The 57,671-nt window shown below is 39.0% G+C and carries 62 protein-coding genes, 1 tRNA gene and 2 rRNA genes (2 of these 65 cut by a window edge); 1 reads left to right on the top strand and 64 read right to left on the bottom strand.

What is annotated here, in order from left to right; translation table 11 throughout:
• From EGX70_RS07475 to purD, 46 genes are all read right to left on the bottom strand, one after another.
• A 23S ribosomal RNA gene (locus tag EGX70_RS07475) occupies positions 1-639 on the bottom strand; it reaches 2,259 nt to the left of the window's first position.
• A gap of 154 nt (positions 640-793) precedes the next feature.
• Positions 794-866, bottom strand: a tRNA-Ala gene (locus EGX70_RS07480).
• A gap of 54 nt (positions 867-920) precedes the next feature.
• Positions 921-2,468: ribosomal RNA gene (locus EGX70_RS07485) — 16S ribosomal RNA — on the bottom strand.
• The 16S and 23S rRNA genes sit together here with 1 tRNA gene alongside, the layout of an rRNA operon.
• A gap of 587 nt (positions 2,469-3,055) precedes the next feature.
• Positions 3,056-3,442: a 50S ribosomal protein L17 gene (gene rplQ / locus EGX70_RS07490; protein ID WP_123948053.1), complete on the bottom strand. Its 387-nt coding sequence runs from the start codon at positions 3,440-3,442 to the stop codon at positions 3,056-3,058.
• A gap of 14 nt (positions 3,443-3,456) precedes the next feature.
• On the bottom strand, positions 3,457-4,395 hold the full coding sequence (locus EGX70_RS07495) for a DNA-directed RNA polymerase subunit alpha (protein ID WP_000568977.1): 939 nt from the start codon (positions 4,393-4,395) through the stop codon (positions 3,457-3,459).
• Positions 4,396-4,444: 49 nt separating this feature from the next.
• Positions 4,445-4,828 carry a 30S ribosomal protein S11 gene (rpsK, locus tag EGX70_RS07500; protein WP_001118387.1) on the bottom strand — a complete coding sequence of 128 codons (384 nt, stop codon included), beginning with the start codon at positions 4,826-4,828 and terminating at the stop codon, positions 4,445-4,447.
• Positions 4,829-4,845: 17 nt separating this feature from the next.
• Complete coding sequence (gene rpsM / locus EGX70_RS07505; RefSeq protein ID WP_000090785.1) at positions 4,846-5,211, bottom strand: 30S ribosomal protein S13; 366 nt, start codon at positions 5,209-5,211, stop codon at positions 4,846-4,848.
• A 17-nt stretch (positions 5,212-5,228) separates the two neighbouring features.
• Complete coding sequence (gene rpmJ, locus EGX70_RS07510) at positions 5,229-5,345, bottom strand: 50S ribosomal protein L36 (protein ID WP_000868345.1); 117 nt, start codon at positions 5,343-5,345, stop codon at positions 5,229-5,231.
• A gap of 25 nt (positions 5,346-5,370) precedes the next feature.
• Entirely contained in the window at positions 5,371-5,589 is a 219-nt protein-coding gene (gene infA / locus EGX70_RS07515; RefSeq protein ID WP_001040189.1) for a translation initiation factor IF-1, read from the bottom strand.
• A gap of 115 nt (positions 5,590-5,704) precedes the next feature.
• On the bottom strand, positions 5,705-6,343 hold the full coding sequence (locus EGX70_RS07520) for an adenylate kinase (RefSeq protein ID WP_001050420.1): 639 nt from the start codon (positions 6,341-6,343) through the stop codon (positions 5,705-5,707).
• A gap of 94 nt (positions 6,344-6,437) precedes the next feature.
• Positions 6,438-7,742 carry a preprotein translocase subunit SecY gene (secY, locus tag EGX70_RS07525; protein ID WP_000478891.1) on the bottom strand — a complete coding sequence of 435 codons (1,305 nt, stop codon included), beginning with the start codon at positions 7,740-7,742 and terminating at the stop codon, positions 6,438-6,440.
• Positions 7,743-7,762: 20 nt separating this feature from the next.
• On the bottom strand, positions 7,763-8,203 hold the full coding sequence (gene rplO, locus EGX70_RS07530; RefSeq protein WP_000766093.1) for a 50S ribosomal protein L15: 441 nt from the start codon (positions 8,201-8,203) through the stop codon (positions 7,763-7,765).
• A gap of 124 nt (positions 8,204-8,327) precedes the next feature.
• A complete protein-coding gene (gene rpmD, locus EGX70_RS07535; protein WP_000057245.1) occupies positions 8,328-8,507 on the bottom strand; it encodes a 50S ribosomal protein L30 in 180 nt (59 codons plus the stop codon).
• Positions 8,508-8,521: 14 nt separating this feature from the next.
• Complete coding sequence (gene rpsE / locus EGX70_RS07540) at positions 8,522-9,016, bottom strand: 30S ribosomal protein S5 (RefSeq protein WP_000874199.1); 495 nt, start codon at positions 9,014-9,016, stop codon at positions 8,522-8,524.
• Positions 9,017-9,034: 18 nt separating this feature from the next.
• Positions 9,035-9,391: a 50S ribosomal protein L18 gene (gene rplR, locus EGX70_RS07545; protein ID WP_001865622.1), complete on the bottom strand. Its 357-nt coding sequence runs from the start codon at positions 9,389-9,391 to the stop codon at positions 9,035-9,037.
• A 100-nt stretch (positions 9,392-9,491) separates the two neighbouring features.
• Positions 9,492-10,028, bottom strand: coding sequence for a 50S ribosomal protein L6 (gene rplF / locus EGX70_RS07550; RefSeq protein ID WP_000086621.1), 537 nt, complete (start codon positions 10,026-10,028; stop codon positions 9,492-9,494).
• A 109-nt stretch (positions 10,029-10,137) separates the two neighbouring features.
• Entirely contained in the window at positions 10,138-10,536 is a 399-nt protein-coding gene (gene rpsH, locus EGX70_RS07555) for a 30S ribosomal protein S8 (protein ID WP_000245508.1), read from the bottom strand.
• Between the two features lie 154 nt (positions 10,537-10,690).
• Complete coding sequence (locus EGX70_RS07560; RefSeq protein WP_001085698.1) at positions 10,691-10,876, bottom strand: type Z 30S ribosomal protein S14; 186 nt, start codon at positions 10,874-10,876, stop codon at positions 10,691-10,693.
• A gap of 17 nt (positions 10,877-10,893) precedes the next feature.
• Positions 10,894-11,436: a 50S ribosomal protein L5 gene (rplE, locus tag EGX70_RS07565; RefSeq protein ID WP_000013545.1), complete on the bottom strand. Its 543-nt coding sequence runs from the start codon at positions 11,434-11,436 to the stop codon at positions 10,894-10,896.
• Between the two features lie 23 nt (positions 11,437-11,459).
• Positions 11,460-11,765 carry a 50S ribosomal protein L24 gene (gene rplX, locus EGX70_RS07570; RefSeq protein ID WP_000497687.1) on the bottom strand — a complete coding sequence of 102 codons (306 nt, stop codon included), beginning with the start codon at positions 11,763-11,765 and terminating at the stop codon, positions 11,460-11,462.
• Positions 11,766-11,844: 79 nt separating this feature from the next.
• On the bottom strand, positions 11,845-12,213 hold the full coding sequence (gene rplN, locus EGX70_RS07575) for a 50S ribosomal protein L14 (RefSeq protein WP_000615920.1): 369 nt from the start codon (positions 12,211-12,213) through the stop codon (positions 11,845-11,847).
• A gap of 24 nt (positions 12,214-12,237) precedes the next feature.
• On the bottom strand, positions 12,238-12,498 hold the full coding sequence (rpsQ, locus tag EGX70_RS07580) for a 30S ribosomal protein S17 (RefSeq protein ID WP_000440811.1): 261 nt from the start codon (positions 12,496-12,498) through the stop codon (positions 12,238-12,240).
• 25 nt (positions 12,499-12,523) lie between these two features.
• Complete coding sequence (gene rpmC / locus EGX70_RS07585) at positions 12,524-12,730, bottom strand: 50S ribosomal protein L29 (protein WP_000775731.1); 207 nt, start codon at positions 12,728-12,730, stop codon at positions 12,524-12,526.
• Between the two features lie 9 nt (positions 12,731-12,739).
• On the bottom strand, positions 12,740-13,153 hold the full coding sequence (gene rplP, locus EGX70_RS07590) for a 50S ribosomal protein L16 (protein ID WP_000960950.1): 414 nt from the start codon (positions 13,151-13,153) through the stop codon (positions 12,740-12,742).
• Between the two features lie 3 nt (positions 13,154-13,156).
• On the bottom strand, positions 13,157-13,810 hold the full coding sequence (rpsC, locus tag EGX70_RS07595; protein WP_000529929.1) for a 30S ribosomal protein S3: 654 nt from the start codon (positions 13,808-13,810) through the stop codon (positions 13,157-13,159).
• 12 nt (positions 13,811-13,822) lie between these two features.
• The gene (gene rplV, locus EGX70_RS07600) at positions 13,823-14,167 is read right to left on the bottom strand and encodes a 50S ribosomal protein L22 (protein ID WP_000818141.1); all 345 of its coding nucleotides are present in this window, start codon (positions 14,165-14,167) and stop codon (positions 13,823-13,825) included.
• Between the two features lie 15 nt (positions 14,168-14,182).
• On the bottom strand, positions 14,183-14,461 hold the full coding sequence (rpsS, locus tag EGX70_RS07605; protein WP_000533765.1) for a 30S ribosomal protein S19: 279 nt from the start codon (positions 14,459-14,461) through the stop codon (positions 14,183-14,185).
• Positions 14,462-14,559: 98 nt separating this feature from the next.
• Positions 14,560-15,393 (bottom strand): 50S ribosomal protein L2, encoded by an 834-nt coding sequence (gene rplB, locus EGX70_RS07610; RefSeq protein ID WP_000511737.1) that lies wholly within the window; start codon positions 15,391-15,393, stop codon positions 14,560-14,562.
• Positions 15,394-15,410: 17 nt separating this feature from the next.
• Complete coding sequence (locus EGX70_RS07615; protein ID WP_001055343.1) at positions 15,411-15,707, bottom strand: 50S ribosomal protein L23; 297 nt, start codon at positions 15,705-15,707, stop codon at positions 15,411-15,413.
• A complete protein-coding gene (gene rplD, locus EGX70_RS07620; RefSeq protein ID WP_000024418.1) occupies positions 15,707-16,330 on the bottom strand; it encodes a 50S ribosomal protein L4 in 624 nt (207 codons plus the stop codon). Before rplD ends, EGX70_RS07615 begins: the two co-directional genes overlap by 1 nt.
• A 23-nt stretch (positions 16,331-16,353) precedes the next feature.
• The gene (gene rplC / locus EGX70_RS07625) at positions 16,354-16,980 is read right to left on the bottom strand and encodes a 50S ribosomal protein L3 (RefSeq protein WP_000160205.1); all 627 of its coding nucleotides are present in this window, start codon (positions 16,978-16,980) and stop codon (positions 16,354-16,356) included.
• A 104-nt stretch (positions 16,981-17,084) separates the two neighbouring features.
• Positions 17,085-17,393, bottom strand: a complete 309-nt coding sequence (gene rpsJ / locus EGX70_RS07630; RefSeq protein WP_001284518.1) for a 30S ribosomal protein S10 — start codon at positions 17,391-17,393, stop codon at positions 17,085-17,087.
• A 205-nt stretch (positions 17,394-17,598) separates the two neighbouring features.
• Positions 17,599-18,879, bottom strand: a complete 1,281-nt coding sequence (locus EGX70_RS07635; RefSeq protein ID WP_001270711.1) for an MATE family efflux transporter — start codon at positions 18,877-18,879, stop codon at positions 17,599-17,601.
• A gap of 104 nt (positions 18,880-18,983) precedes the next feature.
• A complete protein-coding gene (gene thrC / locus EGX70_RS07640) occupies positions 18,984-20,474 on the bottom strand; it encodes a threonine synthase (RefSeq protein ID WP_001029125.1) in 1,491 nt (496 codons plus the stop codon).
• Positions 20,475-20,593: 119 nt separating this feature from the next.
• Positions 20,594-21,610 carry an alcohol dehydrogenase AdhP gene (adhP, locus tag EGX70_RS07645; protein ID WP_000649193.1) on the bottom strand — a complete coding sequence of 339 codons (1,017 nt, stop codon included), beginning with the start codon at positions 21,608-21,610 and terminating at the stop codon, positions 20,594-20,596.
• A 178-nt stretch (positions 21,611-21,788) separates the two neighbouring features.
• The gene (gene adhE / locus EGX70_RS07650) at positions 21,789-24,431 is read right to left on the bottom strand and encodes a bifunctional acetaldehyde-CoA/alcohol dehydrogenase (RefSeq protein WP_000137036.1); all 2,643 of its coding nucleotides are present in this window, start codon (positions 24,429-24,431) and stop codon (positions 21,789-21,791) included.
• Between the two features lie 269 nt (positions 24,432-24,700).
• Positions 24,701-26,479 carry an acyltransferase family protein gene (locus EGX70_RS07655; protein ID WP_123948055.1) on the bottom strand — a complete coding sequence of 593 codons (1,779 nt, stop codon included), beginning with the start codon at positions 26,477-26,479 and terminating at the stop codon, positions 24,701-24,703.
• Positions 26,476-26,856 carry a membrane protein gene (locus EGX70_RS07660; RefSeq protein ID WP_000787700.1) on the bottom strand — a complete coding sequence of 127 codons (381 nt, stop codon included), beginning with the start codon at positions 26,854-26,856 and terminating at the stop codon, positions 26,476-26,478. The genes EGX70_RS07655 and EGX70_RS07660 overlap by 4 nt, the downstream gene beginning before the upstream one ends.
• Positions 26,857-26,862: 6 nt before the next feature.
• Entirely contained in the window at positions 26,863-27,300 is a 438-nt protein-coding gene (locus EGX70_RS07665) for a low molecular weight protein-tyrosine-phosphatase (RefSeq protein WP_000754813.1), read from the bottom strand.
• A gap of 151 nt (positions 27,301-27,451) precedes the next feature.
• Positions 27,452-28,450, bottom strand: coding sequence for a Holliday junction branch migration DNA helicase RuvB (ruvB, locus tag EGX70_RS07670; RefSeq protein WP_000196633.1), 999 nt, complete (start codon positions 28,448-28,450; stop codon positions 27,452-27,454).
• A gap of 296 nt (positions 28,451-28,746) precedes the next feature.
• On the bottom strand, positions 28,747-29,658 hold the full coding sequence (locus tag EGX70_RS07675) for a helix-turn-helix domain-containing protein (RefSeq protein ID WP_000912100.1): 912 nt from the start codon (positions 29,656-29,658) through the stop codon (positions 28,747-28,749).
• A 151-nt stretch (positions 29,659-29,809) separates the two neighbouring features.
• A complete protein-coding gene (gene purB / locus EGX70_RS07680) occupies positions 29,810-31,108 on the bottom strand; it encodes an adenylosuccinate lyase (RefSeq protein ID WP_000572887.1) in 1,299 nt (432 codons plus the stop codon).
• A 24-nt stretch (positions 31,109-31,132) separates the two neighbouring features.
• Complete coding sequence (locus tag EGX70_RS07685; protein ID WP_001079804.1) at positions 31,133-32,503, bottom strand: hypothetical protein; 1,371 nt, start codon at positions 32,501-32,503, stop codon at positions 31,133-31,135.
• A 53-nt stretch (positions 32,504-32,556) separates the two neighbouring features.
• The gene (gene purK / locus EGX70_RS07690) at positions 32,557-33,648 is read right to left on the bottom strand and encodes a 5-(carboxyamino)imidazole ribonucleotide synthase (protein ID WP_001084004.1); all 1,092 of its coding nucleotides are present in this window, start codon (positions 33,646-33,648) and stop codon (positions 32,557-32,559) included.
• A complete protein-coding gene (purE, locus tag EGX70_RS07695) occupies positions 33,635-34,123 on the bottom strand; it encodes a 5-(carboxyamino)imidazole ribonucleotide mutase (RefSeq protein WP_001182532.1) in 489 nt (162 codons plus the stop codon). The genes purK and purE overlap by 14 nt, the downstream gene beginning before the upstream one ends.
• 280 nt (positions 34,124-34,403) lie before the next feature.
• The gene (purD, locus tag EGX70_RS07700; RefSeq protein WP_000772169.1) at positions 34,404-35,669 is read right to left on the bottom strand and encodes a phosphoribosylamine--glycine ligase; all 1,266 of its coding nucleotides are present in this window, start codon (positions 35,667-35,669) and stop codon (positions 34,404-34,406) included.
• 281 nt (positions 35,670-35,950) lie between these two features.
• Between purD and EGX70_RS07705 the strand changes: the two genes are divergently transcribed.
• Positions 35,951-36,754 (top strand): MurR/RpiR family transcriptional regulator, encoded by an 804-nt coding sequence (locus tag EGX70_RS07705; RefSeq protein WP_000158187.1) that lies wholly within the window; start codon positions 35,951-35,953, stop codon positions 36,752-36,754.
• Between the two features lie 22 nt (positions 36,755-36,776).
• Here EGX70_RS07705 and EGX70_RS07710 read toward each other — a convergent pair whose 3' ends face one another.
• The 18 genes from EGX70_RS07710 to purC all read right to left on the bottom strand — a co-directional run.
• Positions 36,777-37,754, bottom strand: coding sequence for an alpha/beta fold hydrolase (locus EGX70_RS07710; protein WP_123948057.1), 978 nt, complete (start codon positions 37,752-37,754; stop codon positions 36,777-36,779).
• A gap of 7 nt (positions 37,755-37,761) precedes the next feature.
• Complete coding sequence (locus EGX70_RS07715; protein ID WP_000198864.1) at positions 37,762-38,643, bottom strand: ROK family protein; 882 nt, start codon at positions 38,641-38,643, stop codon at positions 37,762-37,764.
• Between the two features lie 16 nt (positions 38,644-38,659).
• Positions 38,660-39,577, bottom strand: a complete 918-nt coding sequence (locus EGX70_RS07720; protein ID WP_000654092.1) for a dihydrodipicolinate synthase family protein — start codon at positions 39,575-39,577, stop codon at positions 38,660-38,662.
• Entirely contained in the window at positions 39,574-40,236 is a 663-nt protein-coding gene (locus tag EGX70_RS07725) for a YesL family protein (protein WP_000710135.1), read from the bottom strand. Before EGX70_RS07725 ends, EGX70_RS07720 begins: the two co-directional genes overlap by 4 nt.
• 19 nt (positions 40,237-40,255) lie before the next feature.
• Positions 40,256-40,699, bottom strand: a complete 444-nt coding sequence (locus EGX70_RS07730) for a YhcH/YjgK/YiaL family protein (RefSeq protein WP_000638661.1) — start codon at positions 40,697-40,699, stop codon at positions 40,256-40,258.
• Positions 40,700-40,711: 12 nt separating this feature from the next.
• On the bottom strand, positions 40,712-41,542 hold the full coding sequence (locus EGX70_RS07735) for a carbohydrate ABC transporter permease (RefSeq protein ID WP_000730582.1): 831 nt from the start codon (positions 41,540-41,542) through the stop codon (positions 40,712-40,714).
• Between the two features lie 9 nt (positions 41,543-41,551).
• Positions 41,552-42,439 (bottom strand): carbohydrate ABC transporter permease, encoded by an 888-nt coding sequence (locus tag EGX70_RS07740; RefSeq protein ID WP_123948059.1) that lies wholly within the window; start codon positions 42,437-42,439, stop codon positions 41,552-41,554.
• Positions 42,440-42,526: 87 nt separating this feature from the next.
• Positions 42,527-43,843 carry an ABC transporter substrate-binding protein gene (locus tag EGX70_RS07745; RefSeq protein WP_000023462.1) on the bottom strand — a complete coding sequence of 439 codons (1,317 nt, stop codon included), beginning with the start codon at positions 43,841-43,843 and terminating at the stop codon, positions 42,527-42,529.
• Positions 43,844-43,889: 46 nt separating this feature from the next.
• Positions 43,890-44,588, bottom strand: coding sequence for an N-acetylmannosamine-6-phosphate 2-epimerase (locus tag EGX70_RS07750; protein ID WP_001120330.1), 699 nt, complete (start codon positions 44,586-44,588; stop codon positions 43,890-43,892).
• A 246-nt stretch (positions 44,589-44,834) separates the two neighbouring features.
• Positions 44,835-46,139: a LysM domain-containing protein gene (locus EGX70_RS07755; protein ID WP_000783419.1), complete on the bottom strand. Its 1,305-nt coding sequence runs from the start codon at positions 46,137-46,139 to the stop codon at positions 44,835-44,837.
• Between the two features lie 146 nt (positions 46,140-46,285).
• Positions 46,286-47,185, bottom strand: a complete 900-nt coding sequence (locus EGX70_RS07760; protein ID WP_001045908.1) for a lytic exoenzyme target recognition domain-containing protein — start codon at positions 47,183-47,185, stop codon at positions 46,286-46,288.
• Between the two features lie 192 nt (positions 47,186-47,377).
• Complete coding sequence (gene purH, locus EGX70_RS07765; protein ID WP_000166549.1) at positions 47,378-48,925, bottom strand: bifunctional phosphoribosylaminoimidazolecarboxamide formyltransferase/IMP cyclohydrolase; 1,548 nt, start codon at positions 48,923-48,925, stop codon at positions 47,378-47,380.
• 19 nt (positions 48,926-48,944) lie between these two features.
• On the bottom strand, positions 48,945-49,697 hold the full coding sequence (locus tag EGX70_RS07770; RefSeq protein WP_000780022.1) for a GNAT family N-acetyltransferase: 753 nt from the start codon (positions 49,695-49,697) through the stop codon (positions 48,945-48,947).
• Positions 49,698-49,719: 22 nt separating this feature from the next.
• Positions 49,720-50,268, bottom strand: a complete 549-nt coding sequence (gene purN, locus EGX70_RS07775) for a phosphoribosylglycinamide formyltransferase (protein ID WP_000685109.1) — start codon at positions 50,266-50,268, stop codon at positions 49,720-49,722.
• A gap of 167 nt (positions 50,269-50,435) precedes the next feature.
• Positions 50,436-51,458 carry a phosphoribosylformylglycinamidine cyclo-ligase gene (purM, locus tag EGX70_RS07780; RefSeq protein WP_001291328.1) on the bottom strand — a complete coding sequence of 341 codons (1,023 nt, stop codon included), beginning with the start codon at positions 51,456-51,458 and terminating at the stop codon, positions 50,436-50,438.
• Between the two features lie 27 nt (positions 51,459-51,485).
• Positions 51,486-52,940: an amidophosphoribosyltransferase gene (gene purF / locus EGX70_RS07785; RefSeq protein WP_000220676.1), complete on the bottom strand. Its 1,455-nt coding sequence runs from the start codon at positions 52,938-52,940 to the stop codon at positions 51,486-51,488.
• A gap of 233 nt (positions 52,941-53,173) precedes the next feature.
• Positions 53,174-56,899: a phosphoribosylformylglycinamidine synthase gene (locus tag EGX70_RS07790; protein WP_001042250.1), complete on the bottom strand. Its 3,726-nt coding sequence runs from the start codon at positions 56,897-56,899 to the stop codon at positions 53,174-53,176.
• A gap of 122 nt (positions 56,900-57,021) precedes the next feature.
• Positions 57,022-57,671, bottom strand: partial view of a phosphoribosylaminoimidazolesuccinocarboxamide synthase gene (purC, locus tag EGX70_RS07795; RefSeq protein WP_001064659.1) — the 3' portion only. It continues 55 nt past the right edge of the window; only the last 650 of its 705 coding nucleotides appear in the window; its start codon lies beyond the right edge, outside the window; it ends in the stop codon at positions 57,022-57,024.

The raw sequence follows: 57,671 nt of genomic DNA on the forward strand, positions 1-57,671 counted from the left end.
ACTTAACCTCGCATCATATCGTAACTCGCCGGTTCATTCTACAAAAGGCACGCTCTCACCCATTAACGGGCTCGAACTTGTTGTAGGCACACGGTTTCAGGTTCTATTTCACTCCCCTCCCGGGGTGCTTTTCACCTTTCCCTCACGGTACTGGTTCACTATCGGTCACTAGAGAGTATTTAGGGTTGGGAGATGGTCCTCCCAGATTCCGACGAGATTTCGCGTGTCTCGCCGTACTCAGGATACTGCTAAGGTTAATCTATCATTTAAATACGAGGCTGTTACTCTCTTTGGCTTACCTTCCCAGGTAATTCTTCTATAATGATTAATCCTATATCGCAGTCCTACAACCCGAAGTGTAAACACTTCGGTTTGCCCTCCTGCCGTTTCGCTCGCCGCTACTAAGGCAATCGCTTTTGCTTTCTCTTCCTGCAGCTACTTAGATGTTTCAGTTCACTGCGTCTTCCTTCTCATATCCTTAACAGATATGGATACTAGTCATTAACTAGTGGGTTCCCCCATTCGGACATCTCTGGATCAGCGCTTACTTACAGCTCCCCAAAGCATTTCGTCGTTAGTCACGTCCTTCTTCGGCTTCTAGTGCCAAGGCATCCACCGTGCGCCCTTATTAACTTAACCTTATTAACCTAGTTTCTTTAAAACTAGAAAACTCATTAAATATTCACAGCGTTTTCGGTTTATTTTCTTGTTACTTTCTACAATCTATTTCTAGATCGTGGAATTTGATATAGATATTCAATTTTCAATGAACAATTTGAACCTTTCGATTCAATGGAGCCTAGCGGGATCGAACCGCTGACCTCCTGCGTGCAAAGCAGGCGCTCTCCCAGCTGAGCTAAGGCCCCACAAGACCTCTCAAAACTAAACAAGACGCAAATGGCAGGTTTCCTTATCCTTAGAAAGGAGGTGATCCAGCCGCACCTTCCGATACGGCTACCTTGTTACGACTTCACCCCAATCATCTATCCCACCTTAGGCGGCTGGCTCCTAAAAGGTTACCTCACCGACTTCGGGTGTTACAAACTCTCGTGGTGTGACGGGCGGTGTGTACAAGGCCCGGGAACGTATTCACCGCGGCGTGCTGATCCGCGATTACTAGCGATTCCGACTTCATGTAGGCGAGTTGCAGCCTACAATCCGAACTGAGATTGGCTTTAAGAGATTAGCTTGCCGTCACCGGCTTGCGACTCGTTGTACCAACCATTGTAGCACGTGTGTAGCCCAGGTCATAAGGGGCATGATGATTTGACGTCATCCCCACCTTCCTCCGGTTTATTACCGGCAGTCTCGCTAGAGTGCCCAACTTAATGATGGCAACTAACAATAGGGGTTGCGCTCGTTGCGGGACTTAACCCAACATCTCACGACACGAGCTGACGACAACCATGCACCACCTGTCACTTCTGCTCCGAAGAGAAAGCCTATCTCTAGGCCGGTCAGAAGGATGTCAAGACCTGGTAAGGTTCTTCGCGTTGCTTCGAATTAAACCACATGCTCCACCGCTTGTGCGGGCCCCCGTCAATTCCTTTGAGTTTCAACCTTGCGGTCGTACTCCCCAGGCGGAGTGCTTAATGCGTTAGCTGCGGCACTAAGCCCGGAAAGGGCCTAACACCTAGCACTCATCGTTTACGGCGTGGACTACCAGGGTATCTAATCCTGTTTGCTCCCCACGCTTTCGAGCCTCAGCGTCAGTTACAGACCAGAGAGCCGCTTTCGCCACCGGTGTTCCTCCATATATCTACGCATTTCACCGCTACACATGGAATTCCACTCTCCCCTTCTGCACTCAAGTCCTCCAGTTTCCAAAGCGTACAATGGTTAAGCCACTGCCTTTAACTTCAGACTTAAAGAACCGCCTGCGCTCGCTTTACGCCCAATAAATCCGGACAACGCTCGGGACCTACGTATTACCGCGGCTGCTGGCACGTAGTTAGCCGTCCCTTTCTGGTTAGTTACCGTCACTTGATAGATTTTCCACTCCTACCAACGTTCTTCTCTAACAACAGAGCTTTACGATCCGAAAACCTTCTTCACTCACGCGGCGTTGCTCGGTCAGACTTCCGTCCATTGCCGAAGATTCCCTACTGCTGCCTCCCGTAGGAGTCTGGGCCGTGTCTCAGTCCCAGTGTGGCCGATCACCCTCTCAGGTCGGCTATGTATCGTCGCCTTGGTGAGCCTTTACCTCACCAACTAGCTAATACAACGCAGGTCCATCTCACAGTGAAGCAATTGCTCCTTTTAAATAACTAACATGTGTTAATTACTCTTATGCGGTATTAGCTATCGTTTCCAATAGTTATCCCCCGCTATGAGGCAGGTTACCTACGCGTTACTCACCCGTTCGCAACTCATCAGTCTAGTGTAAACACCAAACCTCAGCGTTCTACTTGCATGTATTAGGCACGCCGCCAGCGTTCGTCCTGAGCCAGGATCAAACTCTCATTAAAAGTTTGAGCTTTGCTCTTTTCTGTCTCGCTGACAGATTTATTGTTTTTTTGTCATTGACGGATTTACAATGTAAATCCACCCTGCACATTCGTTCGTCTTGTTCAGTTTTCAAAGGTCTTTGCCTCTCTTGAGACAACTTCTATATTCTAGCAAACTTATTCTGCTTTGTCAACTACTTTTTTTAAGTTGTTAACTACGCGCTAATAGAAACTGCTCTCTCGAGACAACTTATTCATTATACTAAATATTTCTACTTCCTGTCAATACTATTTTTGTATTTTATAAATTTAGTATAGACATAACTATTCCTCTATATTCAATTAAGAGAAATTATATAACCACTATTGAGAAATGTAGTCTAGCGATTAAATTCTTTGCTCATCGAAAATATCCAATAAATATAATAATGCATAAAACGCCTGCTTACGAAATATAAACAAAATTGTTTGCATTTCGTAAACAAGCGTTACCTATTTAACAATATATGATGAGTGTTCCCGCTGAGAATAATTCTCAGCGGTAGACCAGAGCTAGACTAAGAATCGATTGATTCCATCATCATAACACTCAACAAAATTGATAAAAATTATACTAATTCAATAATTGCCATTGGGGCAGCATCGCCACGGCGTGGTTCTGTTTTAAGAATACGAGTGTATCCTCCGTTACGTTCAGCATAACGAGGTGCGATGTCGTCAAAAAGGTTTTGAAGAGCTGTTGTTGATGTATATTTATCAGAAGCTTCATCATAGTTTTCTGATGCAATTTCATTACGTACATAAGCAGCAGCTTGACGACGAGCATGTAAATCACCACGTTTACCTAGAGTAATCATTTTTTCAACTGTTTTACGGATTTCTTTAGCACGTGCTTCAGTAGTTACAATTGATTCGTTGATAATAAGATCGGTTGTCAAATCACGAAGCATTGCCTTACGTTGTGAGCTAGTGCGTCCTAGTTTACGGTAAGCCATTATGTCCTCCTATTTTATTTATCGTTTTTTAATCCAAGACCTAGATCGGCAAGTTTGATTTTAACTTCTTCAAGACTCTTACGTCCTAAGTTTCGGACTTTCATCATTTCAGGCTCAGTTTTTTCTGTTAAATCAAATACTGTATTAATTCCAGCACGTTTTAAACAGTTATATGAGCGCACTGACAAATCAAGTTCCTCAATTGTCCGGTCAAGCACTTTCTCATCGTTCACTTTCTCTGTTTCCTTCATTACTTCAGTTGCTTTAGCAACCTCTGTTAAATCAGTAAACAAGTTTAAGTGTTCAATTAAGACGCGAGCTGAAAGACCAAGAGCATCCTCAGGAATGATTGTGCCATTTGTCATGATTTCAATAGTTAATTTATCAAAGCCATCGTTACTACCTACACGAGCAGGTTCAACTTGATAATTAACTTTTTTCACTGGTGTATAGATTGAATCTACAGCCAATGTTCCCACTGGTGCATCATCTTTTTTATTTCCTTCTGCTGGAACATAACCTCGGTTTTTAGCAACTGTCATTGTTGCTTTCAAACTGTGACCTTCAGCAATTGTGAAAAGATAATGGTCAGGGTTTACAATTTCGATATCACTATCTGTTAAAATATCTCCGGCAGTAATTTCTGCAGGACCTTCAACGTCTAGTTCGATAATCTTTTCGTCTTCGACGTAAGATTTCACAGCAAGTCCTTTTACATTAAGGATGATTTGCATCACATCTTCACGTACACCTGGGATAGTATCAAATTCGTGTAATACTCCATCAATTTTGATTGATGTGACTGCTGCACCTGGAAGTGAAGACAGAAGCACACGACGAAGAGAGTTTCCTAGAGTTGTACCGTAGCCACGTTCTAGTGGTTCGATGACAAATCTGCCGTAATCTTTATTTTCATCAATTTTTGTTATTATTGGTTTTTCAAACTCAATCATTTAGTTACTCCCTCTTAAACGAAAAGTTGTGTACTATAAAATGCTATGATTATACACGACGACGTTTTGGAGGACGAGCACCATTATGTGGTACAGGAGTCACATCACGAATTGCAGTTACTTCAAGACCAGCTGCAGCAAGGGCACGGATAGCAGATTCACGACCTGAACCAGGACCTTTTACAGTAACTTCAACAGTTTTAAGACCGTGTTCTTGTGCAGATTTAGCAGCAGCTTCAGCAGCCATTTGAGCAGCAAATGGAGTAGATTTACGAGAACCTTTAAATCCAAGAGCACCAGCTGATGACCATGCAAGAGCGTTACCATGCACATCTGTAATCATAACAATAGTGTTATTGAATGTAGCGTGAATATGAGCAACACCAGATTCGATGTTCTTTTTCACACGACGTTTGCGTGTTGGTTTAGCCAATTGTTTTACCTCCTATTTTATTTTTTCTTACCTGCAATCGCAACAGCTTTACCTTTACGAGTGCGAGCGTTATTTTTAGTATTTTGTCCACGGACAGGAAGTCCACGACGGTGACGGATTCCACGGTATGAACCGATTTCCATCAAACGTTTAATATTCAAGTTTACCTCACGACGTAGGTCACCTTCAACTTTGATTGCATCAACTTCACGACGGATAGCGTCCTCTTGATCTGGTGTCAAATCTTTAACGCGGATATCTTCAGAAATACCTGCAGCTGCTAAGATTTTTTTAGATGTAGAAAGACCAATTCCGTATACATAAGTAAGTGAAATTACTACACGTTTGTCATTTGGAATATCAACTCCAGCAATACGAGCCATTTTATCTCCTTTCTATATTATCCTTGACGTTGTTTGTGTTTTGGGTTTGTCGGACAAATTACCATAACACGACCGTTACGACGAATAACTTTACAGTATTCGCAAATTGGTTTAACCGATGGTCTTACCTTCATGTTTTAATCCCTCCAATTATTTCGACTATTTAAAGCGGTATGTGATGCGTCCACGTGTTAAATCGTATGGGCTCATTTCAACAGTAACACGATCACCTACCAAAATACGGATGTAGTTTTTACGGATTTTTCCTGATACAGTTGCCAAAATTTGGTGTCCATTTTCCAACTCAACAGTAAACATTGCGTTAGGCATAGTTTCAACAACTTTACCTTCAATTTCAATCACATCTTCTTTTGCCACGCAAAAGTACCCCCTAAATTTCGATTTGATGTCCTCTATAAAGAGGTAACAATTATAAGTCAGACTAACTTAGTATATCATTACTAATCTACTTATGCAAGTAGATTAGCATAATTTATTTGAGTTCTAGCAACGCTTTTTCAACATCTGCAAAAACTTCTGTTATTTCTTGATTACCTTCAATATCTGTAACAAGACCAAGCTTACGATAGTGTTCAAGAATAGGTTCTCCTTGAGCAATATTAACGTCCAAGCGACGTTTGACAGTTTCAGGCTTATCATCTTCACGTTGATAGTAATCTTCTTCTTTATAATCTACTGGTGGGTTGAACACTTTGTGGAAAGTTTCACCAGTTTTACGATTGATAATACGACCACTCAAACGCTCTATAAGACATGATGGATCCACTTTAATATTAATAACACCATCTAAGCGTAGTCCTAGTTCTTCAAGCGTAGCATCTAAGGCGTGTGCTTGTTCAATAGTACGTGGATATCCATCAAGTAAAAAACCTTTTTCTGCGATATCATCCTCAGCTAAGCGCTCTTTTACAATCCCGTTTGTTACTTCATCAGGAACCAATTCACCTTTATCAATATAACTTTTAGCTAAACGTCCCATTTCGGTTTGATTAGCCATTGCGGCGCGGAACATATCCCCTGTTGAGATGTGAGCAACACCAAATTCTTCAACGATCTTAGCTGCTTGAGTACCTTTACCAGCACCAGGCAAACCCATAATTAAAAGATTCATTATAGTCTCCTTATTTTGTTTTTAAATAAATCCAACACAGCATGTCGGACTTATTAAAAAACAAAATAGAAGGTTGACAGAGTCAACCTATATTCTATTCTGTTGTATTCATGAATCCAACATAGCGTCTCTTCAAAAGATAGCCCTCGAGTTGTTTCATACCTTCAATACCCGTTGCAATCAAAATGAGTAAGCTTGTCCCACCTAACGCAATACTTGATGACAAATGCAACGCTTGTTGAGCAATAATTGGTAACAAGGAAATAAATGCTAGAAATACTGAACCAATTGTTGCTAATTTTTTCAATAGCGATGACATATATTCTTCTGTTTCTCGTCCTGGTCGAATACTTGGAATGTAGGACGAATTTTTTTGAAGATTCTCTGCTGTCTTTTCAGGGTTTACTTGTACAAAAGTATAGAAGAAAGAGAACAGAATAATCAAGATAGCATAGATAATCATACCGACTGGGGTTTGATAATTAAGTAATTCTTGGAGTTTAGTAAGCCAAGGAATTTCTTTGCCATTTTGAAAGAAAGGAATAATCGTACTTGGAATTGTTGTAATCGAGCTAGCAAAGATAACGGGAATAACACCAGCTGGATTTACTTTTAGAGGAAGATATGAACTTGTAGGAGCTCCTTGAACAAGTTTTGTATATTGGATTGGAATTTTGTATTCAGCTTGTTGAATAAATGTTGTAAAAAATACAATTGCTAATACTGCTACGATAAGGATCCCGACAAAGATGTAAGAATTTGTAATTGCTGAAGAGCGTACATTTACAAAGAAATCTTCGTAGATAGTTGTAATTGCACTTGGAATGGAAGAAATGATACCCGCAAAGATAATCATAGACACTCCATTTCCGAATCCCTTATCAGTAATTTGTTCACCTAGCCAAGTAACCACCATACTACCTGTTGTAAGGATTGCACCAATAAGCAAATATGTTTGTACATTCGGAGTTTTAACTAAAGCAACACTTGATAGAGTGTTAAAACCAGCAGTAATACCAATTGATTGTACGAATGCAAGGAACAAAGAAATATAACGTGTAGCTTGGTTAAGCTTACGACGACCTACCTCTCCTTGTTTTCCCCATTCAACAAACTTCGGAAGAATATCCATTTGAAGTAACTGAACAACAATAGACGCAGTAATGTAAGGGCTAACTCCCATAGAGAATACCGAAAAGTTTCTCATTGCATTACCACTAACTAAGTTAAGCATATTTAGAAATGGAAGTTCACCCATTTGTTCTAAACTCTTAACATTGATGCCCGGTACTGTGATATGCGTTCCGATACGAAATACAAGAAGGATAAAGATAGTAAATAAAATTTTATTTCTTACCATCTTTACTTTGAGTGCATCTCTAAGTAATTTTAAAAACATAATGAGTTACCTCTCATTAATTAGATGACTTCGATTGAACCACCTTTAGCAGTGATAGCTGCTTCAGCAGATTTAGAAAATTTAGCTGCTTTAACAGACAATTTCTTAGTTAATTCACCATTACCAAGAATTTTAACGCCTGATTTTTCAGCACGCACGATTCCAGCTTCTTTAAGAACAACTGGAGTTACTTCAGTACCATCTTCAAAGACATTTAATTGGTCAAGGTTCACAAGAGCATATTCTTTTGCATTGATGTTTGAGAACCCACGTTTTGGCATACGACGGAACAATGGAGTTTGTCCACCTTCAAAACCAAGGCGTACTCCACCACCACTACGCGCTTTTTGTCCTTTTTGACCACGTCCAGAAGTTTTACCATTACCTGAAGATGTACCGCGACCCACACGATTGCGGACTTTACGTGATCCTTCTGCAGGTTTTAATTCATGAAGTTTCATTATTTTTTCTCCTTATTTGTAAAATGCTAACGCCTTTACGAGGGAAAAGGTACTCCCCGCAAAGACTCGCCTATACGATTTGTTTAAATCGCACCAATAACAATCAGTGCGATTTAGCATTTAATTAAGCTTCTTCAACAGTTACTAAGTGAGAGATAGCGTTAACCATACCACGGATGGCAGCATTATCTTCCTTAACAACTGAAGAGTTTAATTTACCAAGTCCAAGGGCAACAACTGTTTTACGTTGTTCTGGTTTGCGACCGATTGGAGACTTAGTCAAAGTAATTTTAATTTGAGCCATTATAATCCCCTTTCTTATGCTAAGTCAGAAACAGAAATGCCACGTAAAGCAGCAACTTCTTCTGCACGTTTTAATTGTTTCAAGCCCTCAACAGTTGCGCGAACAATGTTGATTGGAGTGTTTGAACCAAGTGATTTAGATGTAATATCTGCAATACCTGCTAATTCGATGACGGCACGAACAGCACCCCCAGCGGCAACCCCAGCACCCTCAACAGCTGGTTTCAACAATACTTTCGCTCCACCAAATTCTGAACGAACTTCGTGAGGAATTGTTGTACCGACCATAGGAACTTCAACCATGTTTTTCTTAGCAGCTTCAACAGCTTTGCGAATAGCTTCTGGTACTTCTTGAGCTTTACCTGTACCAAAACCAACACGACCATTACGGTCACCAACAACTACAAGAGCTGCAAAACGTAGACGACGTCCACCTTTAACAACTTTTGTAACGCGGTTAATCGCAACAACGCGCTCTTCAAGTTCTACTGCATTATCTTTAAATGCCATTATTAAGTGTCCTCCCTATTAGAATTTCAATCCGTTTTCACGAGCTGAGTCAGCCAAAGCTTTTACACGTCCGTGATAGAGATATCCACCGCGGTCAAACACCACTTCAGAAATACCTTTAGCTACTGCGCGTTCAGCAACAAGTTTACCGACAACAACGGCTTGTTCTGTTTTTGTTCCGTTAGAAACTTCTTTATCAAGAGTTGATGCACTTGCGAGCGTTACACCCGCTACGTCATCAATTACTTGAGCGTAGATGCCTGTATTAGAACGGAAAATGTTCAAACGTGGGCGATCAGCAGTTCCAGAGAGTTTACCGCGAACGCGACGGTGGCGTTTTTGGCGGATTTTATTTTTATCTGGTTTCGAAATCACAATTTTCACCTCTTAAATATATTGTTATGTCAAAATGACAATATTAAAATGAAAAGATAGAGAATTTGCAGAAAAGATTCTACAAAATCTATCAATCCTATTATTTACCTGTTTTACCTTCTTTACGGCGTACGAATTCACCAACGTAACGAATACCTTTACCTTTATATGGTTCTGGTGAACGTAAGCTACGAACGTAAGCAGCAGTTTGTCCAACGCTTTCTTTGTTGATACCGATTACGTTGATTGTTGTTGGAGTTGGCACTTCAAAAGTAACACCTTCTGGAGCTTCAACTTCGTCTTGGTGAGACTTACCAACAGAAAGAACAAGTTTTGATCCTTGAAGTTGTGCACGGTAACCAACACCGCGCATTTCAAGAGCTTTTTTGAAACCTTCAGAAACACCAACAACCATGTTGTTCAAGTTCGCACGAGTTGTACCATGAATTGTTTTCATTTCTTTTGAGTCGTTAGGACGAGTAACTGTTACTTCAGTCCCTTCAACAGTGATTCCAATATTTTTATTAAACTCACGAGTGAGTTGGCCTTTAGGTCCTTTTACAGTAACAACATTATCCTTGTTAATGATTTCAACACCTGCAGGCAATGTAATTACTTTATTACCAATACGTGACATGTTTATTTTCTCCTGTTAAATTGTCAAGCTGCTTGAGCAACTAGTTTTCACGGGGACTCATGAGAACACAGGATTATACTGTGACTCAATGAGCATTTTAGGTAAAATTTTACCAAATATATGCAAGTACTTCTCCACCAATATTTTTTTGGCGAGCTTCTTTGTCAGTCAAAAGACCTTCAGAAGTTGATACAATTGCAATACCAAGTCCGTTAAGAACTTTAGGCATATCTTCATGTTTAGTATAAACACGAAGACCTGGTTTTGAAATACGTTTCAAGTTAGTGATAACACGTTCACCATTTTGTCCATATTTAAGGAACACACGGATGATGCCTTGTTTGTCATCTTCAATAACTTCAACGTTTTTTACAAAACCTTCACGTTTAAGGATATCAGCAATCCCTTTTTTAATGTTTGATGCAGGTACTTCTAACACTTCATGTTTTACTTGGTTAGCATTACGAATACGAGTTAAAAAGTCTGCAATTGGGTCAGTCATAACCATTTTTTAATTCTCCTCTTATTAGCAGTTTGAATTGAATCACTTGCTAATTAATGAGTCCTTACGGACGTTGTAAGACTAGGTCTTAGTATATTTGCGTTTAAAAATCAGTGCCATTATCAACGACACCTTTTAAACACAAAGCATCATTAATTTATTACCAAGATGCTTTAGTTACGCCTGGTACTTGACCTTTATAAGCCAAGTCACGGAAGCAAACACGGCAAAGTTGGAATTTGCGGTAAACTGAGTGTGGACGTCCGCATTTTTCACAACGAGTGTAAGCTTGCGTAGAGAACTTCGCTGGGCGTTTGTTCTTAGCAATCATAGATTTTTTAGCCAATTTATTTACCTCCTAGATTACTTTGCAAAAGGCATTCCAAGGCCTTTTAGCAATTCACGTGACTCTTCATCAGTGTTAGCAGTAGTAACGATAACGATATCAAGACCACGTACTTTATCAACGTCATCAAAGTTGATTTCTGGGAAGATCAATTGTTCTTTAACTCCAAGAGTGTAGTTTCCACGTCCATCAAATGATTTCGTTGGAACACCATGGAAGTCACGTACACGTGGAAGTGAAACAGAAACTAATTTATCCAAGAATTCGTACATACGTTCACCGCGCAGGGTAACTTTTGCACCGATCGCTACACCTTCACGAAGACGGAAGCCAGCGATTGATTTCTTAGCTTTAGTAATAAGTGGTTTTTGACCTGAAATAAGTGCTAACTCAGCAGCAGCTTTCTCAAGATTTTTAGCGTTTGATACAGCATCACCAACACCCATGTTAAGAACGATTTTCTCAACTTTTGGCACAGCCATAACAGATGAATAGTTAAATTTTTCTGTCAACGCAGGAACAACTTCATTAGTATATTTTTCTTTTAAGCGATTTGCCATTATGCTTCTCCTTTCCTTCGTGATTAATCAAGCACTTCGCCTGATTTTTTGTTGTAACGAACTTTTTTGCCGTCAACAACTTTGTAACCAACACGTCCTGCTACACCATTTTTATCAAGAACTTGAACGTTTGACACATGGATTGGAGCTTCTTTTTCAACGATAGCGCCTTGAGGGTTTTCGTTATTTGGTTTTTGATGTTTCTTGATGAGGGCTACGCCTTCAACAACAACTTTGTTTACTTTTGGAAGAGCTTTAAGAACTACAGCTTCAGTGCCTTTGTCCTTACCAGCAATAACGCGAACTTTGTCGCCTTTTTTTACAAACATTTGAGTTTTTCTCCTATTTTTCTTACGCCTCGAAAGGCACCCTAGGAAATCCTAGGGGACTACGTTTGTTAATCTGAGATTAAAGTACTTCTGGTGCCAATGAAACGATCTTCATGTAGCCACCTTCACGCAATTCACGTGCAACTGGGCCAAAGATACGAGTTCCGCGAGGAGTTTTATCGTCACGGATGATTACAGCAGCATTGTCGTCAAATTTGATGTATGAACCGTCTGGGCGGCGTGCACCAGTTTTTGTACGAACGATAACAGCTTTAACCACATCACCTTTTTTAACTGCTCCACCAGGAGTAGCTTGTTTTACAGAAGCAACGATTACGTCACCGATGTTAGCGAATTTACGTCCTGAACCACCAAGTACTTTGATAGTCAAGATCTCACGAGCACCGCTATTATCAGCAACTTTCAAGCGAGTTTCTTGTTGAATCATTTCAATTTTCTCCTTTTAGTTTGATTAGATAATAACAGCTTTTTCCACTACTTCCACAAGACGGAAACGTTTTGTAGCTGAAAGTGGGCGAGTTTCCATGATACGAACGATATCGCCTTCTTTAGCAACGTTGTTTTCATCATGTGCTTTATATTTTTTAGAATAGTTGATACGTTTACCATAGACTGGGTGGTTACGTTTAGTTTCAACTACAACTGTGATTGTTTTGTCCATCTTGTCAGACACTACGCGTCCGTAAAGAGTTTTACGTTGATTACGTTCCATTTAGAATTTCTCCTTTCCCAATCTATTATTTCATTTCTGATTGCACAGTTTTAACACGTGCAATTTGTTTCTTAACTTCGTCAAGGCGAGCAGTCTTTTCAAGTTGACCTGCTGCAGCTTGGAAACGAAGATCAAACAATTCTTTTTTGAGTTCGTTTTCTTTCTTAGCAAGTTCTTCTTGAGACAATCCACGAAGCTCTTTAACAAAATCTTTAATTTCTTGAAGTTTCATGTCTTCTCCTTATTCTGCTTCACGTTTTACGAATTTGCATTTAACTGGTAATTTGTGGCTAGCAAGACGTAATGCTTCACGTGCAACTTCTTCAGAAACACCAGCAATTTCAAACATCACTTTACCACGTTTAACTGGTGCTACCCAACCTTCAGGTGCCCCTTTACCAGAACCCATACGTACACCGATAGCTTTTGCAGTGTATGATTTGTGTGGGAAGATTTTAATCCAAACTTTACCACCACGTTTCATGTAACGAGTCATCGCAATACGGGCAGCTTCGATTTGACGGTTTGTAATCCAGTGGCTAGTTGTAGCTTGAAGTCCGTATTCACCGAATGAAACTTCTTTACCACCTTTAGCCTCACCGCGCATTTTTCCACGGAATTCGCGACGGTGTTTAACACGTTTAGGTACTAACATTTGTTATTTGCCTCCTTTAGTGTTTTTACGAGCTGGAAGAACTTCTCCACGGTAAATCCAAACTTTAACGCCAAGTTTACCATAAGTTGTGTCAGCTTCTTCCCAAGCATAGTCGATATCAGCACGAAGCGTGTGAAGCGGAACAGTTCCTTCTGAATAACCTTCAGCACGAGCGATATCAGCACCGTTCAAACGACCAGAAACTTGAGTTTTAATACCTTTAGCTCCTGCACGCATTGTACGTTGGATTGCTTGTTTTTGAGCACGACGGAAAGCAACACGTTGCTCTAATTGACGAGCAATATTTTCACCAACAAGGTGAGCATCTAAATCAGGTTGTTTGATTTCAATGATGTTGATGTGTACTTGTTTTCCAGTTAATTTGTTAAGTTGACCACGAAGAGCGTCAACGTTTGCTCCACCTTTACCGATAACCATACCTGGTTTAGCAGTGTGAAGTGAAACAATAACTTTGTTTACTGCACGTTCAATTTCAATAGTTGAAACTGATGCGTCAGCTAATTCTTTATTAATGAATTTACGGATTGCAAGATCTTCATGAAGGTAATCCGCGTATTCTTTTTCAGCATACCATTTCGCATCCCAGTCACGGATGATTCCGACACGCATACCAATTGGATGTACTTTTTGACCCACGATTTTACCTCCTTATTTTTCTGATACAACTACAGTTACGTGAGTTGTACGTTTGTTGATTGGTGAAGCTGAACCTTTCGCACGTGGACGGAAACGTTTCATTGTTGGTCCTTCGTTAGCGAATGTTTCAGATACTACCAAGTTTGCTTTTTCCAAACCAAAGTTGTTTTCTGCATTTGCAATTGCTGAGTTAAGAGTTTTCTCAATAACACGAGCTGCTTTGTTTGGAGTGAATTTTAAGATTGCGATTGCGTCAGCAACATTCTTACCACGGATAAGATCAAGTACTAAACGTGTTTTACGAGGTGAAACACGCACTGTACGAGCCATTGCTTTAGCTGAAGTAATTTCTGCCATTGTGTCCTCCTCCTATTAACGACGTGTTTTCTTGTCGTCAGCTGCGTGACCTTTGTAAGTACGTGTTGGTGCAAATTCACCAAGTTTGTGACCTACCATGTCCTCTTGGATATAAACAGGAACATGTTTACGTCCATCATAAACTGCGATTGTGTATCCGATGAAACTTGGGAAAATCGTTGAACGACGTGACCAAGTTTTGATTACTTTTTTCTTTTCGTCATTTGCTTGAGCTTCAACTTTTTTCATTAAATGCTCGTCGACGAAAGGTCCTTTTTTAAGACTACGTCCCATTTTGTAGTTTTCTCCTTTAAATAATGTACCACAACGGCCTGTACACTATAGTGTACTACCGAGCTGGCGGATTTGTATAAGATTATGCTATTAACCTATTATTTTTGGTTACGACGACGAACAATAAGTTTGTCTGATTTAGCTTTCTTATTACGAGTTTTAAGTCCAAGCGCAGGTTTACCCCATGGAGTAGATGGTGCTTTACGACCAACTGGTGCTTTACCTTCACCACCACCGTGTGGGTGATCGTTAGGGTTCATTACAGAACCACGAACTGTAGGGCGAACACCTTTCCAACGATTACGTCCTGCTTTACCAATGTTAACAAGTGATTGCTGTTCATTACCAACAGTACCAATTGTTGCACGGCAAGTACCAAGGATCATACGTACTTCACCTGATTGAAGGCGAACAAGAACATATTTACCTTCTTGACCAAGTACTTGAGCAGAAGCACCAGCGGCACGAATCAATTCAGCACCTTTACCTGGTTGCAATTCAATATTATGGATAACTGTACCGACTGGAATGTTAGCAAGCGGAAGTGCGTTACCAACTTTGATGTCTGCTTCTGGACCAGAAATAATGCGTTGACCTACTTCAAGGCCTTTAGGCGCAAGGATGTAAGCTTTAACACCATCAGTATAGTGTACAAGAGCAATATTTGCAGTACGATTTGGATCGTATTCAATTGTTTTAACAACTGCTTCAACACCATCTTTATTACGTTTGAAGTCAATCAAACGGTAATGACGTTTGTGTCCACCACCTTGGTGACGAACAGTAATACGTCCGTTGTTGTTACGTCCTGCTTTATTCTTTAGTGAAACAAGCAATGATTTCTCAGGAGTGTTTGTAGTGATTTCTGCAAAATCCAAAGAAGTCATATTACGACGGCCATTTGTCGTTGGTTTATAAACTTTAATACCCACGTTATTTCCTCCTTAGATTATTCAGCTTCAGCAGCAAACAACTCGATTGCTTTTGAATCAGCTGTAAGAGTGATAATAGCTTTTTTAGTTTTTGAAGTGAAACCTGTGTAACGACCAACACGTTTTGCTTTGGGTTTAACTGTCACAGTGTTTACACTTGCAACTTTTACTCCGTCAAATGCAGCTTCAACAGCTTGTTTGATCAAAAGTTTGTGTGCACGTGTGTCAACTTCAAATGTATATTTCCCTGCTTCAAGAGCAACCATTGATTTCTCAGTGATAACAGGTTTTTTGATTACGTCATACAAATTCATTATGCAAGAACCCCCTCGATTGTAGAGATTGCTTCTTTAGTAACAAGAAGTTTGTCTGCGTTAACGATATCAAGAACACTTGCAGTAGTTGCAGTAGCAACTGTAACGTTTGGAAGGTTACGCGCTGAAAGTGCAGCAAATTCGTTACCTTCTTCAAGGATTACAAGTACTTTTGAATCAATGCTAAGTGCTGAAAGAACTGACGCAAATTCAGCAGTTTTTGGAGCTGCAAATGAAAGGTTTTCTACAGCTACAAATTTATCTTCAGCAACTTTTGCTGAATAAACTGATTTCAACGCAAGGCGACGAACTTTTTGTGGAAGTTTGTAGCCGTATGAACGTGGAGTTGGTCCAAAGACAACACCACCACCACGCCATTGTGGTGAGCGGATAGAACCTTGACGAGCGCGTCCAGTTCCTTTTTGACGCCATGGTTTACGTCCACCACCAGATACTGCTGAACGGTTTTTAACCGCGTGAGTTCCTTGGCGAAGGCTAGCGCGTTGGCTGATTACAACATCAAAAACAACTGATTCGTTTGGTTCAATACCGAAGATAGCTTCGTTAAGCTCAACTGAGCTAACTTCTTTACCAGTTTGGTCAAATAGTTTAACGTTTGCCATTTTAACTGTTTTCTCCTTTCTTATTATTTAGCAGCTTTAACTGCTGATTTGATAGTGATAAGAGATTTCTTAGCACCTGGTACGTTACCTTTGATGAGGACAACGTTTTTCTCTGGGATAACTTGTACAATTTCAAGGTTTTGAACTGTTACACGGTTACCACCCATACGTCCTGCCAAGCGTTTGTTTTTGAAAACGCGGTTAGGCGCAACAGGTCCCATAGAACCTGGACGACGATGGTAACGAGAACCGTGAGCCATAGGACCACGTGATTGACCATGGCGTTTGATAACACCTTGGAAACCTTTACCTTTTGATGTCCCTGTGACGTCAACAACATCACCAGCTTCAAATTGTTCTACAGATAATTCTGCACCAACTTCTAAGCCTTCAATGTTTTTGAATTCACGAATGAAGCGCTTAGGAGCTGTGTTTGCTTTTGCAACATGGCCTTTGGCAGGTTTGTTACTCAATACTTCACGTTTGTCATCAAAACCAACCTGAACTGCTTCGTAACCGTCTGTTTCAACAGTTTTAACTTGAAGCACAACGTTTGGAGTTGCTTCAATGACAGTAACAGGGATGAATTCGCCTGATTCAGTGAAGATTTGAGTCATTCCCACTTTTTTCCCTAAGATTCCTTTTGTCATGAGAAAATATTTCCTTTTCTTATTTTATTTCAAAAAGGTTTTTATGAGCGTTTTTTGTGCTCAAAAAAGTTTTTTACGAGCGTTTTTTGTGCTCAGAAATCAAATTAAAGTTTGATTTCTACGTTGACACCACTTGGAAGATCAAGTTTCATCAAAGCATCAACAGTTTTTTGTGTTGGGTTGATGATGTCTACCAAACGTTTGTGTGTACGCATTTCAAACTGTTCGCGAGAATCTTTATATTTGTGAGTCGCACGAATAATTGTGTAAAGACTGCGTTCAGTTGGAAGCGGAACTGGTCCAGCAACTGTAGCACCTGTACGTGTTGCAGTTTCAACGATTTTTTCTGCCGCTGTATCAAGTGTACGGTGTTCGTACGCTTTCAAACGGATACGGATTTTTTTGTTTGCCATCTTTTCTCCTCTCGTCTATTTACGATAATAGGCTAGCTCCTCAAGAAAACCAACACGAGTCGCGTGGCAATGCAACCTAGCGTGTCGCAACCTCTTGCATCATAGCTAAAGCTGTTCATACACAGCACCAGTATATGATATCAAAAAAAAACAGCACACGCAAGCATTATTTTATTATTTTCGAAAAAAATGCAACCATTTCTGGTTACATTTTTTGAATATATCGATGATAGTGAACTTTCAAAAACAGCCACCTAAAGATATTGTCTGCTATCGTAGCCATCCAAACCCCAAGCAAACCTAATTCAAAAACTATTCCTAATAAATAACCAAGAACTACTCTGATTAACCACATGCCTATAGTCGTTGTGTAAAATGGGAGTTTAGCATTTCCTAATCCTTGCCAAGCTGCTGTATAAACCAAGGTCCCAATAGTAGCAGGTACTCCTACGAAAGATAGCAAAATAACAATCAAACTTCCTTTAATGGCAGAAGGATTATTTGTAAATAACTGTGTCAATGGTTTGCCTGCAAGAAGCATAAAACTTGATATAAGGATCATTAGAACTAAGCCAATATAATACGAACTTTGAATAGTTTCTTCTATAGATTCTCTGTTTTTTTGTCCTACATATTTTGCAGTTAGGATAATTGTAGCAGTTGCGATGCCAAGTCCTGGCATATAATTAAATTGTGTCAAGGTTTCTCCAATAGCATTTCCCGCTACAACATTTGTACCTAACTGAACAACAATAGCAACTATAACAACATCTCCAGCTCGCATCATCAGACGTTCTCCTGCTGATGGTAAGGCAAGATTCCAAATTTGTGCACTGATTTTCCAAGTCATTCTTTTTATTATCTTTTTAATAGGAAGATACTTCGCAAGGATACAAATACCAATTAATCTTGCGATAAGAGTTGATACTGCCACTCCGACCAAACCATAGCGCCACTCAAAAATAGCAAAACCTGATAAGACTGCATTGAGGAAATTGACAAAAATACTGACATACATTGGTAAACGAGGTTGCCCTTGCACACGTAAAAATGAGCCTAGGGTGGTTAACATTCCTAAAGTAACAACACCTCCACCCACAATTGCTAAATATAAACCACCAACTTGTGCGACACTTTTTGTTGTCCCTAAAAGTTTAAAGAAAGTTTGTCCAAAAACAATCGAGATAATTCCTAATACTGCCCCTATCAGTAATGTTAGAAAAATGGCTTGAGAACATACTGAAATTGCATCATCCTTCTTACTACCTGCTAACGACTTGGCCAATAGACTTGCTATACTCGCCCCTAAAGCTATAAAAATAGCTTGATAAATAGTAATTATATTATTAGCAACTGAAACACCTGATACTGCTACAACACCTAACTGAGCCACTAGATAATTATCAACTACTCCCATGAGCATTTGTAAGATATTTTCAATCATAGCTGGTATAGCTAACTGAATAATCTCTTTACTATAACGCACAGTATCTCCTTTCTATTACCCAGGATCATTAAAAAGAGAGTGATGGGAAAATTTCTAAAATGTTTCTTTCTCGCTCTAAATATTTTAAAACAATCGTATTTTTATTATTGTTTCAAACCTAGACACTCTTCAACCGTTTCTCGCATATTTGAGGTAGGTACTACCGTTCTATGGATTACTTCGGCCTTTTGTAGATCTGTAACCGCCTTAGGTAAAGAAACACCTGACAAATCGTTTAAGATTGAAATAGCAGCGAAATCCTGTATCTCTTCTTTATTTGTAATAGCCTTTGTAACAACACACGGGAACTTATAAGGACTTGCTGTTGACACAATTACTGCTGGAGTTTGATCTTTAGTTTCTGTCTGATAAGCTTGATAAACAGCTGATGCTACAGCTGTATGCGGATCCTCTATATACTGATACTGGTCAAATAAATGTTTGATGTCTAATTCAACAAATTGTTCTGTCGCAAATCCCGCTACAAAGCTCTCTAAAATATTTGCTTGCCTAGCCTCTAAGGCATACTCCCCAGTAGTCACTAAATCTTCCATTAATTTTTTAGTCGTTTCTGCATCATCGCCTAAAAGGTGAAAGATTAATCGTTCTAGATTAGAGGAGACCAAAATATCCATAGAGGGACTTGATGTCACTTTAAATTCTCGATTTTTATCGTAGGTTTGTGTCTTAAAAAAATCTGTTAGAACGTTATTATCATTTGAGGCACAAATGAGTTTGGTAACAGGTAATCCAATTTGACTAGCATAATATGCTGCTAAAATATTACCAAAATTTCCTGTAGGTACACTAAAATTAATTGGTTGACCAATTGAGATTTCCTTTGACTTAACTAATTGAGCATATGCATATATATAGTAAACAATTTGAGGAACAAGGCGACCGATGTTCATTGAATTGGCTGATGATAACTGCATATGCTGCTGTGATAATTTTAATCGAAGAAGGGAATTATTGAACATTTCTTTAACTGAAGTCTGTGCATCATCAAAATTTCCTTCAATCGCAACAACATGAGTATTTTGTCCGGCTTGTGTTATCATCTGCAATTCTTGGATATAACTAACACCATTTTTAGGATAAAAGACAATAATCTCAGTTCCTGGAACATCTGCAAAACCTGCCATCGCTGCCTTGCCAGTGTCACCTGATGTTGCTGTTAAAATAACGATTTTATTATCAACCCCTTGTTTTTTGGCTGCTGTTGTTAGCAAATAAGGAAGAATGGATAAAGCCATATCTTTAAATGCAATTGTAGGACCGTGAAATAATTCAAGGTGATACCGGTCTCCAATCTTTACTATCGGGGCTATTTCACTTGTATCAAATTTAGTATCATAAGCTTGACTAATACAGTAATCCAATTCTTGTTCAGTAAAATCATCAAAAAAAGCTGACAAAACGAGTTTAGCCACTTCTTGGTAGGAAGCATCCTTAAGTTTAGTGAAATCTAAATCAACTTTTGGAAATGTGATGGGGGTAAAGAGTCCTCCATCGTCAGCTAATCCCTTTAGAATCGCTTGACTAGCTGTCACTTTATTACTAGCATCACGTGTTGATTGATATACTATTGCCATAAGAATCCCTCTTTATATAAATATCTTTTAGTTATTGTAACACAATTTAATAACATGTCCATTGTTCGTTATATAATTAACCCCCTTTATTAAAATAAAGGGGGTTCGTAACATCATTATCACTTTGTAAAGTCAAGAACTTTACGTCCTTGAATCAATCCTCTTTCCATTTCATCGAATACTTGAGGAGCTGTATCCACAGGCACTTTTTCAACCACCGGTACTACCAAGCCTTCTGCTCCAAATGCGAAGGCTTCTTCTAAGTCTTTACGAGTTCCAACTAAGGAACCAACCACACGAATCCCATCAAGTACTGTTTTTACAATACTCAATTCCATATATTCTGATGGAAGACCGACAGCTACCACTGTACCTCCAGCACGAACGCTGTCAATCGCCTGATTAAACGCAACTTTAGAAACAGCAGTCACAACCACTCCATGACAACCGCCTGTCTTTTCTTGAATATATGCCGCAACATCTTTTATTTCTTTGCCATTAACTGTCAAATCTGCTCCAACCTCTTTAGCTAATTGAAGTTTATCTGCGTTAATATCAACAGCTACAACATGAGCATTGAATACTTTTTTTGCATATTGGACTGCTAAGTTTCCAAGACCACCTGCACCATACACTGCAATCCACTGACCAGGAGCAGCTCCAGCTTCTTTGATAGCCTTGTATGTTGTTACTCCAGCACAAGTGATTGATGATGCTTGAGCTGGGTCTAATCCCTCAGGAACCTTAACCGCATAGTCCGCGGTAACAATAGCGTATTCACTCATACCACCATCAACACTGTATCCAGCATTTTTAACACTACGACAAAGTGTCTCACGTCCTGTAGTACAGTATTCGCAATGACCGCACCCTTCAAAGAACCATGCAATAGAGACACGATCACCAACCCTCAAAGACGTTACGCCTTCTCCAATTTCTTCTACTATACCAATGCCTTCGTGACCCAAAATGCGTCCTGGTACCTGGCCGAAATCTCCATGTGCAACGTGTAAATCAGTATGGCATACACCACAGTATTCTACTTTTACAAGTGCTTCACCATGACCAACTTTTGGAAGATCATGCTCAACAACTTCAACACCTGTACTAGCTTGATTAACAACAACCGCTTTCATGATAAAACCTCCTAGAAATAAATATATCTTATTTTGTAATCGTTTACATTTTATATTGTATTATTCTTCACAAACTATGTCAAGTGATTTTCAGAAAATTTTTTGAAAATATTCTTAACCGGTTAATCTTTTTGAAACTAAAAATCCCACTCAATAGAGTGAGATTCTTCGACTGCTGTTACTTACGACGTCCTGGACGTTCCTCATAACCATAATAAGCATCTTCGATGATTTCTTGCATGTGATCTACCATCGGAAGGCGTGGATTTGCTGGTGAACATTGATCTTCATATGCTAAGAAAGCTAGTTCACGAGATTTTTCTTTCCATTCTTTTTCATCAATGCCTTGGTCGCGGAAATTCATCTTAATACCTAAACGTGTTCCAAGGTCATACACAGCTTTTGCATATGATTCGACAGCTTCTTCTGGTGTTGCTGCTGGTAAGCCGAGTAATTTAGCGATATCTTGATACTTTTCGTCAGCACGATAGTAATTGTACTTAGGCCATGTTGCTGTTTTAGCTGGACGAGTTCCATTATAGCGGATAACATACGGCAAAAGAATTGCATTTGTACGTCCGTGTACGGTATGGAATTGTGCGCCAATTTTATGCGCCATTGAGTGAGAAATACCTAAGAATGCATTGGCGAAAGCCATACCTGCCATAGTTGACGCATTGTGCATCTTTTCACGTGCTTCAAAATCAGCATCTTTTACTGAGCGTTCTAAGTAGTCAAACACAATTTTAATTGCTTGAAGAGCAAGTCCGTCTGTATAATCATTTGCCATCTGTGAAACATAAGCCTCTGTTGCATGTGTCAATACATCCATACCCGTATCAGCCGCAATAAAACCAGGAACAGTCATAACAAGGGCCGGATCAACGATAGCTACAGTTGGTGTTAATGAATAATCAGCGATTGGATATTTACGATTATTTGCTTTGTCAGAGATAACGGCAAATGGTGTCACTTCAGAACCTGTTCCAGAAGTTGTTGGAATAGCAACAAATTTTGTTTTCTTACCAAGTTCTGGGAATTTGAACGCACGTTTACGGATATCCATGAATTTTTGAACGAGGTCATGGAAATCAACTTCTGGTTGTTCATAGAAGAGCCACATAACTTTCGCAGCATCCATAGGAGAACCACCACCTAATGCAATAATAGTGTCTGGTTTGAAGGTACGCATCAAATCTGTTCCTTTCATTACTGTTGTAATGTCTGGATCTGGTTCTACTTCAGCAAAAATCTGATAAACAACTTTATTGCGACGAAGATCAAGTTGTTCAATGATACGATCCAAGAAACCAAGCTCAACCATGGCGTGATCTGTAACAATCATGACACGTTCAACATCGCGACATTTTTGCAAATATTGAATAGAATCACGTTCGAAGTATGTTTTTGAAGGGACTTTAAACCATTGCATATTATTTCTACGTCTTCCTACTTTTTTGATATTCAAGAGATTTATAGCACTAACGTTATCACCAACTGAGTTACGTCCATACGAACCACAACCAAGAGTCAATGATGGCAAGAAAGCATTGTAAACATCCCCAATACCACCAAAAGTAGAAGGAGAATTCCAAATAACACGGATAGCACGAATTCTAGTTCCAAATTCACGAGCTAAGTCTGCATCTTTTGTATGAATAGCAGCTGAGTGCCCTAGACCATTAAACTCAACCATTTGACGAGCTTTTTCAACACCATCTTCTGTAGATTCAGCTTTCAATACTGCAATAACAGGTGATAGTTTTTCACGTGTCAAAGGTTCTTTTTCACTAACTTCAGTACATTCTGCGGCAAGAATATTTGTTCCTTCTGGAACAGTAAATCCAGCTTGTTCAGCAATCCAAACTGCTGATTTTCCAACAATATTTGGATTTAATTTTGCACCAGCACAGTTTTTGCTATTTGCTTTTGCACCAAAACAGAATTCTTCAAGAAGAGCTTTTTCTTTCTTATTAACGAAATAGGTATGATAAGATTTAAATTCTTCAACAAATTCTTTATAAATTTCTTTATCAATAATAACAGCCTGTTCTGATGCACATACCATACCGTTATCAAATGATTTAGACATAACAATATCGTGAGCGGCTTGTCGGATATTAGCTGATTTTTCAACATAAGCTGGAACATTCCCAGCACCTACACCAAGGGCAGGTTTCCCACATGAGTAGGCAGCTTTAACCATCGCATTACCACCTGTCGCAAGGATAGTGGCAATACCATCATGGTTCATCAAAGCATTAGTTGCATCAATTGATGGTTGTTCAATCCATTGGACACAATTTTCAGGAGCTCCAGCAGCAATAGCAGCATCACGAACAATACGTGCTGCATGTGCTGATGATTCTTGTGCTGATGGGTGGAAGGCAAAAATAATTGGATTACGTGTTTTAAGAGAGATTAATGACTTGAAAATAGCAGTTGAAGTTGGGTTGGTTGTTGGCGTGATACCACAGACAACTCCCACTGGTTCAGCAATTAATGTCAAGCCTGTGACATCGTCTTCTTCAATAACTCCCACTGTCTTTGTATGACGCATGTTGTTAACGACGTGTTCACATGCAAATAAATTTTTTGTCGCTTTATCTTCAAAGACACCACGACCAGTTTCTTCTACTGCATGAAGAGCAAGTTCTCCATGGGCATCCAAGGCTGCAACAGAAGCTTTAGCTACAATATAATCAACTTGTTCTTGATTAAGTTGACGCATCTCATCAAGTGCTTTTAAACCATTTTGAACCAATGTATCAATTGCAAGAGCAACATCTGTAGTTTCTACTGCTTTAGTTTTTTCAGTCATTTGAGACTCCTTTTGATTTGTTAAATGTTTCACAAATTTGTTTACGAGATTATTATAGCATATTTAAAAACTTTGTAAATAGTTTCACAACTTTTTTGTGAACTTTTTTTCAATCTTTCGGAAATATTTCTTGAAAGCGCTTTAATTATATTTGTTTTTTCATTACTAATTTTCAGATTAAAGCCTATCGATTTCATTTTTATCACCATAAACGGAGATATCTATTATTCGTTTTCACAAAAAAAGCCGAGTACATGACTCGGACTTGTTTATTTTGCAGCTCGTTGAGCTGATTTTTGAATAGCTTTTTTGACGTTACTAACATATAAATCAGCCCCTGTAGTATCGCTATCACTATAATGCACACCATCTGTATTTCCCCAGATTTCTGGATGTTCTGTCGCAACCTTATACCAGTCAGCAACCGTTATGTAATTATATTTTTTCATTAGCGAGAGTTCATAATCACGCACTGTCGTAACTTGACTCATATTTTTAGCATTATAAGGTGTTACTATAATCAAACGGTGTCCCTTAGGCAAAGATTTAATAAATTGGCTCAAGTCTGTCTTGTAGTTATCTAATGAATTCACACCAACTGCCAAAACAACAATTTTGGACAAGGCTTTATTTTGAATACGGTTTTCAAAAATATCAAATGATTTACTAAAATTACGACTCACCGCAGCATCTAATTGTACTTCTGGTAACAATTTATTAAAAGCAGCACTTGACCTTAAGGCAACTGAATCTCCGATTACTGTCACATCACTAAGAGCACCTGCATCCCCTGCGGCTAGTGTATGTGTTCGGTTAGTATTTGTTCTAGCTTGTTGTAACGAATTCTGCAATAATTCTGTCTCAAAACTACCTATACTTGGAGCTGTCAACATTGTCACTACAGTAATAAGAGTTAGTACCCCTCCGATACTAAATAACCACTTTTTGTAAGGCAACAAGTCAAATTCATAATCAAGGAATTTAGGTTTTCTACCTAAAATAAAAGGTTCAATGATATAAAATGATAATGTTGAGAAGACTGCTGATAATACTACTGTCAAAATAACAGCTATCCAGTTTGGGGATAAACGACTAAAAATAATATAAAATGGCCAATGAAAAAGGTACATACCGTAACTGATATCAGCAAGATAAGTAATCACAAAAGGTTCTGAAATATCTGGTGTATGCTCGTGTAAAATACGTGCATTGTAAATCATTACACTAGCAAAAATGCTAGACAATACAAAACCCAAAAGATATGTTAGCCGATTATCAAAATCAAGTGCAAAAGTTAAAATCATTAGACCAGCAAAAGCACTACCCATCATGATTAAATTATGCTTCAAAGTCAGATTTTTGATATTTTTCTTGAATCGTCCGGTAATCTCTCGAATACCAGATATTGTAGCCACCATCGCTCCTAAAAAGAACGGAAATATATGTGATAATGTAGAGAAATATATCGTTGAAAAATTATCAACGAAAAAGGCTCTAACAAACATGGTAAGGAAGCTGACTCCAAAAATTCCCATGGAAATAAGGAACAAAGTCCCCCTCAATTGCTTTTGATCTTTTGATCTTTTCGATAAGAGCCATACCGTTAAGCCCCATAAAACATAAAAATGGACTTCAATAGAAAGACTCCAGGTATGCACAAATAAGTGAGGGATAAATTGACTTTCGTAGTTACCACCAGTCAAGATTTCGTAAAAGTTGCTGGTAAAACCTAAAGCAGTCATAATTTGAGAGCCAATACTTGCTCTAAAATCGCTTTTAACCAGAAATACAAAAGGTATTGTCACCAAAACCATCAATACTAATGGTGGGAAAATACGGTAAAAACGTCTACGACAAAAACTAACAAAATCAATTTTTTTCGTTTTAGAAAATTCATCAATCAATAAGGCCGTAATCAGAAAACCAGAAAATGTAAAGAAGATGTCAACGCCAACAAATCCTCCTGGAAAACTATTCTTAAAGAAATGGTAAAGTAAAACAAGTAGTAGTCCTGTTATACGTACCAAAGAAAACCATTTTATTCTCATTTTTGATAAATCCCCTGTTTAAATGTCCCCTTATAGACTTTCTTATTTTTAGCATTGAGGCGACCTTGTCCATCAGGTTGACCTTTTTTAAAGTCACCTGTATAAGACCAGCCATGAACTGAAACAAATGTTCCTTTCCCTTCAAAGACTCCATTTACAAAATCGCCCTTATAGTAATCCCCATTCTCATAGGTTAATTTACCTTTACCAGTCATATGGTGATTAACAATAGAGCCCACATATTTTATCTTGCCGCCATCATAGCTAAAGACTCCTTGACTAGAAGTCGTTAAGGTAAATACTGATAAACCAAAAACAACAATAATTATCAAAGATAATATTTCTAGATGAGTTCGTGTTATTTTAAAATTCTTCATTTCTACTTAATCTCTACTATTATTTATTAGCGTTAACCACTGTTTACAGCCATCATTGACTAGACGATAGGTTTCCTCAAAATCACCAGTATACCATGGATCAGGAACACCACCATCACAAAAAAGACTAATCTTATCATCATAGGTTCCTTGTGATAGAGCTTTTAAATCCTTGACATTTTGCTCATCCATACCGATGATATAATCAAAATATGCTAAATCGTCTTTAGAAATAGGTTGTGACCCTTTATCGTTAATGTAAGGAATTTGATAACGCTGCAAAATCGCTTGCGTTCCCCTATGTATAGGATTTCCATGCTCCCATGTTGAAGTCGCACGACTCTCAACCAAGAGGCTATCCTCCTTATCTAAATTCGCCATAACAAACTCAGCCATCGGGCTACGGCAGATATTTCCAAGACAAACAAAACAGACTTTCTTCATAGCAAACTCCTTTTGGTCTATTATAACAGAAAAAAGGTACTTATAATACGTTTAACTGCTCAAAGAATAACTACAACATATCTAATACTTAACATTGCATGAAAATTTAAAAATTAAGACTAGATACTCTAGCCTTAAAATGACTTATGTTTTATTTATCAAATCGCTGATAACCTAAATGTTCATATGCCTTATCCGTAGCTACACGACCGGTACGGGTACGCATAATAAAACCCTTTTGAATTAAATAAGGTTCGTACATGTCTTCAACAGTATCTCGTTCTTCAGCAATATTAACGGATAGAGTTCCTAAACCAACAGGACCTCCATTATACATTTCAATCATGGTTCTTAAGATTTTTTGATCGACGTAATCAAGCCCCTCGTGATCAACATCTAACATCGTTAATGCTTTATCTGTAATATTGTCATCTATCAAACCATCTCCCATGATTTGAGCATAATCTCGAACACGTTTCAATAAACGGTTAGCGATACGTGGCGTTCCACGACTGCGACGCGCTAATTCAGAAGCAGCTTCATAAGTAATTTTCATTTCAAAAATGTCTGCTGTACGCTCAATAATTTCTGTCAAATCATTTTCTTCATAATACTCCATATGCCCTGTAATACCAAAGCGAGCACGTAAGGGATTAGATAACATACCTGCACGTGTCGTTGCACCAATTAAGGTAAAGGGCGGCAAATCTAGATGAACACTTCTACTAGTTTCTCCTGCACCGATCATAATGTCAATATAGAAGTCTTCCATTGCACTATAAAGTACCTCTTCAACCGCCATCGGCATACGATGAATTTCATCAATAAAAAGAACATCACCTGGTTCTAAATCATTTAAAATGGCTACTAAATCCCCTGATTTTTCAATTGCGGGACCTGATGTTTGTTTGAGATTGACACCCAACTCATTAGCAATTACAAATGCCATGGTTGTTTTCCCTAAACCAGGAGGGCCAAATAATAACACATGATCCAATGACTCATCACGCAATTTAGCAGCTTCAATAAATATTTTTAGCTGATCTTTAACCTTATCTTGTCCAATATACTCTCTTAAATACTGCGGACGAAGTGTACGTTCTACCAATTCTTCGTCACCCATTGCATCACTATCTAAAAATCTTGTCATGATATTATTATAACATTTGTATAGGAAAAGTTAAGAACTAAGTTGGTGTATTAGTATCTCCCTTATTTAAAGGAAGAATAAACTGATCTTATAGTTAATCCAACCTCAAGAAATCACAGAACAGCTTACTTAGCCCATATTCCACCAACCCATTCCTAAAAACAAATCAAATGAACCTAAATTTGATAATAGAACAAGTAATACTATTAAAAAACATTTTTTAATCACTATAATAAACTCCTAAATAATATTTTGTACGTTTATTATAAATTTTTAGACCTCAGAGTCACAGGACATCAATGTCCTGTTATATCTTCTTGCCACTCCAATTCTAATTTTTTAATTAGATGCTTGTCATCAATCATTTTTGAAAACATAATTGATTGTTGGTAAGCATTTTCTGCAGACTTTATATCATTGTCAATTGTAATGAAGTATTTCCATTGGTACATAAAATATAAAGGCATTTTATGAAAATCATGTGTTGACACCATCGTTTGTCGGCTAACTTCTAACATTTCTGCAAGACACTCTTCACTATTTAAACAAAGTCCAACAAATACACAATTCAGGAGTACATGATTAAACCAAAACAAATCTTCTGCTGTAAGTTTGTGGTTCTGACTTATCAAAGTTTTACATATAGTTTGAAATACTTCTTTAGTAAATGCTCTATTGTTAAATTTAGATACAACTGCACAAGTTAAAAACAAATCTATGATAATCAAATCATTAAGAGTATATTTTTCTTTATATTTTACTTTATCAAAGCATTCGCATAAAACCTCCACACCAAAATTAATGTCTCCTGTTTGATAGACTTCAAATTTAGCTTGTAAACTGTCAATTGCTAAGCACTCGTCTTCTGGAAGATTATCATAGAATTCTTCGAAAATATGATCAAACTGACATTCTCTTAATTTTAATCGTTCAGCATCTGCATAAGTTGGAATTCTTAAAATCAAATACTTCAACTCTTTATACCGTTTAGGTAATTCTAAGCTCTCTCCTCCTGTTAAAATATCCAATTTTACATTCAATTGTTTAGCTATGTAGTGAGCTTTAGTCAAGTTTGGAATTGACTGTCCACTTTCAATCCTAGCTAATTGTCTTACAGATAACTCAGTTTCATCACCACAAAAATCTTCGCGAGTAATATTTCTAGTTACTCTCAAATTTCTTACTTTACTACCAAAATGTTTTAACATTTTCCTTTAAAAACTAACTCCTAAATTTTTCTTCTTATTATATATTATCATAATAAACTCATTTTAAGTATGTTTTTTAATATTAATTCCTTTTAAATCAATAAAAATTCCATTACTGGTTAAAAAAACGTTAACCAGTAATGGAATTTTCTTATTTTTCTAATCCTAGTCTTTCAAAAATATCATCAACACGTTTTGTGTAATAAATCGGATTAAATAGTTCATCAATTTCTTCCTGTGTAAGACAAGAGGTAACTTTGGTGTCTTCTTCTAAAAGTGGTTTGAAATCCACTTGATTGTCCCAGGAATAAGCTGTCTTAGGTTGAACTAAGTCATAAGCTTCTTCTCGTGTCATTCCTTTTTCAATCAATTTGAGCATAACACGTTGACTATAAATCAAACCAAAAGTTGATTCCATATTGCGCATCATATTTTCCGGGAAGACAGTCAAGTTCTTAACGATATTGCCAAAACGGTTGAGCATGTAGTCAATCAAGATCGTTGTGTCAGGTGTGATGATACGCTCAGCAGATGAGTGCGAAATATCACGCTCGTGCCAAAGTGCCACGTTCTCATAAGCCGTCACCATGTGACCACGAATCACGCGCGCTAGCCCAGTCATGTTCTCTGAACCGATTGGGTTGCGTTTGTGAGGCATAGCAGAGCTACCTTTCTGACCTTTGGCAAAGAATTCTTCAACTTCACGTTGTTCTGATTTTTGCAGACCACGAATCTCTGTCGCCATACGTTCGATAGAAGTTGCAATGCTTGCAAGCACTGCAAAATATTCTGCGTGGAGGTCACGTGGAAGAACCTGTGTTGAAATCTCTTGCGGACGGATGCCCAATTTGTCACAAACATATTGTTCCACAAATGGAGGAATGTTAGCAAAGTTACCAACGGCACCTGAAATCTTACCAGCTTCCACACCTGCGGCAGCATGTTCAAAACGCTCAATATTACGTTTCATCTCGCTGTACCAGGTCGCCAACTTAAGACCGAAAGTCGTTGGCTCAGCGTGAACACCGTGGGTACGACCCATCATGATGGTGAACTTGTGCTCCTTAGCCTTATCAGCCACAATATTTGTGAAATTCTCAAGGTCACGACGGATAATATCGTTAGCCTGCTTGTAGAGGTAACCGTAGGCAGTGTCCACCACGTCAGTCGACGTCAAACCGTAGTGCACCCACTTGCGCTCCTCACCAAGCGTCTCAGAAACCGCACGAGTGAAAGCCACCACATCGTGACGCGTGTCCTGCTCAATCTCAAGAATGCGGTCAATGTCAAAATCCGCCTTCTCACGAATCTTAGCCACATCCTCCTTAGGAATCTCACCCAACTCAGCCCATGCCTCGTCAGCCAAAATCTCGACCTCCAACCAAGCACGGTATTTATTTTCCTCTGTCCAAATTGCCGCCATCTCAGGGCGTGAATAACGTTCGATCATTTTGTTTTACTCCTTTAAAAAATTCTAATTACTACCCTTAGCTTTATCATATTCTTTTTCAAAATAATTCAAAGATTCTTCAGTTAAATAATCCGACACTTCTTTTAATATTTCTTTAGCTTTTTCAACTTCTCCTAAAGAAATTAAGATGTATATGTATTCCTCATAAAGTTTAGGTATAAATATCTTTTGATTATTATGATCAAATATTGATTCTAGTATTAATTTCAAGTTAGTGTAGTTGGGAATTTTATCCAATTCTAAGTTGATAAAATAAACATTTCCTTGAACAAATTGTATATATTTTTCATAGCCATTTTTCATATATATATCTGATAAAATCAAAAATTCTTCCTCTAACTCTAGACGCAACCTAATTACCATTTGCCTAACAAGTTCAAGTTCTCCAATATCTACATTTTCAAGATACTTAATTTCTTTTATCTCACTAAGTAATATTGATGGCTTTATATTTTCATGATCATAATAAAATAAAATACTCTTAGATATAATCAAATCACGCATTTCTTTAGATAGAGCAATAATTCTATCCATAGTAAAAAATATACTAATAAAAAGTAATGGTGTTTCTAAGATTGACAACTCATTTTTTAAATTACCAATTAAAGTGGCAATGAAAAAAATAAAATAGATAACTAACTTTTTTAATAGGAAGGGTTCTGTAACAGACTTATTTTGGTATAACCATGCTAATAAAATAGCAGAACAAGCTAATATTGTAGAAAATTTTATATTAAAATTCAACAATCTAACCATTGCAAAATCAATTACAAAAACAAAAGAAATAGTAAGTAAAAATTTAATAATCAATGATTTTTCTTTTATTTTAACCGGATTTTCTTCAAAATAATTCCAAATCACTTCTTCAAAGTAGTTTAAATTTTGAACAAAATTATAAACACGATTCTTACCTATTGAAACAAAAGCAATTAATAAAAGTATTAGTCCCACTACTATCAATATCTCTAATATAGTAACAATCGCTCCTAGTAAAATAACAACTTCATTGAAAAAACTTTCTTTTTTCAATACTTTTCTAATAACAGAAGGAATAAAAGCAATTAAAAATACTTTTACAAATAAATTTATAGCCTCTACAAAAATACTCCAAAAATCAAAACTGTATGGAAGGTTATATTGTAAATAGCTGTCCATACCCAATATGAAGGCTTCCATATAATAATAAATATTTAAGAGGTTTACTATTAATTGATTAAACATCGGTTTTAAATCATTAACTGTAACTACTCCCAAAGCAAATATTATAAAGATTAGCCAAGTAATATAAGCTATAGATAGTAAATCTTTCTCTTTATTATTTTTAGAAATCTTTGAAATTCTAGGTAAAATATCCCTGTTTATTATTCTATTCATCTGACAACACTCCCTTCAAAATCATTCTCCCCCCTTAAATTCCATAAACCTCCTTAGAAATCCATCCTTTCTTCAAACTCTTCCACCTCATCAGGTACATCGCTAAACACCGTCACGTGTCCCATTTTGCGGTTATGTTTTGCTTCTAGTTTACCATACATGTGGAGGTGGGCGCTAGGGTTTTGGGCAACATGGTCAATTGCCTGCTGGACATGTTGTCCTAGGACATTGAACATAACGGCTGGAGCATGGAGTTTGATTGGCGGAAGCGGTGCGCCCAGTACGCCCAAGATGTGGGTGTCAAACTGTGAAAAGTCGCAGGCTTCGATAGAGTAGTGCCCTGAGTTGTGGGGACGTGGGGCAATTTCATTGACGATGATGTCATCTGCGGTCGCAAACATTTCCACACAGAGGGTTCCTGATAGCTGGAGTTTCTTGGCAATCTGCACAGCCATTTCCTTAGCCTTGTCAGCTAGTTGGTCTGAGATGCGAGCTGGTACGATGGTTTTTGACAGGATATTGTTGCGGTGGATATTTTCCTGAACGGGAAAGACCGTCACATCCTGACCATTTCCAGACACGATGACTGATATTTCAAGGTCGAAGTTGACAAACTCTTCCAAGACACACTGAGCTGAGTTGGCTAATTGCTGCGCCTCTGGCAGGTCTTCTGCTGAGCGGATAACCTTTTGCCCATGACCGTCATAACCACCTGTCGCTGTCTTGAGGACATAGGTCTTGGTCAAGTCAAGCCCCTCTAGGTCAAGGCTAGATGTCACCACCTTATAGGGAGCGACAGTCACGCCAGCCTTATTTGCCAGAAAGTCTTTTTCAAAGATACGGTTTTGAGAAATGCGGAGCAGATCAGTCCCCTGCGGTAGCTGACCAGCTGACACAACGGCATCCAGACCATCGGCATCGACATTCTCAAACTCATAGGTCAAAACATCGCAACGCGCAGCTAATGTTCCCAAAGCCTCAACATCATCGTAAGGTGCCACAATCACCTCGCTAACGCGGGAGGCAGGGCAGTCGCTAGCTGGATCCAGCGTAATGACCTTGTGGCCCATGTAGATAGCCGCAATCGCCATCATCTGCCCCAGCTGACCACCACCAATAATCCCAATGGTCTTAAATGAGTTCATTGCTTGACTCCTCTGCGATTTTTCCTTGTTCCTCATGGAAATGAGCTAGCGCATCAGCCAGATTTTGATCCTCGATAGAGAGGATACGGAGGGCTGTCAGGGCAGCGTTAGTCGCTCCTGCTTCTCCGATAGCCATGGTCGCCACAGGCACACCACCAGGCATCTGCACAATAGAGTAGAGCGAATCCAAACCTGAGAGGGCACGTGATTTGACAGGCACACCGATAACAGGCAGGGTTGTTTTAGCTGCTACCATACCCGGCAAGTGGGCTGCTCCACCTGCTCCAGCGATGATAATCTTGATACCACGACCACGCGCCTCCTCAGCATGCTTGAACATGAGGTCTGGCGTACGGTGGGCAGAGACGACTTTCTTCTCGTAAGCAATGCCAAAGTTATCTAGAACTTCAGCCGTTTTTTGCATGGTTGTCCAGTCGGATTTGGAACCCATGATAATAGAAATAATTGGTTGCATAATATTAAGATACAAAGGGACGTTTCGACTTGTCGAAAATTTTCGTAGAAAAATATGCGGTAAGTCCGAAATCTTTGATTTCGAAGACGTACCCACGTCAGGGCGACTAGGTGCTTTAGCAGCAGACGCCTACGACGCAGAAATCTGACGAAGATGCTTTAGCATCTAGGAAGATTTATCTTTTTCACTAGAAAATTAGTCCCGTGTTCAGTTCCTTTCTTCTTTCTTTTTGGAGCGACCTTCGGTCGCTTTGCTGACGCTAATATTTGAATGAGTAGTCTTATTCCTTAATAGCTTTGCTTCCGATGTCGTTTCGGTAGAAGAGGCCTGTTGTGTCTTGTTGGGCGAGTTGGGTATAGATTTTGTCCTGCCCTGCTTTGACGCTGTCTTCTGTGGTGACAAGCATGTAGACACGTCCTCCGTTTGAGAGCAGTGCTTTGCTATTTTCCGCAAACTTAGCTCCCGCATAGTAGGTGATGATGTCGCCGTCGGTCTTTTCAGGCAGTGGCACACCTTTCTCGTAATCGAGCGGATAGCCTTCTGAGGCAACGACAACGCCCAGAGTCACGCCGTCCTTCTGCCAAGTGATGTAAGGCTCGATGCCCATCATGATGTCGTCGATGTTCTGAGCGAAATCGGAAGTCAGGCGAGGGAGGATAATCTGAGTTTCAGGGTCACCAAAACGTGAGTTGAACTCGATAACCTTAGGGCCATCAGCCGTCAGGATAAGCCCAGCATAGAGGACACCTAGATAAGGACGCCCTTCGGCAATCATGCCTTCAAGGACAGGCTTAACGATAGTCTCAACTGCTGTATCCACCACGCTCTGAGGCAGGTGGGGAACTGGCGCATAGGCACCCATACCACCGGTATTTAGCCCCTTGTCACCATCATAGGCACGCTTGTGATCCTGAGCTGTCGGCATGATGTAGAACTTATCGCCATTAGCGAAGGCGAAAAGGGAGAACTCTTCACCATCCAAGAATTCCTCGATAACCACGCGCGCACCCGAGTCGCCAAACTTGTTGTCCAAAAGCATCTCTTGCGCCGCCTCTACCGCCTGCTCAACGGTTTCAGCCACGACCACGCCCTTGCCTAACGCCAATCCGTCAGCCTTGACCACGATTGGTGCGCCCTGCTCTTCGATGTAGGCTTTAGCTTTTTCAAAATCTGAAAATGTGCCATAGGCTGCTGTTGGAACATTGTATTTGACCATGATTTCCTTGGCAAAGTCTTTTGACCACTCTAGCTCCGCGGCTGCCTTGGTTGGACCAAATGCTCTGAGTCCAGCACTATTAAAACCATCAACGATACCAGCTGCTAGCGCATCATCAGGACCAATAAGGGTCCAAGCAATCTCATTCTCCTTAACAAAGTCAATCAGTCTAGAATGTTCGGAAATTCCGATATTTACCAAGTCTAGACCATCCAAGGTCATACCATCATTACCAGGTGCCACAAAAACCTGATCCACATCCTTAGACGCTAACAACTTCTTAGCAATCGCATGCTCACGACCACCAGAACCAACAACAAGCAATTTCATATCAGAATAACTCCTATTAAATAATATAAAAAGAAATTTTCAATAAAAACGTATCATTTATAAAATTATAACACATTTGTTCGCTTTTATTTTTTTTATTACAGCTTTTTTGGAAAATTTATATCATAATATATACTTAACATATATTATGTTATTGATCCTTCATATTGCTATTTAAAACTTATCATTGCTGTTTCTTAGAACTTAGTTTGGTCCCTCACTAACTTTATGTTATACTGAATATATTAAGCGCTTTCTTAAAGAGGAGAGGACCGTGTATTATGACTATTTATGACCAAATTGAGTCTGCTCTTGATTTAATGACTGATTTAGAACGTGAAATTGCTTGTTATTTTATGGGGCAGCCCATTTCAAAAGACGCTCTTGCTTCTACCATTGTCACTAAGCAACTACACATTTCACAAGCAGCCTTAACGCGTTTTGCTAAAAAATGTGGGTTTAAAGGCTATCGTGAATTTGTTTTTGAATATTTAAAAAGCCATGAGACCATCAGTCAACAATTATACGGTCTTCAAAATGACAACACTAAGAAAGTATTTATGAATTATCAAGAGATGATTTCTAAATCTGCTGATATTATTGATGAAGAACAGCTTCTAGAAGTATCACATATGATTGAGCAAGCTGATCGTGTTTATTTTTATGGCAAAGGGAGCTCATCGCTAGTAGCTAAAGAATTTAAAATACGCCTTATGAGGCTGGGAGTGATTTGTGAGGCTCTGGATGATACAGATAGTTTCTCATGGACTAATAGTATTGTTAATGATAGATGCCTCGTCATTGCCTTCTCACTTTCTGGGAACACCAACTCTGTTATTGGTGCCTTAAAAATCGCAAGTTGTCACGGAGCTAAAACCGTTCTATTTACAAAACAACCTCACACAATTGACTATGCTTTTGACAAGATTATTCAGGTGGCTTCTGCTAGGCATTTAGACTACGGCAATAGAATTTCGCCTCAGATCCCAATGTTAATCATGGTAGATATTATCTATGCACAATTTTTAGATATTAATAAAATAGAAAAAGAGCGAATTTTTAGAGAAACCATTATTCAACGCTAAATGAAAATCGAGTAGAAATAATCTACTCGATTTTTTGCTTTGTAAATTGACTTCCTGTCAGTTGATCAAAAATATGGTCTTTTACTTGCACTGTCATTGGATCATGTCCATAATCTGGTAATAAAAGATGCTTTTTAGTTGATGTCAGACGATTAAAAATGGCAAATTGAGTTGATGGAGGACAAATATCATCTTTTAAGGCTGTTAGTAAAACAACGGGGCAAGAAATCCTATGTGCAAAATTTTTAACATCAATATAAGCCAAAGTTTTTAACACATTATTCTCTGTTTTATGAAAAGGATCACTATATTTAAAATAGCGGAAGAGTTCATCATAGGGCTCACTGACACCCCCTAAATCTAATACTCGTCTAAAGTCTGACAAAAATGGGTAAACAGCAACGGTCTTGACGATTTTGGGATTAAGAGCTGCAGCTATCAAAGCAAGTGCTCCACCTTGAGACCAGCCATAACTATAAAGTTGATTACTATCAACACTCTCTAATGTAGCAATGATATCAATCAATTGGAAAACATCAAGATAAATGTCTTTATAAAAAAGATGATTTGGTCCTGAGATCATTCCTCGCACAATCTGGCCCTTAACTGTAATGCCATCAAAATGCCCCTTGTCTTGAGACTGTCCAGCTTGACCTCGAACATCCATTGAAACAACGCCGTAACCTGCTGCTACATAATTAAGTTGGTCACTCCAGTCAGGACTTTGGTTTTGGTAACCATGAAAATTAAAAACTACAGGATAGGGTTTATTTGTTTTAGGGAATAAACATTTGGCATAGACAATAGAGTTATTGCTGCCTTTAAAATGAAGATCATAAGCTTGTGCAAAAGTAATATTGAAATCTTTTTTGTCTAGACGATACTCAATATTCCCTTGATATTTCATTGTTTGTTTTTTCCAGAAGTCATCAAAATCCTCGGGAATTTGGTCTTGACCTAGGTATTCTCTCATGTCATCTAGCGACATTGTTTCAATCATATACCCGTCACCCCCTGTTTTTAAAATGGTAGTAAGCTCCTAGCATACCAGCTTGGTTTTCGTGTTGTGCAAAGACTATTGCTGTTTTTTCAGCAAGACTTGTCACAAGATTTCGTTTCAAAGATTCACTAAGTTTATCTTGTAAATAATCTTTTTGAGCCATGATTCCACCACCTAAAACAACTTTTTCAGGATTTACCACATAAACCATATTAGCGATTCCTTGGCCAAGGTAGTTTATCATACGGTCTATACTTGCAATACATTTTTCATTGCCTTTTTTAGCCTCCTGAAAAATACGACGTCCATCCCATCGGCTAATTTCATCTCCATGCGCTTTGGCAACATCAGCAATCAGTGCAGTTGTAGAGGCTAAATCTTGAAAATCACCATCTGAAAGGTGCATATAGCCAACTTCACAAGCAGAATTACTAAAGCCATGAAAAACTGTTTTATCAATAATCAGACAACCACCAATACCTGTTCCAATAGTAAGACAAAGCGCTATTGAACTATCTTTGGCACTACCTGAGACAGCTTCAGCTAATCCTGCACAATTAACATCATTTTCAATTTCTGTGCGTACTTGATAAGTGTCTTCTAAAACTTTCTTAAATTGTGTCCCAGCATAGTTTGGAATTTGAGGACCAGAGTAAAATATACATCCTTCATCTGGATCTACCATGCCAGCAGATGAGATAGCAATTCCATCAATGCTCCCTTCTGCTAGATAGTTATCGATAATTTGACAAACTTTTTGTAAAATGCCTGGACCACCTTTGTAGGCTTCTGTGGCAAGCTCACTTGCCTCAACAATACAACCTAAATTATCCACAATGCCATGCTTAATCATTGTACCGCCAATATCAATTGCTACTGTTCTGGTCATAATTATCTACCTCACTTTAACAAAACTGTTTTTTAGCATGTCTAATCATTTCTGCTGCCTCTTTAATAATAGGTTTATCTTCTTCTGTTACAGATGCTAAAGGTAACCGAACGGAACCTATAGTTAGTTGCTCATTGATTTCCAATACAGCTTTGATCACAGCATACATATTACCATGACCCGAACAAAGCTTTGTGATAATATCGTTAATTGTAAATTGAAGTTCACGCGCTTTTTCTAAATCTTTATCAACAATTAACTGATTTAAAGTCAAGTATAATTCTGGCATTACGCCATAGGTACCACCAATACCTGCAGCGGCTCCCATGAGACGACCACCCAAAAATTGTTCATCTGGACCATTAAAAACAATATGATTTTCTCCTCCAATAGCCACAAAATTCTGAATGTCTTGAACTGGCATGGAAGAATTTTTAACACCAATTACTTGCGGATTTTGTAACATTTTTCGATATAAATCCGATGTCAAAGCAACCCCTGCCAATTGAGGAATATTGTAAATAATAAAATCAGTTTGTGGTGCTGCTTGACTAATAGTATTCCAATAATCTGCTATGGCATACTCTGGTAATCGAAAATAAATTGGTGGAATTGCTGCAATAGCATCAACACCTATAGCTTCAGCATGCATAGCCAACTCTACGCTATCCTTAGTATTATTACATGCCACATGCGCTATTACTGTTAGTTTACCCTTAGCAACGGACATAACATTTTCCAGTACAAGTTTACGATCTGCTACACTTTGGTAAATACATTCTCCGGATGAACCATTAACATAAAGTCCTTGAACACCTTTATCAATAAAATAATTGGTCAGGGCTTTTACTCGTTCGGGACAAATATCACCCTTATCATCATAGCAAGCATAAAATGCAGGAATAATTCCTTGATATTTTTGTAAATCTTTCATTGATAATCTCCTTGTTGTTTGCTGAAATAGGCAAATTGTTTTTGTAAAATAATAATTTTAAAGTAAGCAAAGGCGGTATAAGCAAAAATAAATATAGCTGACACTGTAAGCATAAATAAGAGACTAGACTGCACCATAATAAACCAAGTCATGATTAATAAAAACATCAATACACCAGTCCATTTCAAGTTTAAACATGCCATTATAAAGCTCTTTTTCACGGTATCTAAAAGAGACATTTCGTAGCGGGCAGCCATAGGAAATAGGTATATGCTCGTCATCACAGTCAATAACAAAAAGGCGTAACAAGTTATCTTCAAGAAAGACACAATGAAACCTATTTGATAATGAAGAATTGTTAAATCAAATATGATCACAACCAAAATACTTAGTTCAACCAAACCTAAAAGCATACCTTGGAACCACTCTTTTTTTAGGTGTTTTATATACAATATTAAAAGATTTGTCTGATCACCTTCTAATTTTTGCCACAACGTTCGATACAAACTAATTTTAGCAGCACCAATAGTTACCAATGGTAGGCAAGTTATCATAAAGAGAAGGTTTAGTAATGCCAGATCAAAAACAACATTGCAACCTTGCATAAAGGGGTTGTTAACATCAAAAATCGCTGCTATTAATTGATTTGCTTTTTTCACAATATACTCCCTGTATTTCTTACGCCATTAACACTTTCAATACCCCTTTTTTGACATAATTACCTAGACTTCCCATACCATTTGGCTGATGAGCTTCTTCTGGGAAAAAGAAGGCTATATAATTATCTCTCAAATCAAAAGAAGTCTCTTCTGAGCACTTGATAAATCCTATATCGCCTAAGTATTCCTCCACCTCTACCTTATCACCTTTTCCCAATTTGATAACTTCATGTCCTTCAATGACATAATGTATATCAAGGTATTTTTTATGGTATTCAAAAATATGATCAAATGACTCACTAAGTTGATTTGATTGGACCATGAGTATCACTTCTGGGCTAATATGATAGGTGCCTATATCTAAATTCCTTAAATCATGACTTAGTAGATAATCAATCGCTAAATCTAAATTAGGATTAATATCTTTATAATGCGTTAAATTCAATAAATGATCGTAAATCATAATAAATCCTACCTATCCTTTAACAGCTCCCATTGTAATCCCCTGAGTAAAGGATTTTTGGAAAACTAAGAATACTGTCACAATAGGAACAGCAGCTAAGGCTGCACCTGCCATAATTAAGCCATAGTTTGTTGCCATTTCAGCCTGCATAGTAGCTACCCCAAGAGAAATGGTCAGATTATTTCTAGAAGTTAGCATAACTAATTGCATAAAATAGTCATTCCAAGTATTGATAAATGTGAAAATAGCTAGGGCAGCAAATCCAGGTTTGACAATTGGAAATGCTACATTAATAAATGTTCGAATCTCTCCACAACCATCAATTTTAGCTGATTCCAGTAATTCTGTTGGAATATTTTCAGAAAACTGTTTCATCAAGAAGACCCCAAAAGGCCAACCAACAAGAGGTAAAATAACCGCCCATAAGGTATCATGTATCCCCATAAAATTGATAATTCTAACTAATGGCACTAAAACAACTTGTTTAGGTAAAGCCATAGCAGCAATAAAAAGGGAGAACAATATTTTTTGACCGTAAAATCGTTTCTTAGCTAAAACATAGCCTGCCATTGACGATGTACAGCAAACTAGGAACATTGTCATAATTGAGATAAAGACACTATTCCAAAGCCATCTCAAAGCTGGGTTTTGTACAGTTAAAGCTTTAAAATTTTCTAAGGTCGGTGCTTTGGGCCACCATTGTGGGGGGATGATAATAGTATCAGGTTGAGATTTAAAAGCTCCTGTCATAATCCAATAAAATGGAAAGATAAAAAGCACTGTCAAAAGACAAAGGATAAGAGCCGTTAAAAAGTTATAAGCACTGAATGTTTTCTTTTTCATGTTTTCCTCCTAATATTCCACATCATTTCCTAAGATCTTAAATTGAGCAAAACTTATTAAAGCAATCATTACTGCTAGGAATACTCCCATAGTATTAGCATAGCCATATTCTGATAGTTTAAAGGCTTTTTCATAAAGATAATACATCAAAGTGCTTGTTGAATAATTTGGTCCACCAGATGTTAGGAGCTGGATTAAGGCAAAACATTGAAATGAATTAATTGTTGTTATAACTGCAATATAGAGTGTAGTTGGTAAGAGACTCGGCCATTTAATTTGCCAAAAAACTTGCATTTCATTGGCTCCATCAACACGCGCAGCTTCGCAAAGAGAATTATCAATATTTCCCATCGCCGCAATATATAGAATAATAGGTTGACCAACTGAGGTCGTTAGCAAAATAATAATAATAGCAAGCAATGCCCAGTGCTTATCCCCAAGCCAGCTAATATTCTGTTCAATGACATGACCTGATTTCAAGATGTAATTTAAAATTCCGGACATAGGGTCATAAATCCATTTCCAAACAACTGTAACTGCAACACTACCAGTTACTACTGGCAAGAAGAAGACACAACGGTAGAAAGAGCGTGAAAAAACATTTTTTTCATAAGTATTGGCAGCAACAAAAAGTGAGAAGAAAACCACTACTGGCACAGAGCCAATCACAATGATTACTGTATTTATCAAGGATTTCATGAAAATAGAATCATGAAACATACGATTGTAATTAGCTAACCCAATAAAAGTGAACTGTGTCATAGAATAATTAAAAAAACTAGTGACAAAGCCCATAACCATCGGTGCAAAAACCAAAATTAAGAAAAATAAGAGAATAGGTGCTAGAAAAGCATAAGCTATCATCGTTTCCCTCATCTTTAACTTATTAGTACGCATACGGTACTCTCCTTTACATCTTAACTTGACTAAAAACTCCTCTTCTATCCCAATATGTGATTGACCATAGAAAAGGAGTCTCCTTAATTATTTAGCTGCTTTTTTAATGGTATCATTTGCTTTTTGAGTAAAGTCTTTCAAAGCATCTGCTGGTTTTTCGTCACCATTGGATACAGATTGAACCATTGGGAACCATAAGGTTCTCATTTCAGAAAATCCATCGATAGTGTTGTAATATGGTGAATAATATTGAGTCCATTTTGAAATCTTCATCATACGTTTATCACCTTTATAAAGATCTCCAAATGATGTTCTAACTGGGAAAGCACCTGTACGTATAACATCTTTTGGTCCCCATTTTTTATCGTCAGCAATAAAAGTGATAAATTTCTTAGAGGCTTTTACTTTGTTTTCATCTTTATTATTAAAGACCGCAAAACCATTAACAAGGTATTCTAAATCTGGTTTTCCATCTTCTGATGGGAATGGCACTTCAAGGTAATCCACTTTACTTGACTCTAATAATTTTGCTTGAGTTTTGGGTTGAGCTGGAGCCCATAGGATAGTGAAAGCAGTTTGTCCATTGGCAAAGTTTTGAATGTCAGCTGAGCCATCATACTGAGACCCATTCATCAAGTAGCCTTTCTTAATCCATTCAACTATTTTTTTCATTGATTTTACAGAATTTTTAGTGTCAGTGGTATATTTTGTTACTTCTTTATCTGTTATTGGAGCACTATAAAGATTAGCAAAAAATGCACGTGGTCCTTGATCTCCTCCTTGCCCGTTTGCAAAGAATGAACCTGGTGTATAGCCTTTATTTTTTAGTGCTTTTAGTACTTTTTCAAAATCACTAGTAGTCCAACCTTCTTTTACGAGTTTCAAAACTCCTGCATCTTTAAGCATTTTTTTATTGAACGCCATATAAAATGGGGCAGAACTTATTGGATACATGTAGGCTTTATCGCCAGACTTAGAAGCTTGAATGATATTCTTATTATTGACATCCTTAATAAATTGGTCTGTAAATAAATCATTCAAATCTGCTAATTTACCATTTTTACCATATTGAATAATTCGTCCTGGTGCATCAAAAAGCACATCAGGTGCTGTCCCTGCTTCAATCGCTGTAGTGATTTTTTCAGGTCCAGATGTGAAATCAATTGTCTCTAGTTTTACTTTTATATTAGGATTTTTCTTTTCAAAAGCCTTGATGACTTTTTTCTCATAAGTACCTACTCCATCCTTAGCCTTTTCTTGAGTAAAGGTTGGAAAAGCCCACCACGTAATTTCGACTTTATCCTTCTCGGCAGCCATAACAGATTGACTACTGTCTACACAAGCAAACATTGATAATGCTGCAGCTCCGAGGCAAAAACCAATCACACTTTTTTTGATACTCATAACTATTCCCCTTTTTTATTTTGATTTTGATTTTTGAGTAACACTTTTAACTAAGTCCTGAGATGAAACGCTCCGCTATTTCTTTTGGTCTAGTGATAGCACCACCAACTACAATTCCTGCAACACCTATATGATTAATTTCATTAGCCTGCTTAGGAGTATGAATTTTACCTTCCGCAATCACATCTATACCGGCTTGACAGAGCTTATTAAGGAGTTCTATATCCGGTCCTTCTTCTTGGCGGCTGTAATCTGTGTATCCAGATAGAGTTGTACCCACAAAATCAACTCCTGCTTCAAAAGCATTTTTGCCTTCTTCAAAAGTACTTATATCAGCCATTAACAACTGTTCAGGATATTTCCTTTTTATCTTTTGAATAAACTCAACTACACTCAAACCATCATGACGCTCTCTAAGTGTACAATCTAAGGCTATTACTGCAATATCTAAACTAGCTAATTGATCCACCTCTGTCATCGTAGCAGTGATAAATGGTTCTTGTGGAGGATATTCACGTTTAATAATGCCGATGATAGGTAAATTAGTAACCTCTTGAATTTCCTTAATGTCGCGGACACTATTGGCTCTTATACCAACCGCTCCTGCTTCTTGAGCTGCCAAAGCTAAAAGAGGCATAACACCTCCACTTTCAGTATAAAGAGGCTCCCCGGGCAAAGCTTGACATGACACAATAATGCCATTTTTTATTTGCTTTTTAAAAGCTTCTTTACTTAGATGTGGCATATTCTCACTTCCTTATCTTTTTTAATTTTAGATATCTACAAACCTTATTATATCTATTTTTAAAGCGTTTTCAATAATCTTTACGGACTTAGATTTTAGTTTTAACGTTTTGATTTAGTCACGGTTAACGTGAAAGTAGTTTCAGACTTATAGCTTAATCTCCTCAATTTAATAAAAATTATATAAGAACCTTGAAAGTCTATTCAAGGCATATAAAAAAGAAGCCAAATAGCTTCCTTTTTTATATTATTTGTTAAATGATACGTGAACGTGGTCATAGTGGTTGGCAGTAACGCCACCACGATCTGGCATTGCATTCCAAGTATTAGCAGGTCCATAAATACTGTTTGTATTTGAGTAAAACTTTTGTTGCCAGATAACATATGAAATGTTATTTGCTGCCATATTTTGTGTAGAGTACTGTGCAACTTTATTACCAAGTGCTTGATTAGTACCTACAATAAAGTCAACTGCTAAACCTTTACCATGATCACCTGGATCTCCCGCACGGTATGTACTGAATTCATTAACTCCATAAGTTGACGCTACTTTTTCTTTATAAGCTGCAACATGAGGTTGGAGCCCTGCATTTTCAGGATGTGCAGCTACTGCATTTGTTGTTGAAGCTGGTTGTGCTACCGGTGTTGCTGTTGGAGCTTTTTGTGCTACCGGAACGCTCTTAACTTCAGTCGCTTGTAACTTACTGTCTGTAGCTGGTGAAGTCGTAGTCACAGGAACTGCTGGAGCTGATACATGCTCTGGTGATGCACCAGTTTCTACTTTAGGAGTGACTACTTTAACACTTGCCACTCTAGGGGCTGCTACAGTTCTTACCGGTGCTACTTTAGCTACTGGAGCTGGTGTTTCAGCGGCAACAGAAGCTGGTGATACTGTTGTTGACTGACTGACTGACGTCTGAGTTGGTTTAACTTCCTCTTTAGCTGCTGGAACTTCTGAAGTAATCGACTTCACAGGAGCTGGTGATACCTGTTCATTAGCTGCTGCTTGACTAACAGCTTGCTCTTGTGCTAATACTTCTTTTGATTTCAAAGCTGGCGCAGAAGAATATGTCTTCATTGGCGAAACAATCGTTGTTGCTGCTTCTGGTGTCATACCTTCCGAAATTGTATTGAGAGAAACTTTTTGGTCTGCAACAGAAACTTGATTGGTTTTCAAATCCACAGTAGCTGTTGTTTGACCAGCAGCATTTGTTGCTGGTGTTTCTATTTTCATTGAAGTGGCAGTATGACTCTTCTGATCGTAAGTTACTGTCAGTGTTGTCTCAGGATAAATAAGATTGATATCTGCAATGTTATTTATTTTTGCTAAGACATTCATATCAATTGACATTGCTTCTGAAATAACGCTTAGTGTATCACCATATTTCACAGTATATGATGATTTATTGTCTTGCTTTACCAAATCAGCCTTTACCTCTGAAACAGTACGTGCTGTCCACGTCGTATCTGTTTCTTGTGCTTGAACACTTGCGACTGATAATAGCGAAGCTGCCATTGTCGATGTCAATAGTACCTTTTTATTCATTTTCATTGCTTCAATTCCTATTTCCTTTTTATTAGTCCGAGACTATAATATCACACTTTACTGGACTATAAAATTATTTTCAGACGGTTTAAAGAAATTGTACTTAGTTAGTAACACAACTGTCATTTAAAACAATGAATCAATACCTCAAACTATTTGTAAAGCAGTTCTTGACTGTTGTCAACGCGAAGCCAAACTGAACTACCATTAGCAAAGCGTGTCTTAGCCCAAGTTAAACCAGCTGTTCCTTGGATGGGTTTTTCTACAGTCTTAAGAGTTTTAGGATTAAAGATAAAGTAACCACCTTTTTGAAGAACCTGGTCAGCTGTCAAATTACCATTAGCATCAACCTCATCAATTTCTGATGCTGGTATACCATTATCGTTCCAATCAAACCCAGTCGGCGTTAGGGTGTTATTTTTGACTAACCAAACACCATTAACCTTTTGTAATTCATCTACTCGATACACTTTTAATTTACTAGATTGATTCTGTACAGGAGCTGATTGTAATGGCTTAATGCTTGGAGCTGATGCTTGCGTTTTTCCACTAAAGGTCGCAACATTAGCAATTAGTGACGTTGGATTGATACGTCCATGGAAACCATTTTGAAAATTAGGGTTAGCTGGTAAAAATTCAAAATGAAGGTGAGGTCCCGTCGCCATACCAGTTGCTCCTACGTAACCGATGATATCTCCTTGTTTGACTTTTTCCCCAGTCCTAGCCACCACACGTGACATATGAGCGTAACCACTATGCATTCCATCCGCATGTTGAATCATGACACAATTTCCTGCTAAGTCTGTCATCCAAGAAAAGTTGGCTCCAGCTCCTGCAAATTTCACAGTACCATCTGCCACTGCCCTAATAATCGTTCCAGTCGGAACAGCATAATCCACCCCACAATGTCCAGGATAACCATTGAAACCTGTTGTAATTCTACCATTATCAATTGGACGGACATAAGTATCCGCTAAAACTCGGGAACCCGCAGATAAAACCATACCACCTAAAACAACTAAGGAACTTGCCTTAACTAACCATTTATTCAAGAAAAACCTCCAAATAGAATTAGTATAATGAAGTGCTCAAACACTTGCAATTAACTTATTCGAAAATTTAAATCAAAATATCAAAAAAAGTACTCACCTTGATGAGTACTTAGGAGGTTTAATAAAAAGAAAAGTTTTTAGGATATACGTAGTATACCTGAGTTAACTTAAGAAAACCTAAACTACTATTTTTTAATGTCTAAAATGTCTCACGCCTGTGAAGATCATGGTCAAGCCATGTTTGTTTGCGGCGTCAATAGATTCTTGGTCACGAACTGAACCACCTGGTTGGATGATTGCTTTGATCCCTGCGGCAGCGATTTCTTCAATGTTGTCCGCAAATGGGAAGAAGGCATCTGATGCTAGAACGGCACCGTCAAGGTGGTCCTTAGCCTGCTCGATAGCAATCTTGACTGAGCCGACACGGTTGGTTTGACCTGCACCGAGTCCAAGCGTCATGTGATCGTTAGTAATAATAATCCCGTTAGACTTAACATACTTGATAGCCTTCCAGGCAAACTCAAGGGCAGTCGCCTCTTGTTCTGTTGGCTGGCGGTCTGTCACCACTTGCCAGTCAGATGGATTTTCAGCCACAACGTCTTGGTTTTGCACCAAAAGTCCACCAACTACGCCAGTGTACTCAGCTTCCACTTCGCTGGCAGCTTGGGCATCAAACGGCAACTCAAGGATACGCAAGTTTTTCTTTTTATTTGTGAGAATAGCTAGCGCTTCTTCTGAGTATGATGGTGCGATGATGATTTCCAAGAAGATAGGGTGCATCTTCTCAGCTGTCGCTGCGTCAACTTCACGGTTAAGGACAACAATTCCACCAAAGATTGAAACTGGATCAGCTTCATAAGCGTAATCCCAAGCTGTCTCAATATCATCAGCCTGTCCGATACCACATGGGTTCATGTGTTTGAGGGCAACAACCGTTGGACTGTCTTTGAAATCGCGGATAATACGGATTGCTGCATCAGCATCACGGATATTATTGAAGGACAATTCTTTTCCATTGAGCTGTTTAGCTGAAGCGATTGAGTAGTCTGTTGGTAAGGCTTTTTGGTAGAAATCAGCGTCTTGCTGTGGATTTTCTCCGTAACGCATAGCCTGTTTAAGGTCATAAGTGATGGTCAATTTTTCAGGCTTAGCCTCTCCCACTTGAGCTGTGAAGTACTCAGCAATCAAAGCGTCGTAGGCTGCCGTATGACGGAAGGCCTTAGCTGCCAAGCGTTGACGAGTTTTAAATGTCGTCTGACTAGCGTCAGCCAATTCTCCCAAAACAGTGGCATAGTCAGCTGAATCAACCACAACGGTTACGCTAGCGTGGTTTTTAGCAGCTGAGCGAAGCATTGATGGACCGCCGATGTCGATATTTTCCACCGCCAAATCGTAGGTCACGTCTGGGCGAAGGATGGTCTCCTTGAAGGGATAGAGGTTGACAACCACGAGGTCAATCAACTCAATATTGTTGTCCTTAGCAGCCTGAAGGTGGCTGTCAGCGTCGCGACGAGCCAGAAGCCCACCGTGAATGTTTGGGTGGAGGGTCTTAACACGACCGTCCATCATTTCTGGGAATCCAGTCACATCGTCGATGGCAATGGTCTCAACACCAGCATCATCAAGGGCAACCTTAGTCCCACCAGTTGAGATAATATCCCAACCCAAGTTTTTCAATTCTTTTGCAAAGTCAATAATTCCTGATTTGTCAGAAACTGAGATTAAAGCACGTTTAGTCATGAGTTCTCCTTTTCTTACTTCAATCTATTTCATAGGCTATGTATTCATGAGAAAATTCATAACCGAGTTTTTCAGATAAATTCAATGAAGTCCTTGTATGAGCATCCCAGCTAGGATAAATTCCCTTATCTAAACAAGTTAGTATTAACTGAGCTGCAACTATTGTTGCTAAACCACGCCGACGAAAATCTGGATGCGTATCTACTTCTATCTCAATCCCATTTTTATAGGTTGAATAAGATGAAGCTCCTGCAATGATATTCCCCTGATAATATACAACATAACCTATACCTTGTTTTTTATAGTACTGATAAGTAGCGTAATTTGCTACTAAATCCTGTGACCATTCCTTTTCTAAGCAAGAGTTGTAAACTTTCTCATCAATAGCACGTAATTCAAAACCATTTGGCAACTGAGTAACAAACTTCTCTAACCTACTTCGCTCAAACAAAGTATCTTTTTTCGTCGCATAACGCTTAAAAGAATGAGCATTCTGACCATAAGTTGATTCAATCAAATCTGACCATCCTTTATGCTGAGGAACAAGGATAATATCCTCCCCAGAGCAAACTTCTAGTAGAAATAAAGTAGGCTGACCTGCTAGAAAACCAAAAGATGATTTCCTTCCCAATTTTGCCAAAGAAGATTTTGGTTGGTCTAAACTATCTACAAAAACTTCTCCCATAATACCTTGGACACACGACCAGATTATGGTCTCGTCCCAATCACCAAAAATAGACTCTACTATCTCTAAATTTTTCACTAGTTTCATTAGCTTATTATAACAAATTTTACTATTTTCTCTTTATGCCCAAGCTATCTAAGACAGCTGGGTAGAGTTGGTATTCGGTTTCGTGGATGCGGGTTTCAAAGCTTTCTAGACTATCATCTGCTAGGCGTGGCACGTGCACTTGTTGGATGACCTGACCGGTATCCACACCAGAGTCCACCCAATGGATGGTCACACCAGACTGGTCAACACCTGCCTCCCAAGCATCCTTGATACCGTGAGCACCTGGAAATTCAGGCAGATAGGTTGGGTGAATATTGATGATACGCCCTTCATAGGCTGAGAGCAAGGTTTCTCCGACAATCTTCATGTAGCCCGCCAGACAGACCAAGTCAATCTCGTGTTTGTCCAACAAATCAACGACGGCTTGCTCGTAAGCCGCCTTATTCTCAAACTCTTTGAGTTCAAAAGCGAAGCTTGGAATGGCTAAGTTCTGAGCACGCTCTAAAACATAGGCATCACGATGATCTGAAAAGACAAAACTAACTGGAAACTGCTCTGCTATGACCTGAAAGTTGGAACCATTAGCAGAAGCAAAAACAGCGATTTTCATATTCGATACAAAGGGATGATTCGGCTTGCCGAAAAATTTCGTAGAAAAATAGGAAAACGAACAACGACGCTTGCGTCTAAGTCGTTTTATCTTTTTTCCTAGAAATTTAATCCCGTGTTCAGTTAGGCAAACTAACTAAACACTCCTTTCCTATAAAATTTAGTGACTTATTTAATCACCACACTAGCATCAGCCTTCTTGATGATACGACCAATTTCATAAACTGGTTCGTCCAAGAGCTCTTTGACGCGGTTAACATTTTCAGGACTAACAGCTAGCATAAGACCGACACCCATATTGAAGATTTCAAACATTTCTTCGTGCTTGATGTCACCATATTTTTCAAGCGCCTTGAAAATCGGAAGTACTGGCACCTTATCCTCATCGATTTCCGCAGCCAAATCATCGGCAAACATACGAGGAACATTCTCGATAAAACCACCACCTGTGATGTGGGCGATACCGTTGACCAGTTCTTCCTTGATCAATGGCAGAGCTGCTTTAACATAGATACGAGTTGGCTCAAGAAGAACATCCTTGAGTTGTTTGCCTTCAAGCTCTGGAAGCACCTCATCACCAGTGTAGTCAGCAAAGACACGACGCACCAATGAATAACCATTTGAGTGGATACCACTTGAAGCCAGTCCAAGAAGAATATCTCCTTCTTTTACTTTTGAACCGTCGATGATTTGAGATTTTTCAGCCACACCAACAGCAAAGCCAGCAAGGTCATAATCATCTTCGCCATACATCCCAGGCATTTCAGCGGTCTCACCTCCAATGAGTGCTGCTCCTGCTTGAACACAACCTTCTGCAACGCCAGCGACAACCTGTTCCAATTTGGCAGGTTCGTTTTTACCAGTCGCTACATAGTCAAGGAAGTAAAGGGGCTCTGCACCTGCTGCAATAATATCATTGACACACATGGCAACACAGTCTTGACCGATTGTGTCGTGCTTGTCGTACTTGATAGCAAGCATGAGTTTTGTTCCGACACCGTCAGTCCCTGAAATCAAGACAGGTTCTTTAACACCTGTTTGTGACAAGTCAAACATCCCACCAAAACCACCTAGAGCTCCCATGACTCCCGCACGTTCTGTACGAGCAACGTGTTTTTTTATTCTTTCAACCACTTCATAACCAGCTTCAACATCAACACCAGATTTTGCATAAGCATTTTTTTCAGACATGTTTTCTCCTTATATAATTAGCAGAGCTTATTTCACTTTTTGAATATAAAAACTTGTTTTTTCTTCTAAACTTCTGAGGTATTCTTCTTCATAATCATAAAGCGGCGTTGGATAATGTCCATCAAAGTAAGCTACGCATAAACCACCATTTGGTGCTTTTGTTTCGAGTCCAATTGATTCAATCAACCCATCTAGTGAGAGATAAGTCAGACTATCTGCGCCAATAATATCACACACTTCGTCAGCAGCGTGATTTGCTGAAATTAATTCTCGTCTTGTTTGAATATCAATACCATAAAAACAAGGATACTTTAATTCTGGACTAGCTATAGCAACATGTACTTCACTAGCTCCTGCTTCTCTTAATAATCCGACAATCCTTCTAGAAGTCGTTCCTCTTACAATTGAGTCATCAATCATAACAACGCGCTTTCCTTTGACAACACCAGATACCGCTGATAGTTTCATTCGAACACCTTGTTCCCTTAATTCTTGTGTCGGTTGAATAAAGGTTCGCTGCGTATACTGATTTTTTACAAGACCCATCTCATTTGGTAATCCGGATTCTTCAGCAAAGCCCATAGCAGCCGATAAGGACGAATTTGGGACACCAATTACAATATCAGCATCCTGTTTAAATTCTTGTGCAAGACGCTTTCCCATATTTTTTCGAGCCGTATGAACATTAACACCATGTATAGTTGAATCCGGCCTTGCAAAATAGACATATTCCATCGAACAAATTGCCAGTTGCGTTTCATCAGTATAACGATCACATTGAATACCACTATCGTCTATAAGGATAACTTCGCCAGGTTCAACATCTCTAACCCATTTTGCGCCTACCACCTCAAAAGCACAGGTCTCACTGGAAATAACCCAAGCACCATTTTGCATTTGTCCAATTGACAAAGGACGAAAGGCATTAGGGTCAAGAGCAGCAATTAATTTATCTTCTGTCATCAGTAGATAGGCGAAGCCTCCCTTTACAGTGCTTAAAGCTTCTTTTACCTTCCCCATAAAACTTGGGTTATGGCTTCGACGAATCAAGTGCATCAAAATTTCAGTATCTGAGGAGGCATTGAAAATTGCACCTTGCTTTTCTAATTCTTTCCTTAAAGAAATAGCATTTGTCAAATTACCATTATGGCATAAAGCAAATTGCCCGTCATGAAATTTATAAAGAAAAGGCTGAATATTGCGAATATCTGCAGAACCTGCAGTAGCATACCGAACATGTCCAATAGCCGCATTCCCAGTTAAATTATCTAATTCAGATTGATTCTTAAAAACTTCAGAAAGGAGCCCAACATTTCGATAACCATAGAGTTTCCCATTATCATTCGAAACAATACCAGCACCTTCTTGACCGCGATGTTGAAGGCTATGAAGCCCAAAGTAAGTGACTTGAGCTGCCTGAGGATGCCCCCAGATACCAAAGACTCCACATTCTTCATTTAGAGATTTTACTTCGTATGTCATTCTTTTTTCCTAATTCTTTTTGTATCTCATCTTAAGTAGCTTTGATGATTTTCTCAATTTTGGATCTATCGTCACCAATGCCAACATCAAAATAGAAAATCTATCAAGCTATTTTCAAGCTAATCATTGAGTCTTAGCCTCAACGGCTCCCAAATACCACTACGACAGAAAGATACAGTTAAGCTCGCTTCGCTCTTGTTTCCTTATCTGTTTTATGAAAAAATTTGAAAAAATTATTTTCCTGTAAAATATTTTACTGCACTAGCAAACAAGGCTTGGTCTTTGTTACCAGGGATATTTTGGAAGAGGCCGTCTTCCCAGCGTTCTGAGTGCCCCATCTTACCGATGATTTGACCATTCTTGCTGGTAATCCCTTCGATGGCATTGACAGAGCCATTTGGATTGTATTTAGAATCCATAGATGGTTGTCCGTCAAAGTCCACATATTGGCTCCAGATTTGACCATTGTCTCTTAGCTCTGCAAATTCAGAAGCGCTGACAACAAATTTACCTTCACCGTGTGAAACTGGGATGGCATGAATATCGCCGACCTCAACTCCTACCAACCAAGGTGAGTTGGTATTTGCGATACGAGTCTCAACCATCTTGGCAACGTGCTGGTTGGCATCGTTATAGAAGAGGGTTGGACTTGTCTCACCAGCTTCCTCGAAGTTTCCGTATGGAAGAAGACCTGATTTGACAAGGGCTTGGAAACCATTACAGATACCGATGATAAGGCCACCTTTTTCGATGAAGCTGTCAATAGCTGCGCGAACCTTCTTGTTAAGCAAGATATTGACGATAAACTTAGCAGACCCATCTGGTTCATCCGCTGCTGAGAATCCTCCAGCAAAGAAGATGATATTTGCCTTAGCAATATTAGCGACCATTGTGTCAACTGAGTCAGCAATAGCAGCCTCATTCAAGGTTACAAATGCTACCAAGTTGACACTAGCTCCAACCTGTTCAAAGGCCTTAGCTGAATCATATTCTGAGTTGGTACCAGGGAAGACTGGAATGTAAACCACTGGTTTTTCAATTGTTTCCTTAGCCTTGATAACAGTATCTGATACCACAGCAGGAACTTCTTCAAGAGCGTCTGCCTGTTCAAACTCTGTTGGGTAAACCTCTTCCAATTTGCCTTCGAAGACTGATAGAAGGCTTGCCCCAGCAAGGTCATTTCCATTGACAGTAAGTGTAAAGGCTGCCTGAGTTTGACCGATTTTCACCGAGTCAGCAATTTCCTCAGCTGATGTAAAGACAAAGCCTCCGAGTTGAGCTGTCAAGCTACTGTCAAGCTCTGCAATTTCAACAGAGGCCCCGATACGGTTACCAAAAGTCATGAGAGCAAGACTTTCTAGGACACCACCGTATTTAACAGCTGAAGCAGCAGTAATCTTATGTTGAGCTTGAATAGTCTCGAACTGGCTAAAGTTAGCCTTGATAAGGTCAAAATCAATATCTTCTGAAATAGCTTGACCTGGAATGTAGTAGATATTCTCACCAGCCGCTTTAAACTCAGGAGAGAGAACCTTGCGGCTGTCCGCTGTTGTCACACCGAAAGCTACCAAGGTTGGCGGTACTGTCAATTCTTCGAAAGTACCAGACATAGAGTCCTTACCGCCGATTGATGGCAATCCAAGTTGAATCTGAGCCTCAATAGAACCAAGAAGAGCTGATACTGGCTGACCAAAACGCTCTGCCTGTTTATCCATACGCTCGAAATACTCTTGGTAAGAGAAACGTGCACGAGACCAGTCAGCACCCGTTGCTACCAAGCGAGCTGTCGCTTCAATGACAGCATAGGCAGCACCGTGGTAAGGTGACCATTCTGCAATATAAGGATTGTAACCTTGAGCCATAACAGATGCAGTTGTTGTGACACCGTGTTGAACTGGCAATTTTTGAACAGAGCTTTCTGTTGGTGTGATTTGGTAACGGCCACCGATTGGGTGGTTAACGGTTGAGCGACCAACAGATGAGTCAAAGATAGTTTGGAGACCTTTTTGACTAGCGTGGTTGAGGTCAGACAAGACCTTAAGCGTATCCGCTTCAAGTGTCTCTGCTGATGTTGTGCGTACCTCTGGAACTGTCAAGTCTTTGTCAACGACTTTAGCATCAACAACGACACGGACACCGTTGGTATCAAGGAAACGGCGTTCCAAGTCAACAATTGTTTCACCATCCCAAGTCATGACAAGGTTTGGTTTTGCAGTAATAGTAGCAACCACAACGGCATCGATATTTTCCTTGTTGCAGGCTGCGATGAAGGTATCCACGTCACTAGGACGAACAACGACTGACATACGCTCTTGTGATTCTGAGATTGCAATTTCAGTACCATTAAGACCTTGGTATTTAAGCGGTACCTTGTCCAAATCGATTTCAAGACCGTCAGCCAATTCACCGATGGCAACACAGACACCACCTGCACCGAAGTCATTTGATTTCTTGATTAGGCGAGTGACATTACCATTACGGAAAAGGCGTTGAATCTTACGTTCTTCGATGGCATTCCCTTTTTGTACCTCTGCGCCAGCTGTTTCCACAGATTCAACCGTTTGAACCTTAGATGAACCTGTCGCACCGCCGACACCGTCACGACCTGTTTTACCACCGAGCAAGATGACCACATCGCCTGCTTCTGGTTTTTCACGAACCACATTTTCCTTAGGTGCAGCACCAACCACAGCTCCAAGCTCCATGCGTTTGGCTACAAAGCCAGGGTGAAAGTACTCACGCACATAAGTTGTCGCAAGCCCAATCTGGTTACCATATGAAGAATAGCCGTGCGCCGCAGTTTTAGAAATAACCTGTTGCGGCAATTTACCAGCACGTGTTTCCGCAATCGGAGTCGTAATATCGCCTGCGCCTGAAATACGCATAGCCTGATAAACGTATGAACGTCCTGACAACGGGTCACGAATGGCACCACCGATACAAGTTGCTGCGCCACCAAATGGCTCAATTTCTGTTGGGTGATTGTGAGTCTCATTCTTAAACATGAGGAGCCAAGGCTCTTTTACACCATCAACATCTACTTCAATTTCAACTGAGCAGGCATTGATTTCATCTGAGACTTCCATATCATCCAGTCGTCCATTGGCACGTTCATAACGACCAAAGATAGTCGCCATATCCATAAGTGTCTGCGGCTTTTCAGAACGACCAAGTTCATCACGCATGGCGATATATTTGTCATAAGTCGCCTGCAATTGTTTTTGGAATTTAGAAGCTGAAAAGTCGATGTTTTTCAACTCAGTTTCAAAGGTTGTGTGACGGCAGTGGTCTGACCAGTAAGTATCCAAAACTTTCAACTCAGTCTCAGTTGGCACACGCCCGATTGATTTGAAATAATCTTGGATGAAGAGAAGATCATCGACCTCCATAGCCAAGCCCTGCTCTGCCTTATAGGCCGCAAAATCGTCAGCCTTATAAGTTTCAAAGAAATCAAGACTAGGGATTGTCTTATCAGACACAGAGAAAGCCTGCTCTTCAAGCGGCAAGGTAATGTCCTTGAAACGTGAATCAACAGGATTCAAAAGATAGTTCTTAACGGCTTCAAGCTCTGCTTCTGCAATATCCTTATTGACCAAGTAAAGCTGGGCTGTATTGACCTTAACCTGACTGTCACTTCCAAGCAATAGCAAAGATTCTTGCGAACTAGCAGCACGTTGGTCAAATTGACCAGGAAGCGCCTCAATGGCAAAGAAGGCAACCTTATCAAGCTCCGCAGTGATTTCAGTTTCCGTCAAAAGACAGTCTGTCACCTGCTCAGAGAAAATATGCTTCTCAGCACGCGCCAGCAAATCCTCAGCCAAATTGAAGACATCATAGACCTGCACAATACGCAAATCCTTCAAAGAAGTCAGTTGTAGATTATGCGTCAACTCTTTCACAAGACTAGCCGATTTAATGTCAAAGTCAGCCTTTTTCTCAACAAAAATACGTTTATTCATATAAGATACCAAGTCCGACAAGGGAGCGACTGAAAAATAGGAGGATATCTGAAATTGAGATTTCAGTAAGCCCAATCTTTTTTCTGAGTTTCCCGAACGGATTCAATTCCTTCCTCTTCTAATTACAATGCTATCAACTTCTCAAGTACAACTTGATAGACATCGGTCAAGCTACCAAGATCTCTACGAAAAACATCCTTGTCCATATGATTTCCTTCAGCATCCCATAGACGGCAGTTGTCAGGTGAGAACTCATCAGCCAAGATGATTTTGCCATCCTTGTCAAATCCGAACTCCAACTTGAAGTCAATCAAGTTAAGCCCAATCTGAGCAAACCAATCTTTCAAGAGTTCATTAATACGGCGAGTCTCTCCTTTCAGATAAGCAATCTCCTCATCATTAACAATACCCAAAAACTTCATATGCTCATCATTGATAAAAGGATCATTCAGATCATCATTTTTGTAGTAAAATTCCACAATTGGAGTTTCAAGAACGCGTCCTTCTTCCACTCCAAAACGTTTTGAAAATGAGCCTGCTGTCACATTCCGTAATACCACCTCAAGTGGAATAATATCAACTTTTTTATTCAATTGTTCGTTTTTTGAAATTTGCTCAATATAATGTGTCACCACACCAGCCATATTTAATTTCTCAAAAATAAGAGATGAAATCTGATTATTTAGTGCTCCCTTGCCATCAATAGTCTCCTTACGAGCTCCATTCAACATAGTAGCTTGGTCTTTATAGACCGTTCTAATCACATTTTCAT

Origin of the sequence: Streptococcus sp. FDAARGOS_522, from assembly GCF_003812445.1 — a bacterium.
In the GTDB taxonomy this organism is placed as follows: Bacteria; Bacillota; Bacilli; order Lactobacillales; family Streptococcaceae; genus Streptococcus; species Streptococcus agalactiae.

Excerpts from the sequence above, each read along its gene's own strand:
- EGX70_RS07745 (WP_000023462.1), bottom strand. The coding sequence starts at position 43,843 with ATGAGTATCAAAAAAAGTGTGATTGGTTTTTGCCTCGGAGCTGCAGCA.
- rplO (WP_000766093.1), bottom strand. The coding sequence starts at position 8,203 with ATGAAACTTCATGAATTAAAACCTGCAGAAGGATCACGTAAAGTCCGC.
- rpsM (WP_000090785.1), bottom strand. The coding sequence starts at position 5,211 with ATGGCTCGTATTGCTGGAGTTGATATTCCAAATGACAAACGTGTAGTA.
- purH (WP_000166549.1), bottom strand. The coding sequence starts at position 48,925 with ATGACTAAACGTGCTTTAATCTCAGTTTCTGACAAATCAGGAATTATT.
- rpsH (WP_000245508.1), bottom strand. The coding sequence starts at position 10,536 with ATGGTTATGACTGACCCAATTGCAGACTTTTTAACTCGTATTCGTAAT.
- EGX70_RS07750 (WP_001120330.1), bottom strand. The coding sequence starts at position 44,588 with ATGCCACATCTAAGTAAAGAAGCTTTTAAAAAGCAAATAAAAAATGGC.
- rplE (WP_000013545.1), bottom strand. The coding sequence starts at position 11,436 with ATGGCAAATCGCTTAAAAGAAAAATATACTAATGAAGTTGTTCCTGCG.
- EGX70_RS07740 (WP_123948059.1), bottom strand. The coding sequence starts at position 42,439 with ATGCGTACTAATAAGTTAAAGATGAGGGAAACGATGATAGCTTATGCT.
- EGX70_RS07655 (WP_123948055.1), bottom strand. The coding sequence starts at position 26,479 with ATGAGAATAAAATGGTTTTCTTTGGTACGTATAACAGGACTACTACTT.
- EGX70_RS07705 (WP_000158187.1), top strand. The coding sequence starts at position 35,951 with ATGACTATTTATGACCAAATTGAGTCTGCTCTTGATTTAATGACTGAT.
- secY (WP_000478891.1), bottom strand. The coding sequence starts at position 7,742 with ATGTTTTTAAAATTACTTAGAGATGCACTCAAAGTAAAGATGGTAAGA.
- EGX70_RS07520 (WP_001050420.1), bottom strand. The coding sequence starts at position 6,343 with ATGAATCTTTTAATTATGGGTTTGCCTGGTGCTGGTAAAGGTACTCAA.
- EGX70_RS07770 (WP_000780022.1), bottom strand. The coding sequence starts at position 49,697 with ATGAAACTAGTGAAAAATTTAGAGATAGTAGAGTCTATTTTTGGTGAT.
- rplC (WP_000160205.1), bottom strand. The coding sequence starts at position 16,980 with ATGACAAAAGGAATCTTAGGGAAAAAAGTGGGAATGACTCAAATCTTC.
- rplX (WP_000497687.1), bottom strand. The coding sequence starts at position 11,765 with ATGTTTGTAAAAAAAGGCGACAAAGTTCGCGTTATTGCTGGTAAGGAC.
- rplP (WP_000960950.1), bottom strand. The coding sequence starts at position 13,153 with ATGTTAGTACCTAAACGTGTTAAACACCGTCGCGAATTCCGTGGAAAA.
- rplD (WP_000024418.1), bottom strand. The coding sequence starts at position 16,330 with ATGGCAAACGTTAAACTATTTGACCAAACTGGTAAAGAAGTTAGCTCA.
- EGX70_RS07665 (WP_000754813.1), bottom strand. The coding sequence starts at position 27,300 with ATGAAGAAAGTCTGTTTTGTTTGTCTTGGAAATATCTGCCGTAGCCCG.
- rpmD (WP_000057245.1), bottom strand. The coding sequence starts at position 8,507 with ATGGCTCAAATTAAAATTACTTTGACTAAGTCTCCAATCGGTCGCAAA.
- EGX70_RS07720 (WP_000654092.1), bottom strand. The coding sequence starts at position 39,577 with ATGAAAGATTTACAAAAATATCAAGGAATTATTCCTGCATTTTATGCT.
- EGX70_RS07495 (WP_000568977.1), bottom strand. The coding sequence starts at position 4,395 with ATGATTGAGTTTGAAAAACCAATAATAACAAAAATTGATGAAAATAAA.
- thrC (WP_001029125.1), bottom strand. The coding sequence starts at position 20,474 with ATGGCAATAGTATATCAATCAACACGTGATGCTAGTAATAAAGTGACA.
- adhP (WP_000649193.1), bottom strand. The coding sequence starts at position 21,610 with ATGAAAGCGGTTGTTGTTAATCAAGCTAGTACAGGTGTTGAAGTTGTT.
- purD (WP_000772169.1), bottom strand. The coding sequence starts at position 35,669 with ATGAAATTGCTTGTTGTTGGTTCTGGTGGTCGTGAGCATGCGATTGCT.
- ruvB (WP_000196633.1), bottom strand. The coding sequence starts at position 28,450 with ATGACAAGATTTTTAGATAGTGATGCAATGGGTGACGAAGAATTGGTA.
- rpsS (WP_000533765.1), bottom strand. The coding sequence starts at position 14,461 with ATGGGACGTAGTCTTAAAAAAGGACCTTTCGTCGACGAGCATTTAATG.
- rpmC (WP_000775731.1), bottom strand. The coding sequence starts at position 12,730 with ATGAAACTTCAAGAAATTAAAGATTTTGTTAAAGAGCTTCGTGGATTG.
- purK (WP_001084004.1), bottom strand. The coding sequence starts at position 33,648 with ATGAACTCATTTAAGACCATTGGGATTATTGGTGGTGGTCAGCTGGGG.
- rplQ (WP_123948053.1), bottom strand. The coding sequence starts at position 3,442 with ATGGCTTACCGTAAACTAGGACGCACTAGCTCACAACGTAAGGCAATG.
- rpmJ (WP_000868345.1), bottom strand. The coding sequence starts at position 5,345 with ATGAAGGTAAGACCATCGGTTAAACCAATTTGCGAATACTGTAAAGTT.
- EGX70_RS07660 (WP_000787700.1), bottom strand. The coding sequence starts at position 26,856 with ATGAAGAATTTTAAAATAACACGAACTCATCTAGAAATATTATCTTTG.
- purB (WP_000572887.1), bottom strand. The coding sequence starts at position 31,108 with ATGATCGAACGTTATTCACGCCCTGAGATGGCGGCAATTTGGACAGAG.
- EGX70_RS07755 (WP_000783419.1), bottom strand. The coding sequence starts at position 46,139 with ATGAAAATGAATAAAAAGGTACTATTGACATCGACAATGGCAGCTTCG.
- purN (WP_000685109.1), bottom strand. The coding sequence starts at position 50,268 with ATGAAAATCGCTGTTTTTGCTTCTGCTAATGGTTCCAACTTTCAGGTC.
- purF (WP_000220676.1), bottom strand. The coding sequence starts at position 52,940 with ATGACATACGAAGTAAAATCTCTAAATGAAGAATGTGGAGTCTTTGGT.
- EGX70_RS07675 (WP_000912100.1), bottom strand. The coding sequence starts at position 29,658 with ATGTTAAAACATTTTGGTAGTAAAGTAAGAAATTTGAGAGTAACTAGA.
- purM (WP_001291328.1), bottom strand. The coding sequence starts at position 51,458 with ATGTCTGAAAAAAATGCTTATGCAAAATCTGGTGTTGATGTTGAAGCT.
- EGX70_RS07730 (WP_000638661.1), bottom strand. The coding sequence starts at position 40,699 with ATGATTTACGATCATTTATTGAATTTAACGCATTATAAAGATATTAAT.
- EGX70_RS07715 (WP_000198864.1), bottom strand. The coding sequence starts at position 38,643 with ATGACCAGAACAGTAGCAATTGATATTGGCGGTACAATGATTAAGCAT.
- EGX70_RS07710 (WP_123948057.1), bottom strand. The coding sequence starts at position 37,754 with ATGATTGAAACAATGTCGCTAGATGACATGAGAGAATACCTAGGTCAA.
- adhE (WP_000137036.1), bottom strand. The coding sequence starts at position 24,431 with ATGACTGAAAAAACTAAAGCAGTAGAAACTACAGATGTTGCTCTTGCA.
- rplN (WP_000615920.1), bottom strand. The coding sequence starts at position 12,213 with ATGATTCAACAAGAAACTCGCTTGAAAGTTGCTGATAATAGCGGTGCT.
- rpsQ (WP_000440811.1), bottom strand. The coding sequence starts at position 12,498 with ATGGAACGTAATCAACGTAAAACTCTTTACGGACGCGTAGTGTCTGAC.
- EGX70_RS07735 (WP_000730582.1), bottom strand. The coding sequence starts at position 41,542 with ATGAAAAAGAAAACATTCAGTGCTTATAACTTTTTAACGGCTCTTATC.
- rpsE (WP_000874199.1), bottom strand. The coding sequence starts at position 9,016 with ATGGCATTTAAAGATAATGCAGTAGAACTTGAAGAGCGCGTTGTTGCG.
- rplV (WP_000818141.1), bottom strand. The coding sequence starts at position 14,167 with ATGGCAGAAATTACTTCAGCTAAAGCAATGGCTCGTACAGTGCGTGTT.
- EGX70_RS07615 (WP_001055343.1), bottom strand. The coding sequence starts at position 15,707 with ATGAATTTGTATGACGTAATCAAAAAACCTGTTATCACTGAGAAATCA.
- EGX70_RS07790 (WP_001042250.1), bottom strand. The coding sequence starts at position 56,899 with ATGAATAAACGTATTTTTGTTGAGAAAAAGGCTGACTTTGACATTAAA.
- purE (WP_001182532.1), bottom strand. The coding sequence starts at position 34,123 with ATGCAACCAATTATTTCTATTATCATGGGTTCCAAATCCGACTGGACA.
- rplF (WP_000086621.1), bottom strand. The coding sequence starts at position 10,028 with ATGTCACGTATTGGTAATAAAGTAATTACATTGCCTGCAGGTGTTGAA.
- EGX70_RS07685 (WP_001079804.1), bottom strand. The coding sequence starts at position 32,503 with ATGAATAGAATAATAAACAGGGATATTTTACCTAGAATTTCAAAGATT.
- rpsJ (WP_001284518.1), bottom strand. The coding sequence starts at position 17,393 with ATGGCAAACAAAAAAATCCGTATCCGTTTGAAAGCGTACGAACACCGT.